This window comes from Halochromatium glycolicum (genome assembly GCF_016584085.1).
Classification (GTDB): Bacteria; Pseudomonadota; Gammaproteobacteria; order Chromatiales; family Chromatiaceae; genus Lamprobacter; species Lamprobacter glycolicus.
Map to the genome: position 1 here is coordinate 56,626 of NZ_NRSJ01000010.1, position 57,671 is coordinate 114,296.

Here is a 57,671-nt window from a genome sequence, read left to right on the forward strand (position 1 = left end):
CAACCATTTCCTCACCGGCGAGCCCCAGCATGAGGGCGGCATCCCGGACATCCGCTGGCACGGCATCAAGCTCGACAAGCCCCTCTGGGGTGATCCCGGCGCCCGTGTGCTCGCCTTCACGCTGGCCGGGCTCGAGCCCGATGAGCCGCACCTGCATGTGATGCTCAATATGTGGAAGGACCGGATGGCGTTCGCATTGCCGCCGGTACCGGGCCGCCGCTGGCATCGGGCCATCGATACCGCCTCGGAGCCATTCATCTGGTCGCCGCACGATCAAGCGCTGGTCACCGGCGACACGCAGCAGGTCGCCGCGCGCAGCATCCTGGTGCTGGAAGCGCGCTGAGCCCGTCCGGCAATGCCGATTGCATCATGCCGCTCCCGTCAAGCCGACCGCGTCATGTCGACCGCGTCATGCCAAGCTCGAAACCCCAAGCCCGAAACGCCAGGCCCGGAATCCCCATCGAGCCTCGTTGAGCGGCGATCGCCAACCTCAGGTCGCCTTTGATCCACTGCCGACCCGCCTCGGCGGGCCATCTCTCCACCACCAACAGGAGACGCCAGCATGCAACTCGGAATGATCGGTCTCGGGCGCATGGGCGCCAATATGGTGCAGCGATTGATGCGCGCCGGTCACGAATGTGTCGTGTTCGATACTGACCCGAACGCCGTCGCCGCGCTCGAGGAACAGGGGGCCATCGCGAGCACCGATCTCGCCGACTTTTGCGCCAAGCTCAGCAGGCCACGGGCGGCCTGGGTCATGGTCCCGGCGGCCGTGGTCGACACCGTGATCGATCAGCTCGAGCCGCACCTGGAGCCGGGTGACATGATCATCGACGGCGGCAACTCCTATTACAAGGACGACATCCGGCATGCCAAGCGGCTGCATGCCAATGGCATCCAGTTCGTCGACTGCGGTACCAGCGGCGGCGTCTTCGGGCTCGAGCGCGGCTATTGCCTGATGATCGGCGGCGACACCGCCGCAGTCGAGCACCTGGACCCGATCTTCGCCGCACTCGCGCCCGGGGCCGGCGAGATCGAGCGCACGATGGGCCGCAGCGGCGCCTACGACCGCGCCGAGCTCGGCTACCTGCATTGCGGGCCGAACGGCGCCGGCCACTTCGTCAAGATGGTCCACAACGGGATCGAGTACGCGCTGATGGCCGCCTATGCCGAGGGGCTGAACATCCTCAAGCATGCCGGCGTCGGCCGCGCCGATCATGCAATCGACGCCGAAACCGCACCGCTGTCCGAACCCGAGTTCTACCAGTACGAGCTCGACCTCCCCCGCATCGCCGAGGTCTGGCGGCGCGGCTCGGTGGTCTCGTCCTGGCTCTTGGACCTGACCGCCAATGCGCTGCACGGCGACCCGGAGCTGACCACCTTCGGCGGTCGCGTCTCCGACTCCGGTGAGGGTCGCTGGACCAGCATCGCCGCGATCGAGACCGGCGCACCGTCACCGGTGCTGACCACCGCCCTCTACGAGCGCTTCAGCTCCCGCGGTGAGGCCGAGTTCGCCAACCAGCTGCTCTCGGCGATGCGTTATCAATTCGGTGGCCACCACGAGAAGCCGGAGGACTGATGGAACCGCAAACCATGTCGTTGAACCACACCGGCTTCAACACCGCGCCGCCGGCACCGCCCAATGTGATGATCATCTTCGGCGCCGGCGGCGACCTGACCAAGCGCAAGCTGATCCCGTCGCTCTATCACCTGTGGGCGGCCGGTCTACTCCCCGAGAGCTTCGTGATGCTCGGGCTCGACCGGCTCGATCACGACGACGACAGCTTCCGTTCTCGGATCTCGGAGCATCTGCATCAGACCTACGGCACCGCATTCAATCTGGACGCCTGGCGACAGCTCGAAGAGCGCATCCACTACATGAAGCTCGACATGCTCGAAGGCAGCGAATACGAGCGCCTGTGCGAGAACCTGAGCCGGATCGACGCCGAGCGCGGCACCGAGGGCAACTACCTATTTTACCTGGCGATCCCACCGAGCATGTTTCGCCCCGTGACCGATCACCTCGGCGAGGTCGGGCTCTTGCATGAGACCGAGGACGACTGGCGCCGGGTGATCATCGAGAAGCCGTTCGGGCGCGACCTGGAATCGGCGATCGCGTTGAACGCCGACCTGCACCGCAACATGGACGAGGAGCAGATCTATCGGATCGACCACTACCTGGGCAAGGAGACGGTCCAGAACATCATGGTGTTCCGGTTCGCGAACAGCTTCATCGAGCCGCTTTGGAACCGCAACCACATCGACCATGTGCAGATCACCGTCGCCGAATCGGTCGGCGTCGAGCATCGCGGCGCCTACTACGAGGAGGCCGGTGCGCTGCGCGACATGATGCCGAACCACCTGCTGGTCCTGCTCGGCTTCCTGGCGATGGAGCCGCCGAACTCGTTCGATGCCAAGGCGATCCGCGACGAAGTCAATAAGGTGCTGGATGCGGTCGAGCCGCTAACGCCGGAGCAGGTGCTCACCCATGCCGTGCGCGGCCAATACAGCGCCGGCACCATGCCGGACGGCGAGCAGGTCAAGGCCTTCCGCACCTCCGCCGGCGTCCAACCAAACTCGTCCACCGAGACCTTCGCCGCAGTCAAGTTGACCATGGACAACTGGCGCTGGGCCGGCGTGCCCTTCTATCTGCGCACCGGCAAACGACTGACCGCACAGTACACCGAGGTCGCGATCCACTTCAAGAAGGCGCCCACCATCATGTTCCAGGATACCGAGGTCAACGAGCTCGAAGGCGATATGCTGGTCCTGCGGATTCAGCCGAACGAAGGCATTCAGATGAGCTTCGGCGCCAAGGTTCCGGGACCGACGATGAAGATCGGCACCGTGAACATGGACTTCTGCTACGAGGACTACTTCGGCAACAAGCCGGCCACCGGCTACGAGACCCTGATCTACGACTGCATGAAGGGCGATGCGACCCTGTTCAAGCATGCCGACACGGTCGAGAAGGGTTGGGAGATCGTCCAGTCGGTGATCGACGTCTGGGCCGCATTGCCGCCGCGTGAGTTCCCAAACTACGCCGCCGGCACCTGGGGACCGGCCGCGGCCGGCGACATGATCAAGCGCGACGGCCGCCAGTGGCGCCGGATCGAGACGCCGAAGGGGCATCCGCGTAGTTGAGCCGGCCCGCTGCGCGCCGCCCAGCTCGCGCCCGCCGCCCCTCGCACCAGCAAGACGCGAGATGGCCGTCACATTCCAGACCGCCGGCGGGCGGAGCAACCGCTTCCGGGCAGAGCGGCTGCTATGCTGTCCAGGAACCGATGAGCCAATGATGCCGAGGCCTTTCGACGCCGGCGCAAGCGCAGGAGGTTCCATGGATTACCCGCCCCACCGGTGCAGCCTCGGCTTCGCCAACGAGCCGTTCGAGCCGGGCGTGCATGTCTGCCACATCTACAGCGAGGATGACGAGCGCCTGAGCGCCATCCTGAAGTTCCTCTTGACGGGGCTTCAGGGTGGCGAGCGCTCGAGCTGCTTCTCGGAGCACTGCGACGAGCAGGCCGTCGCCGACGAGCTCGCCCGTCATGGTCTGTCCTATCCCGAATGACCGCTTCGGGCACCTCGTCGGCGATGCGGTGCTGAAGGAGGTCACGCGCCGGCTCGGCGCCAGGGTTCGCCAGAACGATCTCCTCGCCCGTTGGGGCGGCGAGGAGTTCATCCTGGCGCTGCCCGGGACGGACCAGAGCGGTGCCTTGCAGCTCGCCGAGGCCCTGCTCCAAGACATCGGACAGCGACCGTTCGAGACCGTGGGCCGCGTGACCCTTAGTATCGGGCTCGCCCTCTGGCGCCCCGGCGAGTCCTGCGCCCACTGGATCAGCCGAGCCGATAACGCGCTCTACGAGGCCAAGCGCGGCGGCCGCAATCAGGTTCATACTGCCAAGGACACCGGCTGATGGATGCCCAGCCCGCAGCCGCTCAGGATGCATCGATGAGATCCCACCGGCAACTCCGCGAAGCCCTCCGCTATGCCCGGGTCGGCTATTGGACGCTCGACGCCCAGACGCAGACCGCGCACTGGTCCGCGGAGATCTATCGCATCTTCGGCCTCGAGCCAGAGACGCCGGCCGGACCGGAGACGCTGCGCCGGCTCTTGCAGCCCGCCGACGCCGAGATGGTGCTCGGCTCGCTGGAGCACAGTTGCGCCACCGGCGTCGAGCACAACCTCGATTATCGAATCCGGCGCCCCGACGGCACGCAACGCTGGGTCACCTGCCGGGCCAAGGCGGTCTGGGACGAGGCGGGCAAGGTGAGTGGCCTGGAGGGGTTTCTGCAGGACATCACCGAGCGCCAAGAGGCCGCCGAACTTCAGCAGGCAGCCGAGCGCGAGGCCCGCGAATCGGCGGCGCTCTTCACCACTGCCTTCCAGGCGGCCGGCACCATGCTCACCATCAGCTCGCTCGACGAGGGCGTCTACGAGCATGTGAACGACGCCTTCGTGGAGAGGACCGGCTACGCCCGGGAGGCCGCCATCGGCGTGCGCTCGGTGGACCTCGGCTTTATCTCGGAGGCGCAACGGCAGCACCTGATCGAGATCCTGCAGTCCGATGGGCGAATCAGGGACCTGGAGCTGCGGCTCACCCGGCAGGACGGGCGCTCGATCGACTGTCTCTACAACGGCGAGGTAATCGAGGTCGGTGGTATCCGGAAGCTGTTGTCGATCGCTCAAGACATCACCCCGCTCAAGGACTCGCAGCGGGCATTGCAGGCAAGTGAGGAGCGCTTCGCGCTGGCCATGCGCGGCAGCAACGACGGCGTCTTCGATTGGGATCTCGAGACCAATCGGGTCTACTACTCGCCGCGTTGGAAAGCGATGCTCGGCTACGCCGACGACGAGCTCGAGAACACCCTGGATACCTGGGAGCGGCTGGTGGCGCCCGACGACCGGCTCGCCAGTTGGCGCATGCTGCAGGACTACATGGAGGGCAAGCGCGATGACTTCACCACCGAGTTTCGGATGCGGCACAAAGACGGGCACTGGGTCGAGGTGCTCTCCCGGGCCTATCTGGCGCGGGACGCCGATGGCAAGCCGGCGCGCGTGGTCGGCACCCATGTCGACATCACCGAGCGCAAGCGCTCTCAGCGCCAGATCGAGGCCGAGCGCGCCCGCGCCGAGCAATATCTTCGGGTCGCCGGCAGCATTCTCTTGGCGCTCGACCGCGAGGGGCGCATCACCCTGATCAACCCCAAGGGCTGCGAGGTCATTGGGCTCGCCGAGTCCGAGCTGCTCGGCCGCGACTGGATCACCGGCTTCATTCCCGAGGCCGAGCGAGACGCGGTCGCATCCATCCTCGCGCATCTGCTGCAGGACGACGGCCAGGCCTCGGAGTACGTCGAAGGGCACCTGCTCACGGCCCAGGGCGACGAGCGCCTGATCGCCTGGCACAATCGGGTCGTCCGTGATGCCGAGGGTCGGCCCACCGGCACCCTCTCCTCCGGCGAGGATGTGACCGAGCAGCGCGCCGCCGAGCAGGCACTACAGGAGGAGCGACGCTTCCTGCAAGACATCATCGACGGCATCGAGGACCCGATCCTGGTCGTCGATCGTGATCGCCGCATCCGCCGCATGAACCGCAGCGCGCAAGGGAAGGCCGCCGATATGGGCATGCTCGCGGGCGATCTGCGCTGTTATCAGTTGATCTACCAGAGCGATGCGCCCTGTCATGAAACCCTGCGCAGTTGCCCGATGACGAACGTGCTGCGCTCCGGCAAGCCGTCCAAGGTGATGCATCAAGTGCTCGGCGCCGACGGCCGCGAGCACACCCACGAGTTCGCCGCCACCCCGCTGCGGGGCAGGCACGGCACCATCGATGGCATCATCGAGATCTCGCGCGACATCACCGATCAGATCGAGCTCCTGGAGGCCCTGCACGCCAAGGATCTACGCTATGCCCACCTAGCGCAGCACGACCCCCTCACCGAGCTTCCCAACCGCTTCCTGTTCTCCGACCGGCTGAGCCAGGCCGTTCAGTTGGCACAGCGCAGCCACGCAAAGCTGGCCGTGCTCTTCATCGATCTCGACCAGTTCAAGCAGATCAACGACAGCTTCGACCACAGCCACGGCGATGCCGTGCTCGTCGCCTTGGCGCGCCGGCTCGAGGGGCTGATCCGCGGCGCCGATACCCTCGCGCGCATGGGCGGCGATGAGTTCAGCATCATCCTCAGCACCATCCAGCACGACGAAGATGCCGCCAAGGTCGCGCGCGAGGTGCTGGCGCTGTTCCAGCAGCCCTTCGAGGTCCACGGCCACCGGCTCTTCCTCGGCGCCAGCATCGGCATCAGCCTGCATCCCGAGCACGGCGACAACGGCGAGGACCTGATCCGCAACGCCGACGCCGCCCTGTTTCGCGCCAAGGCCGAGGGCCGCAACAACTTCCAATACTACTCGCAAGACCTCACCGCCAAGGCCTTCGAGCGCATCCTGCTGGAATCCAGCCTGCACGATGCCATCGCCAATCAGGAGCTGGTGCTCTACTACCAGCCGCAGCTGCACCTACCCAGCGGCAAGCCCTGTGGGGTCGAGGCCTTGCTCCGCTGGCGACACCCCAGCATGGGCCTGATTGCGCCGGACCGCTTCATCCCGTTGGCCGAGTCTACCGGGCTGATCGTGCCGATCGGCGAATGGGTGCTGCGCGAGGCCTGTGCCCAGATGCGGCACTGGCTGCGGTCCGAGCAGCTTCCCGCCGACGCCACCATGGCGGTGAACCTCTCGACGCGCCAGCTCGCGCATGACGACCTGGTCGACAGGGTGCAGCAGGCCTTGGCGTCAGCCGGGCTTGCCGCCGTCAACCTGGAGCTCGAGATCACCGAAAGCAGCCTCATGGCCTCACCAGACGAGTCGGCGATGCGCCTGCGTCAGCTTCGCGACCTCGGCGTCAAGCTGGGGATGGACGATTTCGGCACCGGCTATTCCTCGCTCAGCTACCTCAAGCAACTGCCGCTGACCAAGCTCAAGATCGATCGCTCGTTCGTCTCCGACATCCCGGAGGACGCCAACGACGCGGCGATCACCCAGGCCATCATTGGGCTCGGCAAGAGCCTGGCGCTCGAGATCTTGGCCGAGGGAATCGAGACCGAGGTTCAGCGCGACTTCTTGCTCGACGAGGGCTGCGAGCAGGGCCAAGGCTATCTCTTCGCCAAGCCCCTGCCCGTCTCAGAGCTCGAGCGATTCCTCGCCGCGTTAGCTGCAAGGCCGTAACGCCCTGAGCGTGCAGCGATCGCTAACCCAACCCTCAAACTTTGAGACGAGGCCGGTACACCAAGAACCGCGCCGCCAGCCGCTCAGACCTGCTGGCGCACCCACATCAGGGTCGGTGTCTCGTCGTCGCTGAGCGTCTTCGGGATCAGCAGCATCCCGCCGTCAAAGCGCCAGGCAAGCACGGTCCGCTCGCCGACGATGTCCTGTCGCGGTTGGCCATAGCGCGTCTTGAGCTCGTCGATCAGCAGCGCATGCCAACGCTCGCGGTAATCGAGCCGCATCGCGTTGAGCCCGACACCCTTCTCGCTACCGTCCTCGTCATTGCCACCGACATCCTTCCAGTAGAGCTCGACCCGCCGCGCCGGAATACCGTTGAATGAGCCGATCTGGGCCGCGCAGCGTCGCTCACCCAGCGCATGGCGGCCATCGTCACAGTCGAACTCGACACGAGAGAATTGGTCGAGCAGGAACGCCTCGTCCAGGCCCGGGCGCAGATTCTCAACCGCCAGGTTGAACGGCTGATGGCCGAGCAGATGCAGCAGGAAGAGATCGCTGCGGCGCTTGCCGTCCTCGGTCAGCACCAGCCAGATGAACGGGCCGGCGACGACGCAGATCGCGAGGAACAGCTTGTAGCTCTTCGGCAACTTCAGATTCATCGGGCGTAGGTGCCGATCAGGGTCGCTTGCTCGAGCACATGACCGCGCATTGCCCGTTCCAGATCCGACTTGGTGGGTCGCAACAGGCCGTTCAGCACCGTATCGAGCGCATAGAGCTTGTGAAAATACCGATGGCGGCCGATCGGGGGGCATGGACCACCATAGGCGGTGCGGCGCCAATCGTTGATCCCCTCTCCGACAGGCTCGGCGAGGGTCGCCGGCTCGAATGCCTCAGGCAAGCCCTGGAGCGTCGGCGGCAGGTTGTAGAGCACCCAGTGCACATAGGTCATCTTCGGCGCGGCCGGATCGGGAGCGTCCGGGTCATCGACGATCAGCGCCAGACTCTTGGTCCCCTCGGGCACCCCGTCCCATTCCAACGGTGGCGAGCGATCATCGCCATCACAGCTGTACTGAACCGGAATCGCTGCACCCTCCGAAAAGGCGCTGGATCGAATGGCTAAAGGCATGACCACCTCTGTTCGCTCATCAAATCGACTGTTGCGCAGGAACCGCGATTATTCGCGATCGAAGCGAAAAAATCAGTACGCCATCAGCTTCCGCCAGGTGCTAACAGGGTCCTGCCGAGGTTCCGCGCCCGCTGGCACGGCCTAGCAGGCTGTCGGGCTTCCAGAGACAACCCACTGATAAGTAAAGATTTTCATTTTTCGGCAGAAAACAATTTCTTTCTTAATCAGAAAGTTACGCCGATACCCTGACCGCCTGCTAGAGCAGTCTGGGGCCGAATTGTTCGACCGGCGTTCTGCACCGACGACCCTGCGACGGCAAGACACCTTCCGTGCCTCATCAGCGCCAACGATATGCGAAAATCGGCAAGCCGCGCAGCACCCGGTATCTGATGCCATTGCTGCAAGGCAATGCGTTGCCATGGCACGGTCGGTCAGATGCAATGTTTACCAACGAACGCCTCGTCATCCTAGACGCCGATGGAACCACCATCGACGCCTTTCGCGCCATCGAGAAGACCTTCGCTCATCACGGCATGGATATCGGGCCACTGGCGCGCTTCCAGAAACGCCGCAACCTGTTCAAGTATCTCGGCGGTTTCAAGGAGATGCCGCAGAATCTCAGACGACAGATCGGCCCGGGGCGCCGGACCAAGATCATCGCGACCCTGACCGAGGTCTATCGGGAAGAGGCCAGCATGTTCGATGGGATCGAGACACTGATGCGCCGACTTGCGACCGCCGACGATGTCAGGGTCGGGATCGTGACCCGGAATATCACGATCGAACCGCTCGCGACCCTGACCCGACTCTTCGAGCGGCACGGCATCGAGCCCGACCTGTTGGACTTTCTGGTACACCTGCCGCTCAGCGAGAACAAGCTGGCCTACTTCCGCCAGACCCGCGAGCGCTTCGGCATCAACCCGGCCTGCTCCTTCGCTTGCGGCGATGAAGCCAAGGACTTTCGTGCCGCCGTCAACTCGGGCATGCACCCGTTCATGGTCTCCTATGGCTTCGAGGATTTCGAGCGGTTGCACGACAAGCACGAGATCCCGGTCGAGGTGATCTCGCGCTCGCCCGATGAGCTCGCCTGGCGCGTCCTGCACGCGCTGCGGCTCGAGCCGATTCCGCTGCGGCCGACCGCCGCTGCCGATCTGGACGCGGTGGCAGCCGAGTGAGCCCGGGGGCGAGTCCGTCTCGCCCGGACTCGATGACCGTCCTAACGTTGATGGCAATGGGCCACCCCGGACGATGAATGTCGCGTGATTCACGGTACCGTTTATGGCACGGCGCCACGCCGGAAGATGAACTTCGCGTGATTTACGGTACCGTTTATGGCACGGCGCCACACCGGAAGATGAACTTCGCGTGATTCACGGTAAGCGACCGAGAGTGTCGAAGGGAGCGGTATCCAGCAAGGCACAACCACGCGGAATCAGTGTTCCGTTCAAACGAGCCGCAATCCAGGGGGCGTCGCGCTGCGCGTGCGATGGGGGCCGTGGCGGCCGGCACCCAGGGATGAGCATCGAGTGGCTGCAAAACCTCAGTCAACCCAGGCTGTTGCCTGATCTGCGCAGCGGCCGACTGCTGCCTCGAGTGCAAGACAGCGGAAATCCCGAGACCGATTGTCGCCGCCCGCAATGGTCGTGAGGTAGGAGCCCGCTTGCGGGCGATCTTTGCCGCCGCGAGCGCGGTCTGGTCGCCCGCAAGCGGGCTCCTACAGCGCTGAGAGCCCAGGTGGCAGGACCCGGTGGCAGGAAAAGGGCCTCGGTACGTCTGACGCGATGCACGAGTCAACTGCCGTTTCGTGTTTCAACGGCTCGATCAGGCGGAACGTCCAGCCCCCGATTGAGCGCCAGAGCGGGCATAGGCGAGCAGCAATAGCACCAGTCCGACGACCAGCATCGGGATGGTCAACAGCTGCCCCATCGTCAACCAGTCGAACGCCAGATAGCCGATATGGGCATCAGGCATGCGGACGAACTCAACACTGAACCGGAACAGGCCGTAGAGTAGCAAGAACATCCCCGAGACGGCCATCATCGGGCGCGGACGACTGGAGAATGCCCAGAGCAGGACGAACAGCACCAGCCCCTCGAGGGTGGCCTCATAGAGCTGTGACGCATGCAGCGGGACACTCCATTGGGCATCGGGCGGCAGACCGGCGCAGACGTCAGGGAAACGATCGCAGGGCAGGCGCATCCCCCAAGGGAGCGTCGTCGGATGGCCCCAGAGCTCGCCGTTGATGAAGTTGCCGATCCGCCCAGCCAAGAGTCCCGGAGGGATCAGCGGCGCAACGAAATCGCTGACCTGGAAGAAGCGCATCCCGTGTTTGCGCGCAAACAGCCACATCGACAGGAGCACGCCGATCAGGCCGCCGTGGAAGGACATCCCACCTTCCCAGACCTTCAGTAGATTGAGCGGATTCGCCAGGATCTGGTCGAAGCCGTAGAACAGCATGTAGCCCAGTCGGCCACCCGCGATCACGCCGATCACGCAGTAGAACACGACATCGTCCACCATCTCGGCCGTCCAGGCCGAGCCGGGTCGCGACGCGCGCCAACGCGCCAGCGCCCAGCCCGCGATGAAGCCGAGCAGATACATCAGCCCATACCAATGGACCGCGAGCGGCCCGATGACGAAGGCGACCGGATCGATGTCAGGGTAGTGCAGCATGGGCGCGGATGGTATCACGCAAGCACTGCAGCAGGATGACAGGTGAGACTTACTCGACGCACGAGACGCCAGGCACTGTGGCCGACGGACCTGGGATTCCTTCCGGACATCGCCCACCTAGTAAGATGCTGATTGGTACAGTTGTCCAGTTCGGCGTGATTCAGGGTAGCAAGATGATCCATCTCGATCGCATCGCCAATGCCTTCACCGCGTCCGCACCGCGCGCCGACTACTGGACCCTGCGCCTGGTCGATACGACCGGCGAGCTGGTCAACGTCCGCGATGAGGTCGCCGAGCCGAGCAGCCTGTGGCGCTCCCAGGGCGCGATGATCACGCTGATCGCCGAGGGCGGTCTGGGCTATGCGGCGACCGGCGACCTCAGCCCAAGCGGCCTCGCGCAAGCGACCGGGCGCGCTCGGGAGCTGGCCGCGCTGCACGCAGAGCGCGGCCTGTTCGATGCCCGCCTCTATCCGCGCACCGCAGTGCGCGCCGAGTACGAGACGGAAGTCGCCGAGCCCTGGTCGGCCTGGTCACTCGACGACAAGCTCGGGCTGCTGTTCGACAGCTGCCGACAGATGGACCTGGGCGAGCCCATCGTCGAGCGCGACGCCTGGCTCAGCCACCGCCGGACTGAGCAGCTCTTGGTCAGCGCCGACGGCGCTGCGATCCGGCAGTGCTGGGAGCATGTGCACGGCGGCCTCGCGGCGACAGCCCATCTTGCTGGTCAGACGCAGACCCGACATGGAGGCGGTGCGCTCATGCCGCGCCAAGGCGGACTGGAGCGCATCGCCGCCGCCCGTCTCCGCGAGGACGGCGAGCGCGTCGCCGAGGAGGCGATCGCGCTGGCGCAAGCGCCCGAGTGCCCACAGGACCGGCGCGATCTGGTGCTGATGCCGAATCAGATGGTCTTGCAGATCCACGAGTCGATCGGCCATCCGCTCGAGCTCGACCGCATCCTCGGCGACGAGCGCAACTATGCCGGCCTGAGCTTCGTCACGCCCCAAATGTTCGGCCGCTATCGATACGGCTCGCCGCTGCTCAATGTCACCTTCGACCCGACCCTGACCAACGAGCTCGCCAGCTGCGTTGCCGATGATGAAGGCACCATCGCCACGCGCGCCCACCTGATCCGCAACGGCCTGCTCGAGCGCCCGCTCGGCGGCGCGCTGTCCCAGGCGCGCTCCGGGCTCGCCGGCACCGCGAGCGCGCGGGCCTGCGACTGGGACCGCCCGCCGATCGACCGGATGACCAATATCAACCTCGAGCCCGGCCGGGACTCGTTGGAGGGACTGATCGGCCGCGTCGAGCGCGGCGTATTGATTGACACCAACCGGTCCTGGTCGATCGACGACAGCCGCAACAAATTCCAGTTCGGCTGCGAGCTTGGGCGGCTGATCGAGGATGGTGAGCTCAATGGGTTGGTCCGCAACCCTGGTTATCGAGGCATCTCGGCCACGTTCTGGCGCAGTCTCGACGGCGTCGGCGCGCCCGATACCGTTGAGGTGGGCGGCGTTCGCAACTGTGGTAAAGGCGAGCCGAACCAGTCCGTCTATGTCGGTCACGCCTCACCACCCTGTCTCTTTCGCGATGTCGAGGTCTTCGGAGGTGGCCTATGAATGCCGAGCCCTTCTTCGCGATGGCCGAGCAGGTCTTCGCTCACCTCCGGGGCGACGAGCGGCTGTTCCTGAGCCTGCGCAGCGAGCAGTCGGACTTCGTCCGCTTCAATCGCAACCGGGTGCGCCAGGCCGGTGCGCTCCAGACCCAGGAGCTGGCACTGACCTTGATCGAGGGCGCCCGGCAGGTGCAGGCCAGCTGCAATCTGAGCGGTGATCCGGAAACAGACAGGGCGCTCATCCTCGCAATGCTCGGCCAGTTGCGAGACCGGATCGCGCATGTGCCGGACGACCCCTATCTGAACATCTCGGACGCACCGAGCCGATCGCACACCGAGCTGCCGGCCCGGCTACCGTCCGTCAGGGAAGCGGTCACGACATTGACAGGCCTCGGCGAGGGGCTGGATCTGGTTGGCATCTACGCCGCCGGCAAGATCGCCGATGGGCTCGCCAGCTCGCTCGGTCATCGCCACTGGCACCAGAGCACGAGCTTCAATCTCGACTGGAGCGCCTATTTGGATAGTGACAAGGCGGTCAAGGACAGCTACAGCGGCTTCGACTGGCAGCCCGGCGAGCTGGATTCGAGGCTCTCGGCGCAACGCGAAAGGCTGGCGGTCATGGCACGACCGGTGCATCGGATCGAGCCGGGCCCGTACCGCGCCTTCCTCGCCCCCGCCGCATTGGAAGAGCTGATGGACCTATTGGCCTGGGGCGGCTTCGGCCTACGCGATCATCGCACCCGCCAATCGCCCCTCACCCAGCTTGCGAGCGGCGAGCGCCAGCTCCATCCAGCCGTCACGCTCCTCGAGGACAACAACCGCGGGCTGGCGCCCGGCTTCATCGATGAGGGCTTCGTCAAGGCCGACCAGGTCCCGTTGATCACGAATGGACGCTTCGACACCTGTCTCGCCGATGCCCGCTCGGCCAAGGAATACGGGGCCGAGGTCAACGCCGGGGCTGAGTGGCCGGAGTCGCTTGCGATGGCGGCCGGCGAGCTTCCCTCGGACCGGGTCCTCAGCACGCTCGACACCGGTCTCTACATTGGCAACCTCTGGTACGGGAACTGGTCCGACCGCAACGCCTGCCGGGTGACCGGGATGACCCGCTTCGGCACCTTCTGGGTCGAGCAGGGCGAGCTGGTCGCACCGCTTGCGGTAATGCGCTTCGACGACAGCCTCTATCGGCTGCTCGGCGAGCAGCTCGAGCAGCTGACCCGAGAGCGCGACCTGCGCCTCTCGGCCGAGACCTACGATGGACGCTCGACGGCGAGCAGCCTGCTCCCGGGCATCTTGGTGAGCAGCATCGACCTGGCGCTCTGAGACGGCCCAGCTGAGTAACTGCTCGGAAACCAGTCTCCGCTTCCGGAGCGGGACCGGTCGCGGCAACATCGGGCAACAAACGCGAGACACTCCTTTAGAGGCCCTGTCAAAACGCCCCTTTTGACTCGCGCAAGCTCCTGATCTCCCAGCGCGCGGCAGTCATTCTGTTGCGGCTACTCACTGTTGCGGCTACTCACTGTTGCGGCTATTCAGGATGCCGAGCCCAGCGGTCGGCGACCTAGCCGGCCATCGGCTCGTTGCGCCGCAGCACGATCCGATCCGGCGCCGTCGACGGCTCCAGCACGCCGTTGTCGACCTCCTCGGCAACCGGCACCAGCTCCGCGCTCGCAGGGAGATCGATCTCGATCCCGCGCAGGTCGGCGCCGGCGCGACCCGCGAAGAGCCTCAGGTCCTCACTGATCATCGCCCAGCAGCGCGGTCCGATGCGCGCCGGTTCACCGCTGAGCTCGGTGTCGAAGCACATCCGCCGTCCATCGAAGACGATCCGAATACCGAGCATGACCGGTTCAGGATCAGCCAGTCCGTTGCCGTTGGACTCGCCCGGATAGACCACAGGCTCTGACGCGGTCGCTGAGGGGTCGGCGGACGCACTGGAATCGGCAGCCCGCGGATGGATCGCGACGCTGATCTCGACCAGCTCGGTCGCCAGCCGCGGGATATTGGTCTCGATCCGGGTCAGGGTGCAGTTCGGGTTGCGGCAACGCTCGCGCAGCGCGAACGAAAACTCTCGGTCTACGAACACCCCGATCGCCTGCTCGACCTCTTCGAGATGCCGCTGACAACGACGCAGACGCTTTGGATAGGCATTGTCATCGCGCAGTTGCTCGCGGATCACCTTGCGCAGGCGGTCGAAGCCCTTCGGCAGCGTGCCGCTGTGGAACCCTCGGCACATCAGCCCGCGCATGCTCTCGCCATGGGCGCCGACGCTCGCCGGCTCGATCTGCAGCACCGGCTGGCCGCCACCGTCCGGGGTGCGCAGCCGCTCGCGATGGTTGGCCTCATAGAGCTTCCAGTTCTCTTTCAGCTCCCAGACCAGGAACCCGAACAGCCCGGGCAGCAGCACGATGGTCAAGGTGACCAACGGATAGGCGATGACCTTCGGCAAGACCGATTTCGAGATCTCGACGAAGGCCGTTGTGATGGCGGGCAGGAACGGCAGCAACAGCTTATGACCGATACTGACGATCGGGAAGTGCTTGACCGGATTGACCTGTGGCTCGACCAGCACGGTGACATAGAACTGGATCAGGGCCTCGGAGAAGCGCCAGATCGGCGCCAGCAGGGCCTTGGCGGCGAGACTGGTCCAGCGCTCGCTCAAATGATGGGTCAAGGACTCATCGACACGGTGCAGGATCTGCGAGAAGCGGCGCGTAACCTCCTTGAAGAAGAACAGCAGCTGTTGGATCAGGCCGATGAACAGGGCCTGGTTGATCCGCTGCAGATAGATGCCGATGCTCGTGCTGAGATTATCGAGGAAGCGCCGTCCGGCTGGGGTGTTCCGGGCCAGGGTCCCGAGAGCGAACGCGAGCCCGAGCAGCCAGAGGCCGGGCTGGATCGGGACCTCGTCGACGAGCACCGCGAGCGCGATGATCGGGGCCAGCGGCAGCGTCCCGATCAACAACGGCTGGATCAGGTTGCGCCCCAGCCCGCGCATCAATCCGGTACCCAGCAGGCCCGCGATCGGCCACCAGCGCAGCAGTGCGCGCGGGCCCTCCCAGAAGAGGAAATGCAGGATATGCCAACTGCCAAACGCAACCGCCTTGGCGAGATGGCGGCCGATACCGGTATAGGCCACCAGGTTGATCAAGGCGCCGCTGAACGCGACCGAGATCGGCTCGGTGAGGTGAAACCCCTTCTCGACATACGGCATCAGCTCGATCAGCAGATCCAGGCTCTTCAGCACCATGAAGGCGCCGCCGAACGGCAGCAGCAGATAGCGCAGTAGGTCGCGCCCGAGCGGGGTGCCGAACAGCGGCGCACCGAGCTGCTGCAGCCCCTTGATGTAGATCTCGCCGGGGCGGTAGACGCCGGGCAGCGCTCGCTCGGCGGTCCGGTCGAACCGGCGCAGCCGGTCGCCCCGGAAGAACTCGCTCCAGGTCGGATCAGGCAGGCGCAGGATGTTGCGCGCGACGATGTCGCGGACATCGGTGAACTTGAGGTGCCGCCGATGCTTGATCACATCGAGCAGCTCGAGCTTCATCTTATGCGCGGCGACGATCTCGCGGTGATCGCGCGGCACGAAATCGGCTTCGCGCATCGCCTGCTCCAACCGCGGCGTGAGCGCGGTCTCGAGGCGGTCGGTGATGCGGCGGTTCAGCGTCCGCAATACCCCAGAGAACCGTTCGAGATCGGCGAGCGGCCAATGGAGCTCCTCGAGCCGGGCGCGGCTGGTCTCGAGCGCCCGCAGGGCCTTGAGCATCGGCTGAAACGGGAGCAGCTCGCGCACCTGGCCGCGCCCGAACTGCAGCAGCCAGCGCCCGAGTCGAAGCCGATAATAGTCGCTCGGCCCCTGCAGCTGCAGCTGCTCCAGGCAGCCGAGCAGCCCCTGCGCCGCCGGTGAGCCATAGCGCGCGCGGTCGTCGGCTGTGAGCCGGCGAATGAATGTGTGGAGCTCCTCGTGCGTCTCGTCGTCCAATGACCAGCGCCGAGCGAGCCCCGCACTCAAAGAGGATTCAACGGCCGCTTCGCGTTCACCGATGGCCTGATCGAGCGCCGGAGGCAGGGCCCGTAGCTCCGTCATCAGCCGCCGCACCAGCCGGCGCGCCGCCGCGAGCCGCCGCAGCGCGAGGGCCGGATAGCCTCGACGCTCGGCACGGGTCGCTGCGGCGACGGCCCGCTCCAATAGCGTTAGCCCGGCGCGCACCTCGACCTCCGGAGGTGCGTTCGGGTCGGCATCGCCCGGGCGGCGTTTCCTGCTCAGCAGCGAGGGCATTGGTACCGCCGGCACCCAGCGCAGCACGGCCAGCAGCTGGGTGCGCCAGATCCCCAGTTGATCCCCGATCCGCTCACGCCATCCTGGGCACTGCTCCAACTGGACACCGCGCGCAACCGCATCGAGACAGCGCTGCTCCAATGCGGGGCTCAGGGCAGGGGTCTCCACGGCGTCAGGGATGATCGCCCCGAGCAGCGGTGAATGCTCGGCCTGACCGCCAGCGAGGCGCAATGCCGTCGGGAGCGACTGCTGCATTCGTGCCATGACCTGCGCCAGGTCCGGATCGCTGCGGCCATAAGGCAGCGCCACCGGCAGCAAGGGGGCATCGGCGCGCAGGCTCCCACCGCTGCCAGGGCGGCTCTTGATGAGCAGGCGCGGAAGACGGGAATCGACCAGCGGTCTCGGCAGGTCCAGCCCACCGAGCGACATCCAACGATCCACCTGCGGCCAGACCTGGATCGCCGGAAAGAAGAAGCCACGCGCGCCGGGCGCGAAATAGCGCAGCCGAACGACGAATGCGACAAAGCTGCGGCAGATCAGGTCGTCATCCCAGACCGGGAGGATCAGTCCATCGTGGCCCAGCACCTCACGGACCTCGGCGAAGGCATAGTGGCCGATCAGCGCACGCAGCGAATCCGCACCCAAACGCTCACGGTGATCGCCACACTCCTGCGCAGTCTGCCAGGTACGCGCGACCTCGGCCTCGAACGAGCGCGCCCAGTAGTCGTAGCGCAATCGGGTGAAGCTGCGCTGCTCGAGACGTTGATGCGGCGGACTCGGCAGCAGGATGACCTGGCTCGGGAGCTGCAGCCCCTCGATCACCGACAGCGCCTCGGGGTTCTCGGTCTCGAGCCCGAGCAGGAAGTCGGCCTGGGGCATCAGGTAATACGGCAGATTCGGCACCGCCACGCCGGCGAGCCGCTCACCCAGCTGCCCCTCGATCAGACGCTCGATCGCACGCGCATGGAACAGAAACAGGCCTTCGGCCGGTTTCATGATCTGCTGGCGAAAGGCCTTGGCGGTAACGATGGACATGCTGGCGTGTGATGGGCCTTGCTCGCCGAGCATGCGGCGAGCAGCCGTTGCTCGCAAATTGGCAATCAGATCAGTAAAGCAGGTTCCGAGCCAAGGACAATGACGTCAATTCCACTCCAACGAGCATCGCACGGCCCTAACCCGGACGATGAATCCCGCCTGATTCACGGTAACGCCGATGGCACGCTGCCACTCCGGACGCTCAATCCGAGGAGCTTCACGGTAACCGATTGTCTGCGTCGGCCGCCCATTTTTCCCCGCAACGGCATCGCGCCGAGACGCTCCAGGCAGCGTCATGTTAGCGTTCCGCGACCAGGACGGTCGCCCTTCGCCCAACGCAGGCGCCGTCAACGCTCAACCGAACCTCAGGTCCTCTGCCACGATGCTCGATGCCAACGCCGCTGTCATCGCGACCTTTGTCGCCTATCTTGCCCTAATGATCGCCATCGGGTTTTGGGCCTATCGCCGCACGACCGACTCGTCCGGCTATTTCCTCGGTGGCCGCAGTCTCGGCCCCTGGCCGGCTGCGCTCTCGGCAGGCGCATCGGATATGAGCGGCTGGTTGCTGCTCGGGCTGCCCGGCTTCGCGTTCGCGTCAGGCATTGAGGCCTTCTGGCTCGCGGGCGGGCTGTTGCTCGGCACCTGGCTGAACTGGCTGCTGCTGGCGCGGCGGCTGCGCGTCTATAGTGCCGCCGCGAACGACTCGCTGACGATCCCCGAGTTCTTCGCCAACCGCTTCGGCGACCGCGGCCATCTGCTGCAGGCGGTCGCGGCCTTCTTCGTCCTGCTGTTCTTTCTGTTCTACACCAGCTCAGGTCTCGTGGCAGCCGGCAAACTCTTCGAGACCGTCTTCGGGCTCGATTATCTGATCGCTGTCGTCGCCGGCACCCTGTTCATCGTCTCCTATACCCTGTTCGGCGGCTTTCTGGCGGTATCCTGGACGGACTTCGTGCAGGGGCTGTTGATGGCGGCGGCCTTATTGATCGTCCCTGTCATCGCGATCCAGGCCGACGGCGGCTGGGATGCGACCATCGCAACGCTGCAGGCAACGAACCCGGACCTGCTGAACCTTTGGTCGAACAACGAGGGCAAACCGCTCACGCTGCTGGCCATCGTCTCGTTGATGGCCTGGGGGCTCGGCTATTTCGGCCAGCCGCACATCCTCGCCCGATTCAAAGGCATCAACAGCCCCGGGGACGTCCCGACGGCCCGGCGCATCGCGGTCGGCTGGACGGCGCTCAGTCTAGTCGGCGCCGTGTTGGTCGGACTCGCCGGGGTCGCTTATGTCGGCAACAACCTCGGCGGCGAGCTCAAGGACGCCGAGACGATCTTCATGGTGCTGGTGGAGGCGCTGTTCCACCCAGTGATCGCCGGCATCCTGCTCGCGGCGATCCTAGCGGCGATCATGAGCACGGCGGACTCGCAGTTGCTCGTCTCCTCATCAGCGCTGGCCGAAGACCTCTATCGACAACTGGTGCGTCGCGGCGCCAGCCAGCGCGAGATCGTGCTGATCGGCCGGTTGGCAGTCGTCCTGCTGGCACTGGTTGCCCTGGGTCTCGCCACCGATCCCGACAGCACCGTGCTTGGACTGGTGTCCTATGCCTGGGCCGGGTTCGGTGCCGCATTCGGCCCGGTGCTCTTGATCAGCCTCTACTGGGAGCGGATGAACTGGCACGGCGCGATCGCCGGCGTGGTCACCGGCGGCCTGGTGGTCGTGGTCTGGAAGCAGCTCGAGGGCGGGATCTTCGCGCTCTATGAGATCGTACCGGGCGTGCTGCTCGCAACCCTCGCGATCATCGCCGTCAGCCTCCTGACCGCGCCGCCGGGGCAAGCGAGCCGGGAGCTGTTCGCTCGCTACCGGGCGCAGCTGAGGCAGGACTAACCGCAGACACAGCAGCTTCCCGCTGGCTGCTGGCTGCTGGCTGAATGACACAAGAGGTTCAGACGGCGCCGGAACCTGTTCGCAAGTGGGCGGCTTCCCGGCCCCTTCATGTTCAGGGGCTTGGGCGCTTTAGAGGCCCTATCAAAATGCCCGGCTAGCCCACACAAGTTGCTGATTTGTTAGGCCATAGAGGGTATTCTGTTAGTGCCTATTAAAAGAGCGGGACATCCTGTCCCGCGCGGGAAGCGCCGATGGATCAGCGCGTCCTTAGGCGATCAGGACCTGCAGATGATCAGAAGCTGTAGGTCGCGATCAGGCGCCAATGGCTCATGGTGGCGTCGGCCTTGATACCGCTGCGTTGATTCACGAACTCATCGTACTCGCTGGTACGGTTGACATAGAAGGTCTTGAGCGTGAGCCCTTTAACCTGCTTCGGCTTCCAGACCAGCACCAGGTCGAGCTCGCTGGCGTCAGAGGTTGGCGCCGCATTGGGCGAGACATTGGGCACTGCGCCTCGAGTCTCGGACTGGCCGTAGTCGAAATAGGCGGCAACGAAGCGCAGGCCCGGCATGATCGCGTAGCTGGCGCGCGCGCCCCAGGAGCTGACATCCTGGCGATAGGCGTTGCGTGAGAAGATCGAGCTCGTATAGGCCGGATCGCCGCCGAAGGCATTGAAGAATGCCGTATCGCCATCGGACTGGTTCCACATTAGGTGGGCGGTCCATTTCTTCTTCGGGCCAATCAGGCCAGCCTTCAGACCGAACAGGTTGTAATCGAGCTCGCCGCTGCCGAAGTTGGCCTGGATCGCCGGGATACCTTGGATACCCTCGGTGCCATCGCCGACGTCATCCTGACGCAGGTACTGGGCACCGAGGTCCAGCTTCAGCTTGTTGAGTGGGATCTTGGCATCGACGTCGAAGTAGAGACTGTTGGCGATATCCTCGGTGTAATAGTTCCAGAGTCCGAGCTTGGTATGCGGAAGGCCGGCATAGCGGACGCTGGCGATGGTCATGCCGGCAATATCGTCGGCATCCGGACCCAGAGCGATCTGCCCCAGATTGAGGAACCTTGCCTGACCAAGCCCATCCTGGCTCGGCAACTGCGCCGCGCCGCCGGTGCCGCTCCCCTCACCGATGAAGCCCCAGTCGGTCATCGCGCGGGTACCAAACGACATCTGGGTGATCTGCCCGAGCGAGATGTCGAACCCCTCAACCGGCTTGGCCCCGACGATCAGCGCGGTGTAGGCGTTCGGCACCAGGTTATAGGTGTTCTCGGTCAGCGGTGAAGCGATCTGCCCGCGTCCGATGAAGCCATAGAGCTGTTCGTTCTCGAAGGTGACATTGACATTGGTCAGCTGGCCCTTCTGCGCGCCGTCATCGGCCAGGAAAAGCCCGCGTGCCGTGCGCTCCTCGCGGATCGTCGGATCGAAGTCAGTGCTCCCGAAGATGTCTCCGTTCAGGTAAGCGGCCGCATTGAAGCGGAAGCCGTTCCAGCTCGGGCTCTTGTAGCCGGCCATGACCGAATAGGCATTACCGCTACTGGGGTCCCAGCCGTTGTCCTTGGCCGTCAGGATGCTTATTGCCCGCAGCCGCGCGTTGAGCGTTCCGTAGTCGTTGCCTTGAATCGACAGGTCGTAGGCGGCTGCGCCGGTGCTCGCGACAGCGGTGCACAGTCCCATCGCCAACATTCCCCTCTGCCTCAGCATCATCCTCCTCCTCTTCGTGGTGGGTGGTCGTTATTCTGTCTATAACCAACAACAAATTACTACAATTTCGCAACATTTGTATCATCGAGCTCACCCAAGCACCGGGCTTGAGACAAAAAGATCACAAGAGATTGAGATAGATCAGAAACGCAACTGCGGCCCGATCGATGACGATCTGTTGGAACAGCGCAACTGAGCACAAAGCCGGTTGCCCTCCGCGATTTTTGTTATATTATTTCGTCCACCAGCCTGAACACCGAATCTCATCCACCATCGTGCGCCCTTCGATCTTGCCCTTGGCCTTATTGCTCGGGATCAGCCACTCGCCGGTCTTTGCAGCTGAAGAGACCGTGCTGCAGGTATTTGCCAGCGTGCTGCCGGTGCAGACCTTCGTCGACGAGGTCGGTGACGGACGCGTCGAGACGCGGGTCATGGTCGTGCCAGGGCAAAGCCCGGCAACCTATGACCCGAGCCCGAAACAGGTCGCCGCGCTGGCCGACGCCGAGCTCTATGTTCGAGTCGGTGTGCCGTTCGAGGATGCCTGGATGAAGCGCATCCGGGCCGCCAACCCGGCGATGGCCGTTCTCGATCTGCGCGACGGATTGGATCTCCGCCCGCAGACAGCCCATGACCACGGTGCGGACGACGCCCACGGCCACCACCATCACGAGCATGAGGCGATGGACCCGCACATCTGGACGAGCCCGCCGAATGTCCGAACGATGCTCGTTTCCATTCGTGATCAATTGACCGCGCTCGATCCGGACGGCAGCAGCGTCTACGAGCGCAATCGACAGCGTTACGACGCCGAGCTGCAGAGGCTTGATACATGGCTCGAAGAGACCCTGTCCGACCTCGATCATCGCGCCTTCCTGGTCTACCACCCGGCCTGGGGCTATTTCGCCGATACCTACGGGCTCGAGCAGGTCCCGATCGAGCGCGCCGGCAAGGAGCCCGGACCGCGCCGTCTCTCGGCGCTGATCGAGCAGGCCAAGGCGGTCGGCGCCCGCGCGATCTTCGTCCAACCCGAATTCGATCAGCGCATCGCCGAGCAGATCGCCCGCAGCATCGACGGCCGAGTCGAGGTCGCCACACCACTGGCGGTCGATTACGTGGCCAACCTGAAACGCTTCGCCAGAATCCTCGTCGACGCGAACCAGGCGCCTGAGACGGCGAAGACCACTGCCCCGGACGGGCACTGATGCAAGGGCAGTCGCAGCGGGTCATCGAGGCGGAGCACCTGAGCTTCGCCTATGGCGCCGTGCCGATCCTCGAAGACGTCAACCTCCAGATCGAGGCCGGCGAGTTCCTCGGACTGGTCGGACCCAACGCCGGCGGCAAGAGCACCCTGCTCAAGCTCATGCTCGGTCTGCTGACACCCCAGCAAGGCCGTATCCGTGTGCTCGGGCGGCCGCCGAAACAGGCCCGCCACCGGCTCGGCTATGTGCCGCAGTACCCGTCCTTCCCGCGTGATTTCCCAATCGACGTGCTGAATGTGGTGCTGATGGGCCGGCTTGGGGTTGGCGCGGGGCTGAGCGCCGTGCTCGGCACCGGCTTCGGCGGCTGGCGCAGGCGTGATCGCGAGATCGCTCGCCGCACCCTGCTCGAGGTCGAGGCCGGCGACCTTGAATCGGCGCCGATCGGCTCGTTATCCGGCGGCCAGCTGCAGCGGGTATTGCTTGCGCGCGCGCTCGTCGGCGAGCCGGAGTTGCTGATCCTCGACGAGCCGACAGCCAACATTGACCAACGTCTCGAGGGCGAGATCTTCGAGCTGCTCGCGCGGCTGAACACGAACCTGACCATCGTCGTGGTCTCCCACGACATCGGCTTCATCTCCAGCTACGTGAATCGGGTCGCCTGCCTAAACCGGACCCTGATCTGCCATCAGACCGAGTCGATCGATGGCGAGATGATCAATACCCTCTACGGCGAGCCGGTGCGGATGATCACCCATGATCATGGCACCGATGACCATGAACACGGCCAGAGCACAGGTGCCGGCGCCCACCACGCCAGGGGGGTTACCCCTCATGGCTGAGTTCCTCAACGCGCTGAGCACGCATGCCTTTCTCCAGCAGGCGCTGATCGCCGGCCTGCTCGCCAGCATCGGCTGCGGGCTAGTCGGCCCGTTCGTCGTGGTCAAGCGCATCACCTTTCTGGCCGGCGGCATCGCGCATTCGGTGCTGGCTGGGATGGGCGCGGCACTCTACTATGGGTATGATCCGCTCACGGGCGCGCTTGCGGCCGCGGTGCTGGCCGCGCTGCTGATCGGCTGGGTCCGTCTCAGCTGGCGCACCGGCGAGGACACCGCCATCGGCGCACTCTGGGCCATCGGTATGGCGATCGGTATCCTGTTCGTCTCCAAGACGCCGGGCTACGCGACCGATCTGATGAGCTTCCTGTTCGGCAACATCCTATTGGTGCCGGCCCGCGAGCTCTGGTTCATGGCGACCTTGGATCTGGTACTACTGCTGAGCGTGGCACTGTTCTATCGGCAGTTCGTTGCCATCACCTTCGACGATGAATTCGCGCGTCTGCGCGGCGTCCCCGTCGAGCTGTTCTACCTGCTGCTGCTGGTGCTCGTCGCCGTGACGGTCGTGCTGATGATCCAGGTCGTTGGGCTGATCCTTGTGATCGCGCTGCTGACGCTGCCGGCCGCGGTGGCCGGCCAATGGACGCGCACGCTGGCTGCGATGATGGGGATGGCGATGGGCATCGGTGTGCTGCTGACCAGCGGCGGGCTGGCCCTGTCTTATGCGCCCGACCTGCCGACCGGCCCGACAATCATCCTGCTCGCCGGCGCCCTCTATCTGATATCAGCCGTCAGCGCTGGATTCCTCGCAAAACGCCGCGCACGCAGAGCGGTCCGCAGTATGAACGAGCACCGAGATGGATGAAGAGCAACTCCAACGCGCCCTCGACACCGCAGAAAACCTCTGCGCCCAGCGCGGTGTCCGTTTCACGCCGCAGCGGCGTCGAGTCTTGGAGCTCGTCTGCCGGGCCCAACGGCCGGTCGGCGCCTACGAGATCCTCGATCAGCTACGCGATGGTGCTTCGGCCGCACCACCCACAGTCTATCGCGCGCTCGATTTCCTGCTCGAGCAAGGTCTCGTGCACAAGCTCGAGACCCTACATGCGTTCATCGGGTGTACCCATCCGGAGCATCCGCATGCCAGCCAGTTCCTGATCTGCGCCGAATGCGGGCGCGTCAACGAGCTCGAGAGCGACCGGATCTCAGGCGACCTGCGCTCGGTGGCCGAGGCGGCCGGTTTCCGGCCCAAGCGGCCGGTAGTCGAGGTGATCGGCACCTGCGCCCATTGCACCAAGAAGATCCGAAACGGATCTAGGTCGGCCTCCTGACCCTGACAGTTGTCCGCAGTGAACCGCTTTTGACCCGCCCGGCCGTCTACTGCTTGACCCGAGTACATCGCGTCAGAAATGCCGAGACCCTTTTCCTCCCATCTGACGCTCAGCGCTGTAGGAGCCCGCTTGCGGGCGACCAGGACGCGCTTGCAGCTGCGAAAATCGCCCGCAAGCGGGCCCCTACCCGACGACCATTGAACCTAGAAACCGCAGTTGACCGCTTAGGCGATTGCCGGAAAAGCCCGTACCGAATTGCGCAGGATTGTCGTTTTCCTTCGAGGAGCGTCGCCGGGAGCATAGCCGGGCTCTGTGACCGGCGGCGCGACGAAGAAGGCGAGCGAAAAGACCAGCAAGGCGGTATGAGCTTTGACAGAAATCGCCTTAGCCCAACATGCAACCCGTTGCACTGGTTCCACTTCTGGCGCTTCATGAAGCGCACCCATGGGTGACGGCCGTCCAACTGCGGTTTCTAGGTTGAAGGCAGCGACAATCAGTGTCGGGATTTCCGCTGTCTTGCACCAGTGCCATCCACTAAAGGGTGAGATTGCGATGCGCTCGGAGCGCTTAAGCGGCGACCCTATCGAAAGCGGCTGCATGCCGGCGCATCCTTTTCCGCTCGCGTGCCGCAGAGCACTGTTCCCGGCGCGCCGTTGGTTGGGCAGTTGGATCACGCTGTCGCTGCTCGCGCTGTTGCTCACGAGCGGCTGCGGCGAGGATGCGACAGATCAGGGTGTGGGTTTGTCTGACGAGCGGTCACCCGGAATTCCTGAGGCCGCTGATGGCGAGCCGCTGGAGCTCGAGTGGGACCACCTTATGCCAGCAGACTGGGAACCCGAACGTTTCCTGGCCAAGATCGACGCCGACCACCTCAGCGACGAGGACCCGCGCGCACAGGCGCTGATGAGGAAGCTCGAGGCGCGTTGGGCCGATGCGCCGCTCGTCGAGGCGCTCGACGGTCGCCAGGTGCGTCTGTCAGGCCTAGTGCTGCCGCTTGCATCGGAAGCGACGACCGTCCGTGAGTTCCTGCTCGTCCCGTACTTCGGCGCCTGCATCCACGTCCCGCCACCACCGGCCAACCAGACCATCCTGGTCAGGGCGCCGGCCGGCCAGCCCTCTGCCGGCGCCCTGTTCGATACCGTCTGGGTCGAAGGACGGCTGCAGGTGATGCCCTCCCAGCATGAGCTCGGCACCGCCGGCTACCGAATCGACAACGCCCGGGTGAGACTCTATCAGGAGCTCTGAGCAGCGGGTGTAGCCCGTCACACAAGGCGACAGCCGTCGGGCTCGCTTCAACTGGCCCCTTGCGGCCCGATCAGAACGGCCGGTCCGATCAGAACGGCCGACCCGAATCAGAACGGCCGACCCGCCTGCTCGCGCGACTGGTTTCGATCGCTCAAAGGGACGTCCTGTCAGGCGCAACCCTTTCCGCCTCGTTGCGCCTTGCTCCTGTTGGGAATTCAGGCACGATAGCGGTGCCGCCGCCCGGCGTCTCTTCAGCCTACACCCGACCAGCGATGGTCTCCATGATGCGTCGACGATCGCAAGCCCAATGCCGGTGCGCCGGGGTCATCGGCAGGACGGAGCTGTTCGAAGACCGCGAAGACCCGCTCGCGATAGGCTTCCGGAATCCCGAGGCCATATGCCTGCCCCTTAGCCAGATAGAGCTGTATATACCCAAAGTACGTCAATGCTCGGCACGGCAGAGCGCAGGGTCGGGTGACGGCGAGCGGGGATGTCGACGGCATGGAGACCGTCGTCAAGCCTCCAGGGATGGATTCACGGCGTCCCCATCACTGCCCCCAGCGCCGTGACGCGACCCAGAGCGGTCTAGGAAAACCGAAAATCGGTTTGCGATGGGTATATCGCGGACCAGCGTGCGCTGATCCTTCGCCCGCAGCTCCGCATAGCGCCGGCAGACGAGCGCGTCGCATCCGCACCGGGCCACGACAGCAACCGCTGGGTTCGCAAGGCCCCGGTAGGAAACGGGCTTACGCGCCTGTCCCGCTCCGAAACCGCCGTTTCCGTTTCAGGCCTCATCAGCTCCAGCGCGTCAGCGATCTATCTGGTCCGGGCTGGCAGGTCAACATGGACCTCAGCTCGAGCAAAGCACGGCGGGATCGCGTTGAAAGAGCATCGCCAGCAGACGCATGGCCTCACGGTTGGTCCAGGAGCCGGCCAGCTCCAGGGCCGTGTCCAACGGCAGCCAGAGCACCTCGGTATGCTCGCTCGGATTGATCCGGATATGGCGCCGATAGGGCAGGTGCAACGCGAACCAGTGCTCGCGGTTGAAGCAGACGCCTTGAGCGTATCGCTGACGCCAGGTCTTGATGATCGGAAACAGCCGCGACTGATGCAGATCGATCAGCCCGGCGGCCCCGAGCAGGCCGGTTTCCTCCTTCAGCTCACGCAGCGCCGCTCTGCGCGGCGATTCGCCTGGCATCAGGCTGCCGGTGACCGACTGCCAGAACCCGCTCGGCTTGACCCGGTTGAGCAGCATGAACTCGCCGGCCGCGTTGAAGACCACCACCAGCACCGAAACCGGACGCTTGAACGACGTCGTCGATCCCATCGCAACAGCCCTCTCAGGTCATCAGTTACACGCAGGAAACCGACCCCAACGGATCAGATTGCTTATGCAATTGGCACAACCGCCGCAATACCGAGCCGATGAGACCGGACCGAGCCTCGGGCCGGCACGGACGAAGCCGTCGCTAGGCGCGCAATTTGATCCGCAGGGCGAGTTCCTTGAGCTGCGCCTCGTCCACCGACGACGGTGCATCGGTGAGCAGACAGGAGGCCGTCTGCGTCTTCGGGAACGCCATCACGTCGCGGATCGAGTGGCTGCCGGTCATCAGCATCACCAGCCGATCCAGGCCGAAGGCGATGCCGCCGTGCGGCGGGCAGCCGTACTTGAGCGCATTGAGCAGGAAGCCGAAGCGGTCGTTGGCCTCCTCATCGGTGATCTTGAGGAGCCGGAAGATGCGGCGCTGCACCTCCTCGCGATGGATACGGATCGAGCCGCCGCCGAGCTCGGTGCCATTCAGCACCAGGTCATAGGCGCGAGACAGGCACTCGCCGGGCGCCTCCTCGAGCTGGTCGAGCTGCTCCTCCTTCGGCGCCGTGAACGGGTGATGGAGTGCGGTCCAGCGCCCGGTATGGGGCTCCTTCTCGAACATCGGGAAGTCCACCACCCACAGCGGCTGCCAGTCATCGCTGATCAGCCCGCGATCATGGCCGAGCCTGACCCGCAGCGCGCCGAGCGCCTCGTTGACAACGTTGGCCTTATCGGCGCCGAAGAAGACCAGATCGCCGTCCTCGGCCTCGGTGCGGGCCATGATGCCGTCGACCGCGGAATCGGGCAGGAACTTCAGGATCGGCGACTGCAGCCCGTCGCGGCCCTTGCCGGCCCAGTCGTTGACCTTGATGTAGGCCAGCCCCTTGGCGCCATAGATGCCGACGAACTGGGTGTAGTCGTCGATCTCCTTGCGCGTGAGCGTCCCGCCTTGCGGCAGGCGCAGGGCCGCAACCCGGCCTTCGGGATCGGCGGCCGGCCCGGCGAAGACCTTGAACTCGACCTCGCCCATCAGGTCGGCGACGTCGACCAGCTCCAGCGGCACGCGCAGGTCGGGCCGGTCCGAGCCGAAGCGGCGCATCGCCTCGGCATAGGTCATCCGGGGGAAGGGGTCGGGCAGCTGCACCTTGAGCACGCTCGCGAACAGCTCGCGCACCATCTGCTCCATCAGGCCGGTCAGCTCGGCCTCATCGAGGAACGAGGCCTCGATGTCGAGCTGGGTGAATTCGGGCTGACGGTCGGCGCGCAGGTCCTCGTCGCGGAAGCAGCGCGCGATCTGGTAGTAGCGGTCCATCCCGGACATCATCAGCAGCTGCTTGAACAGCTGCGGCGACTGCGGCAGTGCGTAGAACTCGCCTTGGTGCAGACGGCTCGGGACCAGATAGTCGCGCGCCCCCTCGGGGGTTGATTTGGTCAGGATCGGCGTCTCGATATCGAGGAAGCCGTGAGCATCGAGGAAGTTGCGCAAGGTCTGGGTGATGCGGCTGCGCAGGCGCAGGCGCTGCTGCATCTCGGAGCGGCGCAGATCGATGTAGCGGTAGCGCAGCCGCACCTCCTCGGAGGCATCGGCACCGTGCTCGTCGAGCTGGAACGGTGGGGTCTCGGCCGCGTTGAGCACCTCGAGCGACAGCCCCAGCACCTCGACCTCGCCGGTCGCCAGCTCTGGGTTCTCGGTGCCCTCGGGACGGCGGCGGACCCGACCGGTGACCGCGAGCACGTATTCGCTGCGGATCTGCTCGGCGAGTGCAAAGATCTCGGCCCGGTCGGGATCAAACACGACCTGGACCAGGCCGCTGCGATCGCGCAGGTCGACGAAGATGACACCGCCGTGATCGCGGCGGCGGTGAACCCAGCCGGAGAGGCTGACTTCGCGGTCGATGAGCCCGCTGTCGAGCTCGCCGCAATAATGACTGCGCATAGCGTCCGATCCCCGTGTCACTGCCTGTCGGCCAATCTGCCCGGCCTGCCGGTCAGCGCCCGATCGACTGGCGCATTGGGTTCCGATAGGCGGGGCGCGGACAGCCGACGCTGCCCGAAAAAGCCGTTCAAGATAACGGCCGGAACGGTCCTTAGCAAGCTAAAACACGGGCAAGCCGAAACATCGGCCGATCGATCCGCGCGGCGGCCCGGACGCAGAAGGGATCGCGCTTTGCGCTACCTTGTCGTAACCCGATGGCTACGAGCGTTTCACTCAGCGGGGCGGTACGCGGCGGCCATGCGCGTGAGGCCAGGCTGCTCCCGCAGACGCAACCCGAGCAGCTCAGACCATCTGGCACTGAAGTGGAGCGGCGATGCCGGCAGACTCGGCGCCGGCCGCCCTGCCGCGGCCGGCCCAAAGCTGAACTGGCCGCGCTGCCGAGCAGGCCTCCTCAGGAGCCGGCGGAGGCCGCCGTCGACGCCGGCTTGGACTTGGGTGGAGGCGTTGCGTCGGCCCCCTGTTTGCTCTTTGAATCCTTGCCCTTCGAATCCTTGCCCTTGGAATCGGCCGCTGCCGTTTCCTTCGGCTTCTCAGTCTTACCGTCCTTGCCCTGTGCAGGCTCGCCGTCCTGATGCAGGTTCTTACGCTTGTCCTTGTCCCCTTTGAAGTCGGTCTCGTACCAGCCACTCCCCTTCAGCCGGAATGCGGCAGCAGTGATCTGTTTCTCGAGTGCAGCAGCCCCACAAGCCGGGCAGTCGGTCAAGGGCGCGTCACTGATCTTTTGCAGGGCCTCCAGCTCATGGCCGCAGTCCGCACAGCGATAGGCATAGATAGGCATCGTCAAGCTCGCCAGATAGTGGATCGATAACCGCGCAAGTATGGGGTTTTGGCAGCGATTTTCAAAGCCTCGAGCTCACCGCAAGCGAAGGACTTCCCGGAAACAGCTGCACGACCGTTCGCGCTAGGCGCTGAGAATAGGGCACTCGAGGATCAGGCTGTCCCCCATTCGTAGCGCCCATTCCCAATCTGCACAGCCGGTTGTTCCGGAAACCTGGCAAGAAATGCCTGATTTCGTTGAGTCTTCTCCGTGACCAAAAAACGGCCACTTGACTGACGCCAAGACCTGGTCTCAGAGGCCGCTGAAGTCATTCCGTTAGACATTCTAGGTCACTGTTTTTGTTGGCTAAGAAACCCTATGGTCGCTCGCCCTGGTTTCCGGACAGGCTGAGCCCATCGGTGCCGACTGTTCCGGCGCTTTCTGTCCGGCGATCAGGCGGAACGGCTATAACAGAATGCCCTCTATGGCCTAACAAATCAGCAGCTTGTGTAGGTTAGCCGGGCATTTTGATAGGGCTCTAAAGACACGATCACTCTCAGTCTTTACGGGCTGATGCCTCGAGCAGTCCCCTCAGGTATCGTAACAGACGCCGTGGCGCCTCCGGTCGACCGCGCTCGGTATCCTTGCGCGCCGCACGTACCAGGCTGCGCAGTTGCTGGCGGTCGACCGCCGGATAGGCGTCGATGAGCTCGGTCAGCACCTCGTCGCCCCCTTCGATCAGCCGCTGTCGCCAACGCTCTACCTCATGCTGACGCGCGGCCGCGGCCTGCGCCTGCGACTCGCGCTGCGCCAACAGGGCTTCTAAAGGCTCAGTGTCCTCGCGCGCCAGACAGTTGGCGATGCGCTTGTAGTGACGACGGAGCGCGCGCTGGTCCTTGATGCGCGCGGTCTCGTCCAGGGCGGCCCAGGTCGTCTCGCCGAACGACAGCGCCTCGAGCTCGGCTCGCGGTAGGCCGGCGAGCTGCTCGGCCAAGGCCTGCAACGCCTGATGCTCGCGCTTGATCTGGCTGCGGCTCGGTCTATCGTCGGCGACTGGCAGCCTGGATTCATCCTCAGGCTCCGAGGAGGCGTCTGCAGCGGACTCAAGCCAGTCAGGCTCGGTGGGACCAACGGGCATGGGCATCGATTCTCTCCGTTCTCTTCTCGGTTCTCTTCAGGTGCAGTCATCCCAGTCAACCCAATCTGTTGTCTGCTCTGCGCAGCGGCCAACCGCGGTTTCGAGTTCATGCGGCAGGCTCGCCCGGTCCGAGCCGCGCGAGCAGCTCGGAAAGCTGAATGCGACCACCGTCGAAATCGAACCGCCGTACCCGTTCGCCAACGGCATCGAGCAGAGGACGCAGTTCGGCGTCGACCGTGCATTGCACCAACTGCTCGACCTCAACGCGGGCACGTAGATTACGCCCTGCCAATAGCCCATCCAAACGCAAAAGCTCCGCTCTCAGGGCGGCTCGGCCCATCGGCTCTGCGGTTTCCGGGATCGCGCCTTGGCCCTCTGGACGATCCTCGAGGCCGCAGTCGATGTCCAAGGACGCGATCGATTCGAGCGCACGTCTCATCGCCGACTCCAGCGCCGCGCATGCCGCCTCCCCTTCAACATCAACCCTGTCAACATCAACACAGTGCTCGAGTTGCCGCGCGGCGATGCCCACCTGCGGGATGCCGAGCGTCAAGGCGACCCCGGCCAAGGTATGCGCCGCTTCGGTCGCCGCTGTCCGCTCGCCGGCCTCCAGGGAGGCCCGGATCATCGCCGGGTGCTCACCGAAATGCTCGGCGAAGCGCCGCAGCCGCCGACGGTGGGCGCCCGTCTCTCCGTCATCGGGCCGACTCAGCCCCGGTGCCAGCTCGGTACCGGTTGACCCCGGGGCGGTGCGTGTTTCAAGGTCAGCCGTGACGGGCGCTTCCAGCGACCGAGTCTGAGAGACAGCGTCCGGGGCCTGCTCGGACGCCTCGAGCCCTTCCGAGCGCCGCGCCGCAGGCCGCCAGAGGCGCTGCAACGCCCGTAAGAGCTGCCGATGGTCGACGGGCTTGGCGAGATGTCCGTGAAAGCCCGCCTCAAGGCAACGCTTGCGCTCACTGGCGCCCGCATGGGCGGTCACCGCGATGATCGGCAGCTGAGCATAGCCTGGAATCGAACGGATACGCTCGGCGGTTTCATAGCCGTCCATCTGCGGCATCTGGAGATCCATCAAGACCACATCGACCGCCTCGCGTGCACGCAATCTCGCAAGCGCCTCGATCCCCGATGAGACGATCAGCGGTTGTGCCCCGCCGCGTTGCAGCAGCGCCGCGATCACCTCCTGGTTGAGCGGCTGGTCCTCGACCACGAGTACCCGCATACCCTGCAACGGGCGCTCGGAGGCCAGGCGCTCGTCACCGACGCGCTCAACAGGCCCCTGTCCATTGCCTGCCTGCGGCGAAGCCATCGGCAACGACAGCGAGAACGAGAAGCGGCTGCCCACGCCGAGCTGGCTCTCGAGCGCGATCTCGCCACCCATCTGCTGCACGAGGCGCTGCGAGATCGAGAGCCCGAGACCCGTGCCGCCGAACCGCCGGGTGATCGACGCATCGGCCTGGGTGAACGGCCGAAACAGACCCTTGCGCTGCTCCTCGGCGATACCGATACCGGTATCGCGCACAGTCATCTCGAGCCGCACCCTACTCTCTTCGGCGCCCTCTTCGGCGCCCTCTTCGCCAGGCTCACAGGCGACCTCGAGGCAGACCTCGCCCGACGGCGTGAACTTGACCGCATTGTGCAGCAGATTGACCAGCACCTGACGCAGCCTGGCCTGATCGCCGACGACCCAGCAACCCTCGACACCCCGTTGCTCGGTCCGCAGCTCGAGGCCCTTTTCGCGCGCGGCCAACGCGATCAGGTCGCGCGCCTCGGTCACCAGCTCGCCGACATCGAACGGCGCGGCCTCAAGCTCGAGTCTCCCGACGTCGATCTTGGAGAAGTCGAGCAGGTCGCGGATCAGGTGCATCAGTGCGCGCGCGGCGCGCTCGGCCTTGTCGACATAATCACGCTGCACCGCTTCGAGCCGGCTCTCGCTGAGCAGATGCAGGAAACCGACGATCGCATTCATTGGCGTCCGGATCTCATGGCTCATATTGGCCAGGAACTCGGATTTCGCCCGGTTCGCCGCATCCGCCTTGCGCTCAGCGATCCGCAGCACCTCTTTTTGCTCGCGCAACTGTGTGTTCGACTCGGTCAGCTCCTGCGTTCTGTCCTCGACGCGATCCTCGAGTTCGGCCTTTGCGGCATTGAGCTCATCGTTCGCCTCCTCGAGCGCCTGCGCGTAGGAGGTCTGCATCGCGCGCCGTTGTTCCTCGAGCAGATAGAAGCGGTCGGAGATCGTAAAGGCCAGGATCACGGCCTGCCAAACTGAGCCGAACTGGGTCACCCAGGTCGTGAAGAAGTTGGTCGGCAGCACCCCGAAGACCGTTAGTGCATAGATGAACATGCTGCCGAGGAAGACCGTCCAGGCCAGCGAGTAATAGCGCGCCGGACGGTAGCCCTGCAGACTGATCTTGAACCCTGCCGCAATGAAGAGCACGACGGTGAAGACCAGCGCGACCGCGAACGGCAATGCCAGGTCATAAGGACCGAACAACGCCAGCGGGATGCCGGCGAGCGCGGGCCAACGCAGCATACCGAGCACCCGATGGATCTGCGGTGCCTTGGTCGCGGTATCCAGGATCGAGCGGCTGAAGCGTACCCCGAGCAGATAGGCGACACAGAGGAAGATCGGTAGGCTGACATTGGCCCACCAGGGATGATTGGGCCAGAAGAATTGGAACGAGAGCCCGTTGAGCGCCAGTTGGAAGGCGATATAGCCGAGGATGAACGCCGCATAGTTGGCGGCATTGACGTCCTGGAGCCGCCAGGCATGATAGAGGTTGTAGATCACCAGCATCAGCAGCGCTCCGTAGTAGAGCGCAAGCATTCCGGTCTCGATGCTCAGGTGTTCGAAGGCCGCGTTCTGGGAGAGCAGGTCCAACGGCAGGTTGAGCGAGCCGACCGTCTCGACGCGCAGATAGACCGTCACCGGCTGTGAGGGCTGTAATTGGACCGGGAACAGGAAGGTCCGAGCCGCTACTGGACGCGCGGAGAAGGGCTCGCGATCCCCGGTATGGTATGCAGTCACACCGGACGACGAGACGATGTAGAGGCTCACCCAATCCAGTAGCGGATAGGCGAGGTCGAGGTAGTAGGTCGCAGGATGCTCGAGCCGGTTGTCGATCCGCAGCCGCGCCCAGACCACGCTGCGCTCGAAGCCGAGATTCGGCGTGGTACCGGTCGTCGGCACGAAATCATCACGGTAGGCCGCCGAGCGCACCGCCTCCAGGGTCAGCGAGCCGTCTGGGTCCGACAGCAGCTCCAGATGACCGATCGTGCTGTAACGCGCTTGATCGCTGACAACGCGCAGCGCCTCACCCTTGGGCCGATCCCCATCAGCCGCCGACACCGGGGACACCGGAGCAAGCAGGATCAGCACCAGCAGTGCCAGCGATGCGAGGGCGCCCCAGAGTCGGTTCATCGAGCCGTCCCTCCCGTTTCCGTCCCTAGAACCCCATCGGCTGCATCTCCCAGCGGCGCAGCGACAGCTGACCGCAACCACTGCTGGCGGCCTCATCCAACGCCCGGGTTGCCAGTAGCGTCATCTCTTGCGGGCGCACACGCATGGTCGGATCGATCAGGACGAAATCGGCACTGACCCCGCCCACGCTCGCTGTAAGAGGTCGACGCGCGGCCCCTTCGCCATGCTGGAGCCCGAGTGCCGCGACCGCATCGATCAACGCCGCGCCGCGCGCCGAGGCGGTGGCGACATCGGCATGCGGCAACAACAGCGCAAATTGCGGCCCGCCGTAATGCGCGCACAGATCGAGCGGCCCCGATGCCTTGGCAGCAGCAGCGCAGCCGACCTGCTCGACCGACCGCTGCAGCGCCGAGCGCCCCTGTGCTTGGGCAACCAGATCGAAGGCGTCGATGCCGAGCAACAGCAATGAGAGCGGCGCGCCCTCAAGCTGCGCGCGCGTCGTCTCGCGCTCGAGCACCTGATCGAAGGTCGCCCGATTGGGCAGGCCGGCAACGGTGTCGAGATTGGCGAGGGCCTTGAGCCGATCGCGGCTCGCCTTGAGCTCCAGATGCGTCTTGACGCGGGCTCGAACGGTCAGCCGTTTGATCGGTTTGGTGATGTAGTCGACGGCCCCCACCGCGAAGCCCTTGGCCTCGTCCTCGAGGTCGGTCTTCGCGGTCACGAAGATCACCGGGATCTCGGCCAGCTCTGGGTCCAGCTTGAGCAGCCGACAGACCTCATACCCGTCGACCTCCGGCATCATGATGTCGAGCAGGATCAGATCGATGCGCTGGGACGAGGTGAGCTCGATGGCCTCATCGCCGGAGATCGCGAAGAACACCTCGTATTCGGTGCCGAGCGCCGCCGCAAGCACCTCGATGTTCTCTGGCACATCATCGACGATCAGGATGTTGCGCCGCTGCTCCGGCGCCGGGTCAGTGCTGGCCATCGCCGCTCTCCTGAGGATGCACTCCCGCCATCGCGCTTCGGGATCAGGCCTACTGGATCGGGTCTATCGGGTCGGGTCTCTCGGGTCGGGTCAGCGACCGAAACGAGGCGCTTCGATGCAGCAACGGCTGAGCCCGTTACGGAAACTGCTCGAGCTGCTCCATAGCCTGCTCGTAACGGGCGCGCAGCTCGTTCCGCAGCTTGGCCTCCTTGGCGCCCGCACAGCCGCCCATGGCACGCAGCCGCGCGAGAAAGTCACGCGTCATGCGCTCTTGGACATCACGATAATACCCTTCCGGGAAAAGATCATCCTGAGCGTCGATCACCGTCATCCGGAACCCGCTCGCCAAGGCCTTATTGAGGTTCTCGGTACGGCGCCCAGACCGATCCTGTCGGCAACGGCTGTTGTAGAGGTCAAGCTCGAATGCCGCTTCGACCGCATCGACGATCAGCGCCTCGGTCTGCTCATCGAGCAGCGGTGCAGCACTGGATAAGATGGGGATCGCCCAAAGGGCCGATAGCAGCCCCCACGCCGCCAAGGCACGCGCGGAGCGCACCCCATGACATCGTTTTGAACGCATGCTGCTCTCAGCTCCGGCCATAGACTGGCACGGCGGCACCGGTCACGCAGCGCGCTGCATCGGAGGCCAAGAAGAGCATCACGTCGGCCAGCGCTGCCGGCGGCACCCACTTGCTGTGGTCTTGGTCGGGCATCGCGGCACGATTCTCAGGTGTATCGACGGTTCCTGGGAGGATACAATTCACCCGAATCCCCTGTTCCTTGTGCTCCTGCGCAAGCGATTCGGTCAGCGCGATCACTCCGGCCTTCGAGGCACAGTACGGCCCCATGCGGCCTTTCGCATTGAGGGCGGCCCGAGCCGAGACATTGACGATGGTCCCCGCTCCCTGTGTCAGCATGACCGGGACCGCCGCCCGGCAGCAGTGAAAGACGCTGCGAAGATTCAGATCCAGCATCCTGTCCCAGGTGTCGTCATCGGTCTCGTGCAGCGGCGGCCCCATCGCGAACCCACCGGCAACATTGGCCAGGATATCGATGCGGCCAAAGCGCGCCTTGACCGCGTCTATGACCCGCTCGGCCTCGCCGGCCGACAGCAGATCGACAGGAAAGGTGTCCCAATCGCCACCTGGCAGGGCCTCGGTGACCTCATCAAGACGCTCCGGACTGATATCCAGCATCGCCACCTTCGCGCCCTGCCCGAGCAAGGCGGTGCAGAGCGCCCGGCCCAGGTTACCTGCCGCACCGGTGACCACTGCAACCTGATCTTTGAATTGCCCCATATGAAGGCTCCTGACGCCAGCGGTTTGAAATCGGGTTGGGGCACAGGGCGGACAGCGCCACTCGACCCCGCTGCCAACAACTTAAAGGCAGCGCGACAGACTGTAAATGTCGCATTGGCAGAACCTTTGGGGCGCTTGCGCCGTTGACCACCATGCGACCCCCCATTGTTCTCTGTATCATGTGCGGTTGTTGTAACGCAGGGTTCAGACACTTGGCATTGCAGCGTAGACCGATAGCGGAAGGGCGTAGCGGTCGCGAGCGCTCGAAGCGCCTGCGGCTCAGCGCCGCTATGCCGCACTTCGCAGAGAGCGGGCTGACCGAATCGCCGCCCTCTGGGACGCGCGTTCCGACGATGCGCACCCTGTTTTAGGCTGCAACCAGGCCGGCATCCAATGCAGTGGCTTTTCCTCTTGCTACCGATCGCAGCCGCCTCCGGCTGGCTGGTCGCGCGGCGCACCGGTGCGAGCCGGCGCGCCTGCGCAAACGCCGGCAATGCCGCCCCGGTCTTCTTTCGAGGGCTGAACTACCTGCTCAACGAACAGCCCGACAAGGCCATCGACGTCTTCTTGGAGCTTGCCGAGATCGACGGCGAGACGGCCGAGACGCATCTCGCGCTCGGGTCGCTCTTCCGCCGGCGCGGCGAGGTCGATCGTGCGATCCGTATCCACCAGCATCTGGTCGCACGCGGGACGCTGAGCAACGCGCAGCGCGGCTATGCCCTCTACGAGCTCGGTCGCGACTACATGCTGGCCGGCCTGTTCGACCGCGCCGAGAGCCTGTTTCAAGAGCTCGTGGAGCAAGGTCTCCAGGATCGGAATGCGCTGCGCAGCCTGATCGAGATCTATCAGGCCGAAAAGGACTGGCATCGCTGTCTGCAGACCGCCGATCAGCTGCAACGTCGGTCCGATCGTCCGATGCAGACCGAGATCGCGCACTATCATTGCGAGCTCGCCGAGGAGTGCCTTCGCCACCATCAGCACGATCAGGCGCGTGCGCACCTGCTCGATGCACAGGCGGTGGACCCGAACTGCATTCGTGCAACGATGATCCAGGCACAGATGGAGCTCGATGGCGGCGATACCGCCTCGGCCTTGATGCTGTACCGACACCTGGTGCGTCGCGGGCCGGACTATCTGCCGGCGATGCTGCCGCAGCTCCTCCGATGCTGCGAGTGTCTCGGCCGCGACGCGGTCGCCAAAGAGCTCAAGGACCTCTTCAATACGCACCCCTCGCCGCCGCTGATGCTCGAGCTATCGCGGGCCATCGAGCGCGAATCCGGCCCTGAGGCGGTGCGCGAATTCCTTGTCGAGTATCTCGGTGCGCACGCCGATCTGGTCGGCGCTGAGCGTTTGCTCGAGCTGCGGCTCTCCTCTCAAGCGTTACGAAGCGCCGACGGCGATGCCCAGCTGCTCGAGGTGATTCGGTATCTGGTCGCCAGCCAACCGGGGTATCGCTGTGATCAGTGTGGGTTCGAGGCGCGTGCTTTGCATTGGCAGTGCCCAAGCTGCAAGCACTGGGGCAGCGTCAAGGCCGTTGCTCCGCCGCCGCTTGATCAATCCAGCAACGGGATCGCCTCAGCGGCTTCAGCATGCATCACCCACTGACGATCATGGCGGCCACCCCCCCGGAGAACGAGACGATCTCAGCCAGTGTTGCACGATATACCCAAAGCACGTCAGTGCTCGGCACGGCAGAGCGGAGGGTCGAGCGACGGCGTCCCCCGAGCGCCGTGACGCGACCCGCAGCGGTCGAGGAAAACCGAAAATCGGTTTGCGATGGGTATAACCTCGCACCTGCCGCCGAGCCCCAACCTTGCTCATAGGCCCACTATGCCGCCCTCACCTCAAACCCGAATCATCGTTGCATTGGATGTCGCCTCGGCCGAGGCGGCACTCGCGCTTGCCGACCGGCTCGACCCCGCTCAGTGTCGCGTCAAGGTCGGCAAGGAGCTGTTCACGCGTGCCGGGCCAGTGGTGGTGGAACAGCTGGTTTCGCGCGGCCTCGATGTCTTCCTCGATCTCAAGTACCACGACATCCCCAACACCGTTGCCGGTGCCTGTGCCGCGGCCGCCGACCTCGGGGTCTGGATGCTCAATGTACACGCCGCCGGCGGGCTGGCGATGATGCAAGCAGCGCGTGAGCGACTCGCGCAGACCGCGGCGCCGCCGCTGCTGATCGCCGTGACCGTGCTCACCAGCCTCGATACGGACGACCTTGCCGCGATCGGCTGCGCTGGCAACCCGCGCGATCGTGTCCAGACGCTGGCCGAGCTGGCGCTGCAGGCCGGTCTCGATGGTCTGGTCTGCTCGCCGCAGGAGGTGGCCGTTCTGCGCGAGCGATTCGGCCCGCAGCCGCTCCTGGTCACTCCGGGTGTGCGCCCGGCCGACACGGCCAGCGGTGATCAAAAACGCACCATGACGCCTGCTGAAGCGATCGCTGCCGGTGCAGACCACCTCGTGATCGGCCGCCCGATTACCGCCGCGCCCGATCCAATGGCGGCGGTCGAGGCGATTCGAGCCGAACTGAGCGCGCTCCCAGCAGGGAGCGCCTGACCACTCCAACCAGGTCCCCCGTTCAGATCACCGGACGGAACCTCATCCGCGCATTCAACCAACACATCCACAGGAGTCCTCATGGCCAAGATCAACAAGGCTGTCTTCCCCGTCGCCGGCCTCGGCACGCGCTTCCTCCCGGTCACCAAGGCCAGCCCGAAGGAGATGCTGCCCGTCGTCGACAAGCCCCTGATCCAGTATGCCGCTGAGGAGGCCGAGCAGGCCGGCGCGCAGCAGCTGGTCTTCATCACCGGCCGCCATAAGCGCTCGATCGAGGATCACTTCGACAAGAATCCGGAGCTCGAGTCCGAGCTGCGCTCGGCCGGCAAGACCAAGCTCCTCGAGATCGTCCAGACGATCCTGCCGGAGCATGTCAACTGCATCTATGTGCGCCAGCCCGAGGCGCTCGGGCTCGGCCACGCGGTGCTCTGCGCCAAGCCCGTGGTCGGCAACGAGCCATTCGCGATCCTGCTCGCCGACGATCTGATCGCCAACGACGGCGACGGCGTCTGCCAGCAGATGGCCGATCTGCATGGGCGCACCGGCGCCAGCATCCTCAGTGTCGAGGAGGTCCCCGCGAACGAGACCCACAAGTACGGCATCGTCGAGACCGAGACCCAGCCCGACGGCACCCTGCGAGTGACCTCGATCGTCGAGAAACCGAAGCCGGCCGATGCACCGTCCAATCTGGCCGTCGTCGGCCGCTACCTGCTCACGCCGACGATCTTCGACAAGCTGGAGAACACCCAGGCTGGGGCCGGCGGCGAGATCCAGCTCACCGACGCGATCGCCGCGCTGCTCGAAGAGGAGACCGTGCTCGCCCACCCGTTCCAGGGCAAGCGCTACGACTGCGGCAGCAAAGAGGGCTATCTGGAGGCGACGGTCGAGCTCGCCCTCGACCACCCCGAACTCGGCGAGTCCTTCCGCCGTTACCTGAAAACAATGGACTTCTGAGACGAGCAGGACGCTGCGGGGCCCGACACCAGCGGACGCCCCGCCCAGTCCTTTGACCTGTTCTCACTCCCAGACGATGGGGCCGATGATCAGGCGCGCTTCCAGCTGATCGCCGATGCGATCGGCCAGCTCGATGCGGCCTGACGGCGAGGCAGAACGCGATCGGCAGCCGGACCAGCGACGCGATCCGTCGCAGATCGTCTGGCGCAATGCCGATGTGGAGGGACATCGGCGCACGCCTGAACCGCCGCAGTGCGAGGCCCATCCGGGACGCCCCGAGCAGCGATCAGGCCTCCACGGCCGGCCTTGCCCGTGCAGCCGCGGCCGCCGGCCGCGCAAACCGCAACGTGAGCGCCAGCAGCGCCGGCATGAAGGTCAGGGTCACCAGGGTGCTGAACAGCAGCCCGAACAGCACGATCGCGCCCAGGCCGCGATACAGCTCGGTGCCGGCACCGGGGTTGAGCACGAGCGGCGAAAGCCCCGCCACCGTGGTCACCATCGACATCATGATCGGGCGCAGGCGCACCCGTACCGCGTCGGTGATCGCATCGATCACCCGCATGCCGGCGTCGCGCACGTTGCTCACCGCCCGCTCGGTGATCAGGATCGGGTTGTTGACCACGGTCCCGATCAGCACCAGGAAGCCGAGCATCGTGATCATGTCGAACGGCTGCTGGATCGGGTAGAGCCCGATCTGATCGAGCTGGCCGCCGATCAGGTTCAGCAGGGCCAGCCCGGCGATGCCGCCGCTGACGCCGATCGGCACGCTGGTCATGATCAGCAGCGGCCAGCCCCAGTGGCTGAACACCGCGACCATCAGCAGATAGGCGATCAGCAGCGCGACCGCGAAGAACCCGGCGAGCGCATCGCGGGTCGCCTCCAGCCGGTCGCTGGCGCCGCTCAGGGTCAGCGCGATCTCGGGCGGCAGCTCGCCGTTCGCAGGCATCCCGGCGATGATCTGCTCGCGCACCAGCCGCACGCCCTCCTCCAGCGGCACCGCGCGCGGCGGGATGATGCTCAGGGTCACGGTGCGGTCGGCATCGACGCGGCGGATGGTCTCGGTGTTGACGGTCTCGGCGAGCCGGGCGACCGCTGACAGCGGCACCACCCCGCCAGCGGGCGTCGACAGCAACAGCCGCTCGAGATCCTGCGGCCGCTCGATCGTGCCCTCGGTGCTGTAGAGAAAGAGATCGATCTCGTCATCGCCGACGAAGACCTCGTCGACGAAGGCGCCGTCGGAGAAGGCCCAGATCGCATAGCCGAGATCGCCCGGCGTCAGCCCGAGCTCGGCGGCGCGCTCCCAGTCCGGCCGGATCTCGAGCATCGGCTGGCCGAGCACCAGGCTCGAGGGCTCGGACTTCAGACGCGGCGCATCGAACAGCCCGCGCGCCTTGGCCTTGACCTGGCGCGCGGCCTCGAACAGGGTCGGCAGGTCCGGGCCGCTGATCTCGATGTTGATCGAGCGCGTGCCGCCGAAGTTGCTCGAGAAGATCGAGCCGCGGCTGGAGAAGCTGCGCAGGCCCGGCAGCTCCCGGGTCTTCTCGCGGGCAACGTCCATCAGCGCCTCGGTGTCGCGGCGGTGGGTCGCCTCGCGCACGACGAAGACCAGCCGCTCGCTGGCGAAGCCGATGGTGAAGTTGAGCGGCGGGACGGCGGTCTCGCCGGCCGCGAATGCGGACCGGTCCTGACCGACCGCCGGATAGAAGTCGGCATCGACGCGCTGGAACGCCTCGCGCATCATGTCGATGTTGTAGCCGGGCGGCGCGAACATCAGCGTGAAGACCTTCGCCTCCTCGCCCTCGGGCAGGTACTCGGCCGCCGGCGTCAGCCAGGCGATGATCGCCCCGGCGATCGCCAGCACCAGGGCGATCACCGCGACCGGCCGCACCCAGCCGACGCTGATCCAGCGCACCGCCGCGAGCACCGCCCGCGCGAAGGCGCCGCCGGCGCGATCGAGCCAGCGCGTTGGGCGGTCGCCGTGGCGGCTGTCGGAGTGGTCATCAGGGTAGTCGTCGAAGCGGTCATCGGGGCGGCCGTCGGGGCGATCCTCGGGGCGGCCCTCGGGGCGGCCCTCGGAACGGTCGGCGCGTGGCAGCCGCAGGAAGCGGCCGGAGGCGGCCGGCACCAGCGTGATCGCGATCAGCATCGACATCAGGATCGAGGCCGAGATCGCGACCGCGATGTCCGAGTAGAGCTGGCCGGCCTCCTCCTCGACGAAGATCACCGGCAGGAACACCGCGACCGTGGTCAGGGTCGAGGCCAGCACCGCCGGCCAGACCTCGCGCACGCCCTGTAAGGCGGCCGTCATCCGGTCCTTGCCCTTGGCCAGATGCCGGACGATGTTCTCGAGCACGACGATGTTGTTGTCGAGCGTCATCCCGATCGCAAACGCGACACCGGCCAATGAGATCACGTTGATCGTGCGCCCGGTGATCAGGATGCCGAGGAAGGCGGCGATGGTGCAGAGCGGGATACCGACCGCGCCGATCAGGGTCGCCGGCACCGAGCGCAGGAACAGGAACAGCACCAGTACCGCGAGCACCGCGCCGATCGCCAGGTTGCGCTCGACCACCGCGATCGCATCGGTCACATAGACGACATCGTCGGCGGTGCGCACCAGCTTGAGTCCGCGCGGGTTCAACAGCCGCTGATTGAGATCGTCGACGGTCGCGAGCATCGCCTCCTTGATCGCGATGACGTTGCTGCCGATCTGGCGGTTGACCGCGAACGACAGGATCGGGCGGCCCTCCGAGTAGGCGAAGCTGCGCACCTCGGCATAGCCGAGCTCGGCATGGCCGACGTCCTCGAGCCGCACATAGGCGCCGTCGCGCTCGGCGATAACGAGTCGTTCGAGCGCCTCCGGGCCGTCGAAGCGGCCGATCGTGCGCAGCAGATAGCGACGCTTGCCGCTGTCGAGGTCGCCGCCGGAGACATCCTGATTGCGCGCCCGGATCGCCGCGCGCACCTGGCTCAGCGTGATCTCGCGCTCGGCGAGGCGCACCGGATCGACGAACACCTGCATCTGCCGCGGCGCCCCGCCGCGCAGATCGACGCTCGAGACGCCGGGCACCCGCTCCATCGGGGTCAGCACGTACTCCTCGACCCAGTCGCGCAGGGCGACGATCTCGTCCTCGGTGAACTGCCCGGTCTCCGGCATCAGCCGGAAGAACATGAACGCATTCGACGAGAAGGCCTCGGCGCGGATGCTCGGCTGATCGACGTTCTCCGGGTAGGTCGGCACCTGCGAGAGGGCGTTGTTGACGTTGAGCAGCGCCTCCTCGAGGCTGATCGAGAACGGGAACTCGAGCTCGATCGTCGCGCGGCCGGTGCTCGCGGTCGCGACCATGCGCTCGAGCCCGGGGATGCGCCCGAGGTATTTCTCCTGCTCGACGACGAGCTCCTTCTCGACATCCTGCGGCGCGGCGCCGGGCCAGCGGGTCTCGACCGTGACCACGCGGGCGTCGAGGTCCGGGATCATCTGCACCGGCAGGTTGAAGATCGCCAGGATGCCGAACAGGGTCAGGATCAGGATGCCGACGGTCAGGATGACCGGCCGTTCGATCGCGAAGCGGAACATCGTTGTTGCCTGCTACCTGAGCCGGTCAAGCCGAATGGCTGGGGCGCATTGGGTGGGGTGAACCGGGTTGGGGCGCGGCTGGCCGGGTTGCGGCTGGTCGGGGCGCGGCTGGTTGGGACGCGAAGGGGCAGGCATCATCATTGCGGGGCCACGCGCTCGTCGGGCTCGAGCTGCTCATTGCCCAAGAGCACGACGCGATCGCCAGGGCTGAGCGTGCTGCCCAGCACCTCGACCCGCCCATCCTGGCTGCGGCCGAGCTCGACCGCGAGCGGCTGCGCCGTCGCCACTCCGTCGACCTGCTCCACCCGCCAGACCCGGCGCGCGCCGCCGACCTCGGCGACGATCGCATCACGCGGCACGGTGAGCACCTGCTCGGTGCCGCGATCGGCCGCGACCCGGACGCGCGCCGACATCCCCGGCGCCAGCCGATGGCCGGGGTTGGGCAGGTCGATCAAGACCGGGAAGATCCGCGAGCGCGCATCGCCGGCCGCAATCTTTGCCGCGACCTCGCCGTCGAAGACGGCGCCGGGAAACGCATCGAACCGGATGCGGGCCGGCGCGCCGGCGGCGATGCGGGCATAGTCGCGCTGCGGCAAGGTCGCCCGCACCCGCAGCCGGTCCATCGCGATCAGCTCGAAGGCGGCCTGATCGCGCTGCAGCCATTCGCCCTGCTCGGTGCGCTTGGCGACGATCATGCCCGCGAACGGGGCGCTGAGCCGGTGGCGCGCGTGCAATTCCTCGGCCCGCGTCACCTCAGCGCGCGCCGCCTCCACCGCCGCGGCCGCAATCTCGACCTGCGCGATCGCTGCTTGGATCTCGGTTGCGGACGCATGCCGACCCTCCTTCAGGCGCAGCAGTTCGTCGCGCACCCGCACCGCGTCACGCTCGCGCGCCTCGGCCTCGGCGAGCCGCGCCGCGGCGGCATCGCGGTCGATCTCGGCGAGCTTGGCATCGAGTCGCAGCAGCAGCGCGCCGGCCTCGACCTCCATGCCCTCGTCGACCCGCAGCTCGACCACGCGGCCTTCGACCTCGGGCGACAGGGCCGAGCGGCGCACGGCCGTCAGGGTGCCGGTCAGCTCGATCTCGGCGCGCCAGGCCTCGCGGCGGACCTCGGCCAATGTGACCGGGGTCGGCTCGGTCCCGTCGCTGCGCGCGCCATTCGGCCAGCCAACCGACGCCAGCGCAAACACCGCGGTCAGCAAGACCCCTAGTCGCATGCGTGTACGCCCCTGCCTACAAAGAGACCTCGCCTGGTCATGCTGTTCTTCCCGATCGTCCGAAGCGATAACGAGAGCCAATCGATCGAGAGGTCTACTCCTTATGCGATTCAACGATTGCGACTCAACGAGGCTTCAAGCCCCATAAAAAAATTTGATTGCCACAGCCGGCCCGAGCGGTAGCATAGCGCACCGGGCGCAGCTTGCCCCTAACGAGCCCAACGGGTCATTCAGACGCGGAGACGCCACCCAGTGAAGAACTGCAAACTCTGCAAACTGAGCCAACATTGCAACGATCTGCCCGGGATCTGCATCCTGATCCCATACCTTACTGTGGCGCTCGTGACGGTAACGATAGGCTATCTGTTCGTCACCCAGGAGCTGTTGATCTAGCCACCATGGTGACGCGCCAAACCAGAGAATGGAAGGTTCGCAGCCCTTGTTTCACAGTAACGATCAGGATGGCGCACCGTCCCCGAGGATGGCCATTAGACCCGGCTTAGGCGATTGCCGGAAAAGCTCGTACCGAATTGCGCAGGATGTTCGTTTGCCTTCGAGGAGCGTCGACGGCAGCATAGCCGGGCTATGTAACCGGCGGCGCGACGAAGAAGGCGAGCGAAAAGACCAGCAAGGCGGTATGAGCTTTGACAGAAATCGCCTTAACGTGCCGCCGATGTCGCGCAGGCCGGTGCCATCCCGTCACAGGTCTTGTCGCCACGCTCACAGAAGTCGAAACAGGTAATGAGGCGGCCTTCGAAGGTCGCCTCGACATCGAGCCCCTCACGCGTGCGATCGACCCTAAACCCCTCCTGACTCGCTGGCGTCTGGCCTACGAGCCGCAGTCGATCACTCGGGTAAGCGATCTCGAGCGCGACCCGCATTGGATAATAGCCGTCCAGGAAACGCCGCATATAGGGGCCGTTACGTAGACGGTACATCCCGTCGCCGAGCGACTGTAAGGCCCGGCTTTGGGCGCGGACGCAGAGCTCGGCATCGCGGCCGACATTCTCGAGCTGGACGCTGTGGCCCTCGACCCAGGCTCGCCCGATATTCTCACTGCGATCGATCGCGAGCTTCCTTATCCCATCCTTCCGGAACAGGATCTGGGCAGCCGGTACCGGATCGATATTCTCATGGCACTGTTCCAGATCGACCCAACCGCGCTGCAAGCTCGCTTCGGTGATCGCGATCCGGTTCTGGTGATAATGCGCTCCTTCGGCAGCAGGAGCGGGAATGAACTCGAGGTCACCCTCGTTGACCCGCGCGACCCGGGCCTCGAGGTCGGCCTCGTCGGGCCAGTCCTCCGGCCATTCCTCGGTGGCGGCAAAGGCGACCGAGATCATCAGACCCAGCAGCGCCATCGCCACTGCGGCGAGCCGCACCCATGAAGCGTCGCCGAATCGCTGAGCACGAGCGGACGAGGGGGTGTTGTGACCTGATGTCGCCATGGACAGTCCTCCGCGGGATCAATCGATGCAATCTATGCGTTGAGGCGTCGCGCGACGCGGGTCGCCACTCAACGACCGCGACCGCATGCCGGCCGGTCCAAGCGCACACTCTGTATGGCCCCTCATGTGCCGACATTGCGCTTCGGACAACTCTTACAACGCTTCCCTTCCTTGTACTTTTTGCAACATTTGCCGTTCTTTTTCGCCATCTGCGGCGTCTGCCCCGCTAAACTTCGGTCGCCGGTGCGGCAGCTGCGACCCGCTTCGCCGCCCCCGCCAGCTCGTTATCGATCATCAGCAATCCCTGGCCCTGGTCCCCAAACAGCCGCAGCCGGCCGAGGATGTCATTGACGGTTGCCTCCTCTTCGATCTGTTCGGTTACGAACCATTGCAGGAAGATGTGGGTGGCATGGTCCTTCTCTTGCGCAGCATGATCGACCAAGTCGTTGATCGCCTGAGTCACGGCGCGCTCGTGGCTGAGCGTACGCTCGAACATGTCCGTGATACCAGCGGTCTTCGCCGGCGGCGCCTCCACCGGGTCAAGCGCGACGATTGCGTCCTGGTCGAGCAGGTAACGATACATCTTCAGCGCATGGGTCATCTCTTCGCCGTGCTTGGCCATGAACCAGGCGGCAGTGCCCTTCAGGTTGCTGCTCTCGGCCTGCGCGGAGAGCCCGAGATAGAAGTAGGCGGAAAAGAGCTCACGGTTGATCTGCGCATTGATGCGCGATGCCATGTCGTCAGAAATCATCTGTGGGAGTCTCCATGCTGGGTTGTTTGGAGCGGCTAAACAGCCAGCCCAATACGGGTTCGTTGCCAAGCGAGCTGCCGCAGAGCCCAAGCGGAAGGCGATATAAAGCAATCCGAGAGCCAGAAGCGACCCCATCCGCATATCGGTTCGCTGAACTGAGAGATCGGTCACCTCTGTTTCGGTCAGTCGGTGCGCAAGGACCGCATCATCGCTGCGGCAACAGGCCGCACCGGATCACGCAAGCCGAAGAGGTTGCGAATCTAGGTCGATTTTCAAGCCCGAAGCCTGCACAGCGGCCGCGAACCTCCCCGCCGACCCCAAACCGCTGGGGTCCTCCTGACGCATCGGTCCGGATTGCGATCCGGCTGTAGAATTCGCACCGCCCTGCCCGCCCGTCGCCAACCCTCGGCGAGCCGTGCGCTCCTGACAGTGCCCTCACCCGATTTCGATTTCGTTCAACCCGTTCTGTACCTGACCAACCTGACCGATGAGCCCATCCAAACGCAACCGGCCGCGCGTCGCCGTCGCTGGCGCCAGCGGTTTTATCGGAACCGCCCTCTGCCCGCTGCTCGCCGAGCACTTCGAGGTCATCGCGCTGACGCGTTCGCCAGCGCGGGCGCGCACACCAGACCCGGCCGGCCACGTCGATTGGCGCCACTGCGACCTCTTCTCTGCGCCCGCGTTGACGACAGCGCTCGCCGACATCGATTACGCGGTCTATCTGGTGCATTCATTGGCCCCATCGTCCCGGCTCACTCAGGCCCGGCCGCGCGACATGGACCTGGTGCTAGCCGACAACTTCGCCCATGCCGCCGCCGCGAACGCTCTCAAGCAGATCGTCTTCGTCAGCGGCGTCATGCCCGAGAGCTTCCGCTTCTCGCCGCTGCTCTGGAGCCGACGCGAGGTCGAGATGGTCCTCGGCTCCCGCGGGACGCCGGTCACCGCGCTGCGCGCCAGTCTGGTCCTCGGCCCCGGCGGCACCGGCCCTAGCCTGCTGCTCGACCTGGTTCAGCGGCTGCCAGTGCTGCTGCTTCCGCCAGCAGCCGCCTCGTCGACCCGTCCAATCGCGCTCGCGGATCTCGTGCGCGCCATCCTGCTCTGCCTTGGCCGACCCGAGGCATTCTCAGGGGCGTTCGATATCGGCGGCGCCGAGACCCTGAGCTACGAGGCGATGCTCCGACAGACCGCCGAGGTGCTAGGACTGAGACGCCGCTTCATCAAGGTGCCTGCGCTGCCGATAACGGCGGCCTCGCTGACGGCCCAGGTTGTGAGCGGCGCGCCGCCGGCGATGGTCGGCGCCATCGTCGAAAGCCTGCCGCAGGACACGCTGATGCGCGACAATCCGGTGCAACGGGCGATCGCACCCGGCGCGCTCGGCTTTCGCGCCGCGTTGGAGGCCAGCATCGATCCCGCCACCGGGCGCCTCAGACCCAGCCCGCGACAACGCCTCAAGGAACAGGACCGCGAGGTCATGCGCGAGCAATCGCTGGTGCGCTCGATACAGCGCGCGCTGCTGCCGCCGGGCCAAGACGCCGCCTGGCTCGCCGGCAATTACTTCCGTTGGCTCGGCGAGTGTTGCTGGCCGCTGGTGCGCAGCGCGGTCAACGCGAACGGCGACGTGGAGGTCTGGTCGCGGCTACCGCCGATACGCATGCTGGTCTTGAGGCACATGGCCGACGAGAGCAGCCCCGAGCGCCAGGTCTACGAGATCGCCGCCGGTCGGCTTGCCCGCAGCGGCGCCGGACGCGCCCGCTTCGAGTTCCAGACCCTGCTCGACGGGCGTTATACGATGACCGCGATCCACGACTATGCACCGGCGCTTCCCTGGTATCTCTATGTCGTGACCCAGGCCGCTGTCCACCTTGCCGTGATGCGCCGCTACCAGCGCCGGCTGGCACGCTTGGCGCGCTGACCCCAGGTCATCGGCGCAACGCCTGCCCCTCGTGCAGCGACCTCACAGCCTGCCTAACGTTCATGGCACGGTGCACCCGGACGAGGAATCTCACGTGATTCACGATAACCTCAGCCCGCGAGCCCGGCGCAATCCAGCGCCGGCATTCTCGAGTACTCGCGGCGTTCTGGGGTATTCGCCCGGTCCTGCCCCAGCCCGCGATCCCGGCGCGAGCCGGTACCGGATGTGAGGCCCGTCACGGCCGAGCGCTGCTGAGCCGGCCAGAAATCGGCATAATGGCTCGCGTGATCAAGCCAGCCTGCTGCGGCGCATGGTCCTCTTTCATGACACAAGACGTTCGCCGGCGCAGGGGCGATCGTTAGGCGCCCGACCCGGCGCAAGCCAAACGAACAAGATCGCGCCTGCTCCTGAGCGCGACAGATTCCGGAGGATGACGCGTTGTCCGATTCGTCCCAGACTGTCTGGAAGCCCCTCTTCTGGCTCGCGTTGGCCGCATTGATCGGTGTCTACCTCCTGTACAACTTTCACAGTGACCAGCTAAGCCAAGCGATCAGCGATGAGCAACAGGCACTGCGCGCGCTCGACCAGGCTCTCGACTCGGCCACCGACGAGCTCGGGGCCGCGAAGCAGGCGTTAAGCGCTGCCAAGGCGCAGCTCAGATCGCTGAAGCAGACCCACGCGGACGAGATCGACGCCCTGCAGACAGCACACCGTGAGGCGCTCGCATCGGCCAAGGCCGGCCATGCCGAGACCACGGCCTCACTCAAGCAGACCCAGGCCCAGGAACGTGCCGAGCTCACCGAACAGCTCGAAGCGGCGCATGCGGAGCGTGATCAGCTCAAGCGCGCACGAGAAGAGCAGCCGCAAGATGCCGCGAGCGATGTCGAGGCACGGGTCGCCGCAGCGCGGGCGGAGCTGCGCGCAGAGTTCGAAGCCGACCGCCAAGCACTGGAAACCAAGCTATCCGACGCTGAGGGGCGTGTTCAGACGGTGCAACAGCAACTGAGCGCCGAGCGGGACGCGCTCGAGCAGGAGCGAGCGGAGGCGAAGGCAGCGCAGGCTGCAGAACGCGAGGCGCTTCTGGCCGACAACGAGGCCCGTATCCAGGCCCTCGAGGACGAGCATGCGTCAGCCCTCGCGAAGCTCGAGCAGCGTCGAACGGGACGGCAGGAGGATCTGGCCGAGGCGAACGCCCGCATCCAGCGCCTGACCGACAAGCTGCAGGCGGTCGAGAGCGCCAACGCCAAGCAGGCTGCCGCATTCGAAGACGAGCAGGCGGCGCTCAAGGCGCAGCTCGCTCAGGCCGAACAGTCGATCCAATCGCTCGAGCAGAGGCTTCAGGCACGTCATGACGCACTCCGCAGCCAATCTGCCGAGTATGAGACGCGCGTCGCCCAGGCCGAGCAGGCGCTCGCGGCGATGCGGGCTGAGATGGAAACGACGCAGCAGGCCCTGGAGGATGCGCGGGCGCGGGTGCGCCAGACACGAGCGCAGGCCGCCGACGAAGCCGCGGACCGGGTCCATGCCTTCTATGACCGGTTCGCCACGTTTGATGCGCGCGTCACCGAGCGTGGACTCTTGGTTAATCTCGCTGGCGAGGGCCTGGAGTTTCCGGTTGGAAGCGCCGTGATCCCGGCTAACGCCTCAGCGATGCTGGACCAGGTCGCCGCAGTGCTCGCGCAGCACCCAGATCGCCCGATCCTGATCGAAGGCCACACCGACAGCACAGGCAGCGCCGAGCTCAACCGACAACTCTCGCAGCAACGCGCGGATGCGGTTCGCGAGGCCCTGATCGACCGAGGGATCGACCCTGAACGACTGCGCGCCGAGGGAATTGGCGCCGCCAACCCGATTGCGAGCAATGCAACCGCGAGCGGCCGCCGACAGAATCGCCGGGTCGAGCTCTATATCGACCGCGAGCAGATCAATCCCGAACAGAGCGGGTGAGCCTCGCTCGGTGCCGACCCACCTCGGCGACAGAGACGGCACAGCAGTGGCGGTATCAGTGCCGCCAGAGGGACTCGTCGATCAGCTCCTTGAGCCGCTGATGCGCCGGCGTCTCCATCGAGGTCAGTTCTAGACTCGTGCGAAAGCGCCCGGCTCGAGGCACACTCCGCAGCACGCGCGCATAGACATCACCCACAGAGGGCCCCCCTTGCTGTGGCGTCAGGTTGATCACGACATCGGCGGCGCGCGGCAGACCCAACGGCAGATCAGCCGACAAGCCGTAGTAGCCGAGATCATTGATGAGCCCCGGAATCTGGCCGGGCCGGATGCGATTCTCATGGATCTGGCGGAAGGTGGCGTTCATCTTGACCGGGATGCGCGGTGCTCGGCGAACCTCAACCCTGGGCACCTCGAGCCGGTCGGGCCCGAGCACCGCCTGAAGCTCGTACAACCGAACCGGGTTCGGGATGCCTTTGAAGCGCACCTCGTTCACCGCGCCGACCTCGATCAGGTCCTCGGCGGCGGTCCGGCTCGACTCACTGATCAAGACCTGCCCGCGCATCGCGAAGGACTCCATCCGTGAGGCCAGATTCACCACATCGCCGATCACCGTATACTCGCTGTGCGTCGGCGCCCCGAAGCTACCGGCCACGAGCTCTCCGGTGTTGACCGCGATCCCGGCATAGATCCTTGGCATCCCTTGCGCATGATAGGCGCGGTTGAGCTCGAGCATCGCACGCTGCATCTCGACCGCACAGGCCAAGGCGCGTGCCGAATCATCGCCGCGGGGCTCTGGGAGCCCGAAGAGGGCCATGACCGCGTCACCGACGAACTTGTCGACGACGCCGCCGAAGCGTTCGATGATCTCGGTCATCGCGACGAACCAGCGCTGCAGCACCGCGATCATGCTCTCGAGCGGTATCGATGCCATCAACGCCGTGAAGCCACGGATGTCGGCGATCAACACCGTCGCATAGGCCTCGACGCGAGGCTGCGACTCGAGCAGGAACGCATCGAGGAGCGGATTCAGTCGCCTTGCGAGCTCATGCTCTCGCGTCGTTTCCACCAATTGCCCATCCGCAGGTGGCGATCCCGAAGCGCCATAGAGGTCTTCGACGACCTCGGTGATCGCTGAGATGAGCTGCGTCCTGTCTTGATGTTGCATGCTGGCAGACCGCGGACGGATGTTAAAGGAAGCGTATCATTCGGAGTGCGTCTGATTGCACTCTTTCCCAACGATGCGTGCCAGCACTGACTCGATCTGAAGCGGATGCTCGGTATCGAGAAAGAGCGCAAACCGGCGCTCTTCTGCCGTCAGCGGCTCAGCACGCGCCAACTGCAGCTCGAGCACGTCGATATCGGCGTCGGAGGCATCCTGGCCGTCGGCATAACGTGCTCGTACACGCTCTCTTAGCACGGCAATCGGTGCCTCCGGGACCAGGATACGATAAGGGCACCGCCGCTGTTGCGCCAGTGCCAGAAAGGGGGCGCGTTGGTCACGCCTCAGGAAGGTGGCATCGACCAGCACGCTGAAGCCCGAGCCGAGCAGGTTATCGGCGAGCTCGAGCAGCCGGCGGTAGGTGCGCTCGGTGGCCTGGGCCGAATAGAGCTGCTGGCTTTGATGCGCCTGCGGTCGATGCTGCTCGGGCACACCGAACAGGCGTTTACGCTCGATGTCCGAGCGCAGTTGGATAATCGGAAGATGCTCGCGTAGCAGATGCCCAAGGCCGGTCTTCCCGCTACCGGAAAGACCATGGGTGATGAACAGCTGCGGGCGATGGCGGCCGCTGCAGGTGCGGGCAAGCGCGAGATAGTGACCGATCGCAGCGCGCGGACCCGCCTGATCGCCTCCTGCCTCGGCCTGTTGACTGAGCTGGATCGCACATACCTTGGCGCGGACCAACGCCCGATAGACCTGGTAGAACCGTAGCACGGCCAGGCCCCCGTGATCCCCAGTCACCTCCAGGTAGCGGTTCAGGAAGCGTCGCGCCAACGCCTGCTCACCCGCCTCGGCCAGATCCATCGTCAGGAAGGCGATCTCACTGATGGTATCGATCCAACGCAGGCTCGCATTGAACTCGATACAGTCGAAGATCAGTGGCTCCCCGTCGATGACGACGATGTTCCCGCGGTGCATATCGCCATGACACTCGCGGATCGCGCCTTCGCGGCGTCGCGCCTCGAGCTGCCCGCGCAGCCGGCGAAACCGGTTATGCGTCCAGCGCTCCAGGCGCGTGAGCTGCAGCAACAAGTCCTGTGGCTCCGCGTCGCCAACCAGCGCGCGACGCAGGGGGCCAAAGTTGTCGAGCATCGGCGCGAGCACGGCATCGGGCTCGCCATAGGGCGAATCCGGTGGGGCCGGCGTCAGGCTGAGATGAAACTGGGCAACCCGCTCAGCAAGCCGGTCGATCAGCTGGCCGTCCAGTTTCCGTGCCGAAAGCAGAGATTCCTGCGGAAACCGCCGCATCCGCACCGCATAGTCGATCACATCCCCGGCGCCCGCGATCTGCACCCGATCTTCCAAGCGCGTGATCGGGACCACATCCAGGTAGAGAGGCCTTGCGAGCCGGCGGTTGAGACGGAGCTCTTCTTCGCAATAGAAGCGCCGCCGCATCAGGGTCGAAAAATCGACGAAGCCGAGCGAGACAGCGCGCTTGACCTTGTAAGCGAACTCACCGGCCAAAAAGACCTGCGAGATATGGGTGATCACGCGCTCCACGCGATCGACCGGGTGCGGATAGGCAGCCGGATCGAGCAACGCCTCCAATGCCTGGGACTGGTCGGCCTCCACCTTATGCTCTGCCATCACCAGCCGAGCAGGTGCCAATATTGCGCTTGCAGGTGTACGCCGACGCCCGGGCCAGCGACGCCGACGCAAGACAGCGCGCTGCCGACTTGCGAAAACAGGCGGCGACTCAATAGACTATTAGGCATCATCCAGTAACAGTTTGTTGTTCTGAGGCGCATCACATGACTATCGAACGTATCGTTTTCGCTGTTGCCGGGGCCTTCGTGCTGATCTCGGCGATCCTCGCCGCAACCGTCAGCCCATTATGGCTCTGGTTCACCGGTTTCGTGGGGCTCAACCTCTTGCAGTCGGCCTTCACCGGCTTCTGCCCGCTTGCCGTGATCCTGAAGAAGATCGGAAAAGAGCCCGGCCCCGCCTTTTGAGTCGAGCGCTTTGAGTCGAGCGCTCAGGCCCACGCATCGTCCGTCATTTGCTGTTTCTGGGCCGTCACCTAGGCTTGACGCTCAGCCAGCGATCGAACCGACCGCGGCGTTGTCAGCAAAAACCGTGCTGCTCGCCGCCGCGGCCACCTCAGCGACCGGCAGCGCCGCGCCATTCCTCCACTCGGTTAGCGCATCGGCCTTACCTCCACCGGTCACCAGAATCAGCACCTGCCGACTATCGGTCAGCGCCGCCGGAGTCAATGAGACCCGATCAGGCGGCGGCTTCGGGGCTGCATGAACCGGCATCACCAAGCGATCCTCCGGAACCTTCCGGCCTGGGAACAGGCTCGCAGTATGCCCGTCTTCGCCCATCCCAAGCAGCACCAGATCGAACGGCAGCGCTGCACGGACAGTGGATTCGTAGGCCCGCGCGCCGGCCTCGGCACCCGCCTCCGCCGGGATCGCCATCACCTGCGACCGCGGCACCGGCACCTGTCCCAGCCAGGCTCGCTCAGCAGCCAAGCTGTTACGCGCCGGATCATCGGCGGCGACACAGCGCTCATCGCCAAAGTAGATCCACCAGCGCCCCCAGTCCGCATCCGCGCCAGCAAGCCGTTCATAGGCCGCTGTCGGCGTGGTGCCGCCAGCCAGGCACAACCGGAATTGCCCTGCTCGAGCGATTGCAGCGCGAGCTGCGTCCATGATGGTCTCTGCCGTCGCGCGGGCCACGGCCGCTTGATCGTCGAACAGGCTGACCTTGGCACCGGGCAGGTCAATGGTCTCGGGATTCATCGTGCTGGACCCTCAATCTCAGATCGCCCCATGGTAAGCCTGCAGCGGCGCCTGCGGCCAGCGGCAGCCGCCGCTGCGAACAGGCCGGTCGTGACCGCGGACAGCAGGTCGGCCGCACCGCCCGGCAGTGCAGTTCGCGTTATGATCGCAGTAGGCCTCGGCGCCTCGGCGCCTCAAGCTTGACCTAATCCGCTCCACGGCGTAGTAACCCAACCACCATAAGCGACGGACTCTCGAGGAGACGCAGCCATGCCAGAGACGATGCAGGACATCATGAATCCGGGGGCAGCGAGTCACGATGACCGCTTCCCCCATGCACCAAGCGACTGGACAGCGGACGACGCGGAGCGAAGCGCCAGCGACGAAGGTCTGACAATGACCGACGATCACTGGGAGGTGATCCGCTCGTTGCAAGCCTATTTCGAGGGCGACGCGCATCCCAACACCCGCGTCTTGCACGACGCGCTGGACGAGCATTTCCACAGCCGCGGCGGCCTCAAGTACCTCTACGAGATCTTCCCCGGTGGCCCGGTTGCCCAGGGCTGCCGTCTCGCCGGCCTCAAGCCACCTGCCGGTGCGGTCGATAGCTCATTCGGGAGCGTCAAGTAGACGCCGCACTTGCTCTCTACTGAGCGGGCTCGTACGCCCCCAGCTGGGTGCACAAGTCAGCGCTCGGGTACGCACCTGAAAGCCCTGTCAGAACGACCCCGGTCCGCACTATCCGCTGTTTCGATAGCCAAGGGGCCTGCTGCCAGGGCTTCTCAGTCTCCCTTCGGGCGGCATTTGCTCGACCTTTCAACGTCGCCCTCGGACTGTCGAGGACCGGAGCCATCCGATGATCACTGCCGTGCTCGTCTGGGGTCAATTCGCAATTTGCGTCGTCGTGATCGCGATCGCCGGCGTCAAGCTCACCGAGTATGGAGACGCCATCGCCGACAAGACCGGCATGGGCGGCACCTGGGTCGGGCTCGTGCTCATCGCGACCGTGACCTCATTACCCGAGCTGGCCGCTGGCATCACCGCCTCGGCGGTGGCGCTGCTCCCGAACATCGCCGCCGGTGATGTGCTCGGCAGTTGCGTCTACAACCTCGCCATCCTCGCGATACTCGACCTGTTCACCCGCAATCAACCGGTGCTGGCCTTGGCGCGTCGAGAGCATGTGCTGTCAGGCGGCTTTGGGCTGGTGCTGATCGGCCTTGCAGGGCTCGGGCTGATCGCCGGGCAGGCGGGCCTCTCCGGATTCTCGGACCGGGTCTCCTGGATCACACCGCTACTGATCATCGTCTACATCGTGGCGATCCGCAGCCTGCACCGCTTTCAGGAGCAGGAGATCGAGCAGTTTACCGAGGAGGAGCCGGACCGCTACGCCGAGCGCTCGCTGCGCGAGATCGGTACCCGGTACGCGATCGCGGCCGGGTTCGTGATCGCTGCGGGCATCTGGCTGCCTTATGTCTCGGAAGATATCGCCGCGGTCATGGGGTGGGGCGAATCCTTTACCGGCACCCTGTTCACCGCGCTGAGCACCTCGTTGCCCGAGCTGGTGGTCACCCTGTCGGCACTGCGCATCGGCGCCATCGACATGGCAGTCGGCAACATCTTCGGCAGCAACATGTTCAACATCCTGGTGCTCGCGGTCGATGACCTCTTCTACCTGCCCGGACCGATCTATGCCGATCTCGCACTGGGCCATCTCACCTCGGTGCTCGCTGCCATGACGATGACGGGCGCCGTGGTGGTTGCCCTCTATTTTCGCCCCAGGGTGCGCGTGCTGCGACTCGGCGGCTGGGTCAGCTTCTCGCTGATCGGTCTGTTCGCACTCAATTCCTGGCTGATGTTCCACCTCGGAAGCACACCGCATGGCTGAGCCGGCGAGCGTTCCAGGACAAGACCAGGGCAGCAGCCCGACACCGCCCGCCAACGCCCACCTGGTGCACCAGACCGGTCGGCGGATGCGCCTCAAGGTGCCCTCGCGGCGCCACGATACCGCCTTCTTCGCGCGACTCGAGCAACAGCTGGCGGCTATTCCCGAGATCGAGGCGGCATTGATGACGCCCGCGACGGCAAGCGTGCTGCTGCGATTCGCCGAGGGCGAAGGCGACGGCGTTGCAGCGGCGATCGATGCGCTCGAGGGCATCGCGCTCGCCAAGCCCGACGCGAATCGGGCTGCCTCGCCCCACGAGACGGCCGCCAACGAGACCGAGCCAGCGCTGCAGCAGGGAAACGCAAGCGATCGCGTCGACCGTCGCGCATTGGCGTTTACGGTGCTGGTCCTCTTACTGCTTCGGCAACTCTTGCGCGGTGGCTGGCTCGCGCCG

The 57,671-nt window shown here is 65.3% G+C and carries 47 protein-coding genes (2 of these 47 only partly in view); 25 read left to right on the plus strand and 22 right to left on the minus strand.

From position 1 onward, the window contains the following. From glgX to CKO40_RS07735, 6 genes are all read left to right on the plus strand, one after another. Window positions 1-343: the end of a glycogen debranching protein GlgX gene (glgX, locus tag CKO40_RS07710; protein ID WP_200345625.1), read on the plus strand. The gene continues 1,730 nt to the left of window position 1, outside the view; the window shows 343 of its 2,073 coding nt (coding positions 1,731-2,073); the start codon falls outside the window, past its left edge; the stop codon is at window positions 341-343. Between the two features lie 219 nt (window positions 344-562). After that, entirely contained in the window at window positions 563-1,579 is a 1,017-nt protein-coding gene (gene gnd, locus CKO40_RS07715; RefSeq protein ID WP_200345626.1) for a phosphogluconate dehydrogenase (NAD(+)-dependent, decarboxylating), read from the plus strand. Further along, window positions 1,579-3,144 (plus strand): glucose-6-phosphate dehydrogenase, encoded by a 1,566-nt coding sequence (gene zwf, locus CKO40_RS07720; protein WP_242476899.1) that lies wholly within the window; start codon window positions 1,579-1,581, stop codon window positions 3,142-3,144. Before gnd ends, zwf begins: the two co-directional genes overlap by 1 nt. 193 nt (window positions 3,145-3,337) lie before the next feature. Continuing rightward, on the plus strand, window positions 3,338-3,568 hold the full coding sequence (locus CKO40_RS07725; protein WP_200345627.1) for a DEAD/DEAH box helicase family protein: 231 nt from the start codon (window positions 3,338-3,340) through the stop codon (window positions 3,566-3,568). Beyond that, window positions 3,546-3,914, plus strand: coding sequence for a GGDEF domain-containing protein (locus CKO40_RS07730; RefSeq protein WP_200345628.1), 369 nt, complete (start codon window positions 3,546-3,548; stop codon window positions 3,912-3,914). The genes CKO40_RS07725 and CKO40_RS07730 overlap by 23 nt, the downstream gene beginning before the upstream one ends. Before the next feature lie 35 nt (window positions 3,915-3,949). Beyond that, window positions 3,950-7,216, plus strand: a complete 3,267-nt coding sequence (locus CKO40_RS07735; protein WP_200345629.1) for a sensor domain-containing protein — start codon at window positions 3,950-3,952, stop codon at window positions 7,214-7,216. 83 nt (window positions 7,217-7,299) lie between these two features. On the opposite strand, the gene CKO40_RS07740 is transcribed toward CKO40_RS07735, so the two are convergent. Next, the gene (locus CKO40_RS07740; RefSeq protein ID WP_200345630.1) at window positions 7,300-7,872 is read right to left on the minus strand and encodes a hypothetical protein; all 573 of its coding nucleotides are present in this window, start codon (window positions 7,870-7,872) and stop codon (window positions 7,300-7,302) included. After that, on the minus strand, window positions 7,869-8,339 hold the full coding sequence (locus CKO40_RS07745; protein WP_200345631.1) for a YbhB/YbcL family Raf kinase inhibitor-like protein: 471 nt from the start codon (window positions 8,337-8,339) through the stop codon (window positions 7,869-7,871). The genes CKO40_RS07740 and CKO40_RS07745 overlap by 4 nt, the downstream gene beginning before the upstream one ends. A gap of 440 nt (window positions 8,340-8,779) precedes the next feature. Here CKO40_RS07745 and CKO40_RS07750 point away from each other — a divergent pair, with 440 nt between their 5' ends. Continuing rightward, window positions 8,780-9,514: an HAD family hydrolase gene (locus tag CKO40_RS07750; protein ID WP_200345632.1), complete on the plus strand. Its 735-nt coding sequence runs from the start codon at window positions 8,780-8,782 to the stop codon at window positions 9,512-9,514. A 646-nt stretch (window positions 9,515-10,160) separates the two neighbouring features. On the opposite strand, the gene lgt is transcribed toward CKO40_RS07750, so the two are convergent. Then, window positions 10,161-11,012, minus strand: coding sequence for a prolipoprotein diacylglyceryl transferase (lgt, locus tag CKO40_RS07755; protein ID WP_200345633.1), 852 nt, complete (start codon window positions 11,010-11,012; stop codon window positions 10,161-10,163). 173 nt (window positions 11,013-11,185) lie between these two features. Between lgt and CKO40_RS07760 the strand changes: the two genes are divergently transcribed. After that, a complete protein-coding gene (locus CKO40_RS07760) occupies window positions 11,186-12,628 on the plus strand; it encodes a TldD/PmbA family protein (protein ID WP_200345634.1) in 1,443 nt (480 codons plus the stop codon). Beyond that, complete coding sequence (locus tag CKO40_RS07765) at window positions 12,625-13,944, plus strand: TldD/PmbA family protein (protein WP_200345635.1); 1,320 nt, start codon at window positions 12,625-12,627, stop codon at window positions 13,942-13,944. Before CKO40_RS07760 ends, CKO40_RS07765 begins: the two co-directional genes overlap by 4 nt. 238 nt (window positions 13,945-14,182) lie before the next feature. On the opposite strand, the gene CKO40_RS07770 is transcribed toward CKO40_RS07765, so the two are convergent. Beyond that, the gene (locus CKO40_RS07770) at window positions 14,183-17,932 is read right to left on the minus strand and encodes a sulfite exporter TauE/SafE family protein (RefSeq protein ID WP_200345636.1); all 3,750 of its coding nucleotides are present in this window, start codon (window positions 17,930-17,932) and stop codon (window positions 14,183-14,185) included. Between the two features lie 382 nt (window positions 17,933-18,314). On the opposite strand from CKO40_RS07770, the gene putP reads away from it, so the two are divergent. Further along, a complete protein-coding gene (putP, locus tag CKO40_RS07775) occupies window positions 18,315-19,814 on the plus strand; it encodes a sodium/proline symporter PutP (protein WP_200345637.1) in 1,500 nt (499 codons plus the stop codon). 292 nt (window positions 19,815-20,106) lie between these two features. Here putP and CKO40_RS07780 read toward each other — a convergent pair whose 3' ends face one another. Next, window positions 20,107-21,519, minus strand: a complete 1,413-nt coding sequence (locus tag CKO40_RS07780) for an OprD family outer membrane porin (RefSeq protein ID WP_200345638.1) — start codon at window positions 21,517-21,519, stop codon at window positions 20,107-20,109. Between the two features lie 275 nt (window positions 21,520-21,794). Here CKO40_RS07780 and CKO40_RS07785 point away from each other — a divergent pair, with 275 nt between their 5' ends. From CKO40_RS07785 to CKO40_RS07800, 4 genes are read left to right on the plus strand one after another with little or no spacing between them, the layout of a single operon-like run. Next, window positions 21,795-22,721, plus strand: a complete 927-nt coding sequence (locus CKO40_RS07785) for a metal ABC transporter solute-binding protein, Zn/Mn family (protein WP_338074143.1) — start codon at window positions 21,795-21,797, stop codon at window positions 22,719-22,721. Then, window positions 22,721-23,557: a metal ABC transporter ATP-binding protein gene (locus CKO40_RS07790; protein WP_200345640.1), complete on the plus strand. Its 837-nt coding sequence runs from the start codon at window positions 22,721-22,723 to the stop codon at window positions 23,555-23,557. Before CKO40_RS07785 ends, CKO40_RS07790 begins: the two co-directional genes overlap by 1 nt. Continuing rightward, window positions 23,550-24,416, plus strand: a complete 867-nt coding sequence (locus tag CKO40_RS07795; protein WP_200345641.1) for a metal ABC transporter permease — start codon at window positions 23,550-23,552, stop codon at window positions 24,414-24,416. The genes CKO40_RS07790 and CKO40_RS07795 overlap by 8 nt, the downstream gene beginning before the upstream one ends. Then, window positions 24,409-24,879, plus strand: a complete 471-nt coding sequence (locus tag CKO40_RS07800; protein WP_200345642.1) for a Fur family transcriptional regulator — start codon at window positions 24,409-24,411, stop codon at window positions 24,877-24,879. Before CKO40_RS07795 ends, CKO40_RS07800 begins: the two co-directional genes overlap by 8 nt. Window positions 24,880-25,103: 224 nt before the next feature. Here CKO40_RS07800 and CKO40_RS07805 read toward each other — a convergent pair whose 3' ends face one another. After that, complete coding sequence (locus CKO40_RS07805; protein WP_200345643.1) at window positions 25,104-25,478, minus strand: hypothetical protein; 375 nt, start codon at window positions 25,476-25,478, stop codon at window positions 25,104-25,106. On the opposite strand from CKO40_RS07805, the gene CKO40_RS07810 reads away from it, so the two are divergent. Then, on the plus strand, window positions 25,477-26,124 hold the full coding sequence (locus CKO40_RS07810) for a DUF3299 domain-containing protein (RefSeq protein ID WP_200345644.1): 648 nt from the start codon (window positions 25,477-25,479) through the stop codon (window positions 26,122-26,124). The genes CKO40_RS07805 and CKO40_RS07810 overlap by 2 nt on opposite strands. 850 nt (window positions 26,125-26,974) lie before the next feature. Here the strand turns inward: CKO40_RS07810 and nudB are convergent. From nudB to CKO40_RS07850, 8 genes are all read right to left on the minus strand, one after another. Continuing rightward, a complete protein-coding gene (gene nudB / locus CKO40_RS07815) occupies window positions 26,975-27,451 on the minus strand; it encodes a dihydroneopterin triphosphate diphosphatase (RefSeq protein WP_200345645.1) in 477 nt (158 codons plus the stop codon). A gap of 142 nt (window positions 27,452-27,593) precedes the next feature. After that, window positions 27,594-29,372: an aspartate--tRNA ligase gene (aspS, locus tag CKO40_RS07820; protein WP_200345646.1), complete on the minus strand. Its 1,779-nt coding sequence runs from the start codon at window positions 29,370-29,372 to the stop codon at window positions 27,594-27,596. A 451-nt stretch (window positions 29,373-29,823) separates the two neighbouring features. Continuing rightward, entirely contained in the window at window positions 29,824-30,210 is a 387-nt protein-coding gene (locus CKO40_RS07825; RefSeq protein WP_200345647.1) for an FmdB family zinc ribbon protein, read from the minus strand. A 535-nt stretch (window positions 30,211-30,745) separates the two neighbouring features. Continuing rightward, window positions 30,746-31,333 (minus strand): ribosome biogenesis factor YjgA, encoded by a 588-nt coding sequence (gene yjgA / locus CKO40_RS07830; protein WP_242476900.1) that lies wholly within the window; start codon window positions 31,331-31,333, stop codon window positions 30,746-30,748. A 100-nt stretch (window positions 31,334-31,433) separates the two neighbouring features. Further along, a complete protein-coding gene (locus CKO40_RS07835) occupies window positions 31,434-34,748 on the minus strand; it encodes a hybrid sensor histidine kinase/response regulator (protein ID WP_200345648.1) in 3,315 nt (1,104 codons plus the stop codon). Between the two features lie 25 nt (window positions 34,749-34,773). Continuing rightward, complete coding sequence (locus tag CKO40_RS07840) at window positions 34,774-35,736, minus strand: response regulator (protein WP_200345649.1); 963 nt, start codon at window positions 35,734-35,736, stop codon at window positions 34,774-34,776. Window positions 35,737-35,872: 136 nt separating this feature from the next. Next, on the minus strand, window positions 35,873-36,316 hold the full coding sequence (locus CKO40_RS07845; RefSeq protein WP_242476901.1) for a hypothetical protein: 444 nt from the start codon (window positions 36,314-36,316) through the stop codon (window positions 35,873-35,875). A gap of 7 nt (window positions 36,317-36,323) precedes the next feature. After that, window positions 36,324-37,034 (minus strand): SDR family NAD(P)-dependent oxidoreductase, encoded by a 711-nt coding sequence (locus CKO40_RS07850; protein WP_200345650.1) that lies wholly within the window; start codon window positions 37,032-37,034, stop codon window positions 36,324-36,326. A gap of 393 nt (window positions 37,035-37,427) precedes the next feature. Here CKO40_RS07850 and lapB point away from each other — a divergent pair, with 393 nt between their 5' ends. From lapB to galU, 3 genes are all read left to right on the plus strand, one after another. Beyond that, window positions 37,428-38,639 carry a lipopolysaccharide assembly protein LapB gene (lapB, locus tag CKO40_RS07855; RefSeq protein WP_200345651.1) on the plus strand — a complete coding sequence of 404 codons (1,212 nt, stop codon included), beginning with the start codon at window positions 37,428-37,430 and terminating at the stop codon, window positions 38,637-38,639. A 225-nt stretch (window positions 38,640-38,864) separates the two neighbouring features. Continuing rightward, the gene (pyrF, locus tag CKO40_RS07860; protein ID WP_200345652.1) at window positions 38,865-39,587 is read left to right on the plus strand and encodes an orotidine-5'-phosphate decarboxylase; all 723 of its coding nucleotides are present in this window, start codon (window positions 38,865-38,867) and stop codon (window positions 39,585-39,587) included. 81 nt (window positions 39,588-39,668) lie between these two features. Then, entirely contained in the window at window positions 39,669-40,541 is an 873-nt protein-coding gene (gene galU, locus CKO40_RS07865) for a UTP--glucose-1-phosphate uridylyltransferase GalU (protein ID WP_200345653.1), read from the plus strand. A 63-nt stretch (window positions 40,542-40,604) separates the two neighbouring features. Here galU and CKO40_RS07870 read toward each other — a convergent pair whose 3' ends face one another. From CKO40_RS07870 to CKO40_RS07880, 3 genes are all read right to left on the minus strand, one after another. Beyond that, on the minus strand, window positions 40,605-40,751 hold the full coding sequence (locus CKO40_RS07870; protein WP_200345654.1) for a hypothetical protein: 147 nt from the start codon (window positions 40,749-40,751) through the stop codon (window positions 40,605-40,607). A 76-nt stretch (window positions 40,752-40,827) separates the two neighbouring features. Continuing rightward, a complete protein-coding gene (locus CKO40_RS07875) occupies window positions 40,828-44,118 on the minus strand; it encodes an efflux RND transporter permease subunit (protein WP_200345655.1) in 3,291 nt (1,096 codons plus the stop codon). Between the two features lie 137 nt (window positions 44,119-44,255). Further along, entirely contained in the window at window positions 44,256-45,335 is a 1,080-nt protein-coding gene (locus CKO40_RS07880) for an efflux RND transporter periplasmic adaptor subunit (RefSeq protein WP_200345656.1), read from the minus strand. A 252-nt stretch (window positions 45,336-45,587) separates the two neighbouring features. On the opposite strand from CKO40_RS07880, the gene CKO40_RS07885 reads away from it, so the two are divergent. Further along, complete coding sequence (locus tag CKO40_RS07885) at window positions 45,588-45,728, plus strand: hypothetical protein (RefSeq protein WP_200345657.1); 141 nt, start codon at window positions 45,588-45,590, stop codon at window positions 45,726-45,728. A gap of 266 nt (window positions 45,729-45,994) precedes the next feature. On the opposite strand, the gene CKO40_RS07890 is transcribed toward CKO40_RS07885, so the two are convergent. Together CKO40_RS07890 and CKO40_RS07895 are read right to left on the minus strand one after the other, a co-directional pair. Then, window positions 45,995-46,783 (minus strand): alpha/beta hydrolase, encoded by a 789-nt coding sequence (locus tag CKO40_RS07890; protein ID WP_200345658.1) that lies wholly within the window; start codon window positions 46,781-46,783, stop codon window positions 45,995-45,997. Between the two features lie 226 nt (window positions 46,784-47,009). After that, window positions 47,010-47,705, minus strand: a complete 696-nt coding sequence (locus CKO40_RS07895; RefSeq protein ID WP_338074144.1) for a ferritin — start codon at window positions 47,703-47,705, stop codon at window positions 47,010-47,012. A gap of 316 nt (window positions 47,706-48,021) precedes the next feature. Between CKO40_RS07895 and CKO40_RS07900 the strand changes: the two genes are divergently transcribed. Next, complete coding sequence (locus CKO40_RS07900) at window positions 48,022-49,446, plus strand: NAD(P)H-binding protein (RefSeq protein ID WP_200345659.1); 1,425 nt, start codon at window positions 48,022-48,024, stop codon at window positions 49,444-49,446. A gap of 438 nt (window positions 49,447-49,884) precedes the next feature. Next, window positions 49,885-51,393, plus strand: coding sequence for an OmpA family protein (locus tag CKO40_RS07905; protein ID WP_200345660.1), 1,509 nt, complete (start codon window positions 49,885-49,887; stop codon window positions 51,391-51,393). A gap of 55 nt (window positions 51,394-51,448) precedes the next feature. Here CKO40_RS07905 and CKO40_RS07910 read toward each other — a convergent pair whose 3' ends face one another. After that, window positions 51,449-52,558: an adenylate/guanylate cyclase domain-containing protein gene (locus tag CKO40_RS07910; RefSeq protein ID WP_200345661.1), complete on the minus strand. Its 1,110-nt coding sequence runs from the start codon at window positions 52,556-52,558 to the stop codon at window positions 51,449-51,451. Window positions 52,559-52,594: 36 nt separating this feature from the next. Next, the gene (locus tag CKO40_RS07915; protein ID WP_200345662.1) at window positions 52,595-54,199 is read right to left on the minus strand and encodes a bifunctional aminoglycoside phosphotransferase/ATP-binding protein; all 1,605 of its coding nucleotides are present in this window, start codon (window positions 54,197-54,199) and stop codon (window positions 52,595-52,597) included. Between the two features lie 164 nt (window positions 54,200-54,363). Here CKO40_RS07915 and CKO40_RS07920 point away from each other — a divergent pair, with 164 nt between their 5' ends. Further along, entirely contained in the window at window positions 54,364-54,564 is a 201-nt protein-coding gene (locus tag CKO40_RS07920; protein WP_200345663.1) for a YgaP family membrane protein, read from the plus strand. Window positions 54,565-54,645: 81 nt separating this feature from the next. On the opposite strand, the gene pgl is transcribed toward CKO40_RS07920, so the two are convergent. Then, a complete protein-coding gene (pgl, locus tag CKO40_RS07925) occupies window positions 54,646-55,356 on the minus strand; it encodes a 6-phosphogluconolactonase (RefSeq protein ID WP_200345664.1) in 711 nt (236 codons plus the stop codon). Window positions 55,357-55,605: 249 nt separating this feature from the next. Here pgl and CKO40_RS07930 point away from each other — a divergent pair, with 249 nt between their 5' ends. From CKO40_RS07930 to CKO40_RS07940, 3 genes are all read left to right on the plus strand, one after another. Then, entirely contained in the window at window positions 55,606-55,965 is a 360-nt protein-coding gene (locus tag CKO40_RS07930; protein ID WP_200345665.1) for a TusE/DsrC/DsvC family sulfur relay protein, read from the plus strand. A gap of 226 nt (window positions 55,966-56,191) precedes the next feature. Next, entirely contained in the window at window positions 56,192-57,220 is a 1,029-nt protein-coding gene (locus tag CKO40_RS07935) for a sodium:calcium antiporter (protein WP_207173485.1), read from the plus strand. Beyond that, window positions 57,213-57,671, plus strand: partial view of a hypothetical protein gene (locus tag CKO40_RS07940; RefSeq protein WP_200345666.1) — the 5' portion only. The gene runs 69 nt beyond the window's last position; 459 of the gene's 528 nt are visible here — the first part of the coding sequence; the start codon lies at window positions 57,213-57,215; the stop codon falls past the right edge of the window. The genes CKO40_RS07935 and CKO40_RS07940 overlap by 8 nt, the downstream gene beginning before the upstream one ends.

Coding starts and splice junctions, on each gene's coding strand:
- zwf (WP_242476899.1), top strand. CDS start 1,579: ATGGAACCGCAAACCATGTCGTTGAACCACACCGGCTTCAACACCGCG.
- lapB (WP_200345651.1), top strand. CDS start 37,428: ATGCAGTGGCTTTTCCTCTTGCTACCGATCGCAGCCGCCTCCGGCTGG.
- CKO40_RS07825 (WP_200345647.1), bottom strand. CDS start 30,210: ATGCCTATCTATGCCTATCGCTGTGCGGACTGCGGCCATGAGCTGGAG.
- CKO40_RS07750 (WP_200345632.1), top strand. CDS start 8,780: ATGTTTACCAACGAACGCCTCGTCATCCTAGACGCCGATGGAACCACC.
- gnd (WP_200345626.1), top strand. CDS start 563: ATGCAACTCGGAATGATCGGTCTCGGGCGCATGGGCGCCAATATGGTG.
- CKO40_RS07795 (WP_200345641.1), top strand. CDS start 23,550: ATGGCTGAGTTCCTCAACGCGCTGAGCACGCATGCCTTTCTCCAGCAG.
- CKO40_RS07920 (WP_200345663.1), top strand. CDS start 54,364: ATGACTATCGAACGTATCGTTTTCGCTGTTGCCGGGGCCTTCGTGCTG.
- CKO40_RS07805 (WP_200345643.1), bottom strand. CDS start 25,478: ATGCAGCCGCTTTCGATAGGGTCGCCGCTTAAGCGCTCCGAGCGCATC.
- CKO40_RS07900 (WP_200345659.1), top strand. CDS start 48,022: ATGAGCCCATCCAAACGCAACCGGCCGCGCGTCGCCGTCGCTGGCGCC.
- CKO40_RS07725 (WP_200345627.1), top strand. CDS start 3,338: ATGGATTACCCGCCCCACCGGTGCAGCCTCGGCTTCGCCAACGAGCCG.
- CKO40_RS07850 (WP_200345650.1), bottom strand. CDS start 37,034: ATGGGGCAATTCAAAGATCAGGTTGCAGTGGTCACCGGTGCGGCAGGT.
- putP (WP_200345637.1), top strand. CDS start 18,315: ATGCTCGATGCCAACGCCGCTGTCATCGCGACCTTTGTCGCCTATCTT.
- CKO40_RS07740 (WP_200345630.1), bottom strand. CDS start 7,872: ATGAATCTGAAGTTGCCGAAGAGCTACAAGCTGTTCCTCGCGATCTGC.
- CKO40_RS07810 (WP_200345644.1), top strand. CDS start 25,477: ATGCCGGCGCATCCTTTTCCGCTCGCGTGCCGCAGAGCACTGTTCCCG.
- CKO40_RS07790 (WP_200345640.1), top strand. CDS start 22,721: ATGCAAGGGCAGTCGCAGCGGGTCATCGAGGCGGAGCACCTGAGCTTC.
- pgl (WP_200345664.1), bottom strand. CDS start 55,356: ATGAATCCCGAGACCATTGACCTGCCCGGTGCCAAGGTCAGCCTGTTC.
- pyrF (WP_200345652.1), top strand. CDS start 38,865: ATGCCGCCCTCACCTCAAACCCGAATCATCGTTGCATTGGATGTCGCC.
- nudB (WP_200345645.1), bottom strand. CDS start 27,451: ATGGGATCGACGACGTCGTTCAAGCGTCCGGTTTCGGTGCTGGTGGTG.
- CKO40_RS07910 (WP_200345661.1), bottom strand. CDS start 52,558: ATGCAACATCAAGACAGGACGCAGCTCATCTCAGCGATCACCGAGGTC.
- CKO40_RS07840 (WP_200345649.1), bottom strand. CDS start 35,736: ATGGCCAGCACTGACCCGGCGCCGGAGCAGCGGCGCAACATCCTGATC.
- galU (WP_200345653.1), top strand. CDS start 39,669: ATGGCCAAGATCAACAAGGCTGTCTTCCCCGTCGCCGGCCTCGGCACG.
- CKO40_RS07760 (WP_200345634.1), top strand. CDS start 11,186: ATGATCCATCTCGATCGCATCGCCAATGCCTTCACCGCGTCCGCACCG.
- CKO40_RS07730 (WP_200345628.1), top strand. CDS start 3,546: ATGGTCTGTCCTATCCCGAATGACCGCTTCGGGCACCTCGTCGGCGAT.
- yjgA (WP_242476900.1), bottom strand. CDS start 31,333: ATGCCCATGCCCGTTGGTCCCACCGAGCCTGACTGGCTTGAGTCCGCT.
- aspS (WP_200345646.1), bottom strand. CDS start 29,372: ATGCGCAGTCATTATTGCGGCGAGCTCGACAGCGGGCTCATCGACCGC.
- CKO40_RS07780 (WP_200345638.1), bottom strand. CDS start 21,519: ATGCTGAGGCAGAGGGGAATGTTGGCGATGGGACTGTGCACCGCTGTC.
- CKO40_RS07875 (WP_200345655.1), bottom strand. CDS start 44,118: ATGTTCCGCTTCGCGATCGAACGGCCGGTCATCCTGACCGTCGGCATC.
- CKO40_RS07930 (WP_200345665.1), top strand. CDS start 55,606: ATGCCAGAGACGATGCAGGACATCATGAATCCGGGGGCAGCGAGTCAC.
- CKO40_RS07835 (WP_200345648.1), bottom strand. CDS start 34,748: ATGAACCGACTCTGGGGCGCCCTCGCATCGCTGGCACTGCTGGTGCTG.
- CKO40_RS07745 (WP_200345631.1), bottom strand. CDS start 8,339: ATGCCTTTAGCCATTCGATCCAGCGCCTTTTCGGAGGGTGCAGCGATT.
- CKO40_RS07845 (WP_242476901.1), bottom strand. CDS start 36,316: ATGCGTTCAAAACGATGTCATGGGGTGCGCTCCGCGCGTGCCTTGGCG.
- CKO40_RS07935 (WP_207173485.1), top strand. CDS start 56,192: ATGATCACTGCCGTGCTCGTCTGGGGTCAATTCGCAATTTGCGTCGTC.
- CKO40_RS07880 (WP_200345656.1), bottom strand. CDS start 45,335: ATGCGACTAGGGGTCTTGCTGACCGCGGTGTTTGCGCTGGCGTCGGTT.
- CKO40_RS07915 (WP_200345662.1), bottom strand. CDS start 54,199: ATGGCAGAGCATAAGGTGGAGGCCGACCAGTCCCAGGCATTGGAGGCG.
- CKO40_RS07735 (WP_200345629.1), top strand. CDS start 3,950: ATGAGATCCCACCGGCAACTCCGCGAAGCCCTCCGCTATGCCCGGGTC.
- CKO40_RS07800 (WP_200345642.1), top strand. CDS start 24,409: ATGGATGAAGAGCAACTCCAACGCGCCCTCGACACCGCAGAAAACCTC.
- CKO40_RS07890 (WP_200345658.1), bottom strand. CDS start 46,783: ATGGCGACATCAGGTCACAACACCCCCTCGTCCGCTCGTGCTCAGCGA.
- lgt (WP_200345633.1), bottom strand. CDS start 11,012: ATGCTGCACTACCCTGACATCGATCCGGTCGCCTTCGTCATCGGGCCG.
- CKO40_RS07765 (WP_200345635.1), top strand. CDS start 12,625: ATGAATGCCGAGCCCTTCTTCGCGATGGCCGAGCAGGTCTTCGCTCAC.
- CKO40_RS07770 (WP_200345636.1), bottom strand. CDS start 17,932: ATGTCCATCGTTACCGCCAAGGCCTTTCGCCAGCAGATCATGAAACCG.